Annotated in this window: 55 protein-coding genes, 1 tRNA gene and 2 pseudogenes (2 of these 58 running past the window's edge); 35 read left to right on the forward strand and 23 right to left on the reverse strand. The window is 64.2% G+C overall.

Features of this window, described 5'->3' with window-relative positions; all coding sequences use genetic code 11:
* A protein-coding gene (locus ACODRZ_RS09925) for an NAD(+) synthase (protein ID WP_488968897.1) crosses the window boundary here: on the forward strand, positions 1 to 369 show its final stretch. Its footprint begins 1,686 nt before the window's first position; the window shows 369 of its 2,055 coding nt (coding positions 1,687-2,055); its start codon lies off the left edge, out of view; its stop codon occupies positions 367 to 369.
* A 744-nt stretch (positions 370 to 1,113) separates the two neighbouring features.
* On the opposite strand, the gene ACODRZ_RS09930 is transcribed toward ACODRZ_RS09925, so the two are convergent.
* From ACODRZ_RS09930 to ACODRZ_RS09960, 7 genes are read right to left on the reverse strand one after another with little or no spacing between them, the layout of a single operon-like run.
* On the reverse strand, positions 1,114 to 1,365 hold the full coding sequence (locus ACODRZ_RS09930; RefSeq protein ID WP_488968898.1) for a hypothetical protein: 252 nt from the start codon (positions 1,363 to 1,365) through the stop codon (positions 1,114 to 1,116).
* Complete coding sequence (locus tag ACODRZ_RS09935; protein ID WP_488968899.1) at positions 1,362 to 1,655, reverse strand: hypothetical protein; 294 nt, start codon at positions 1,653 to 1,655, stop codon at positions 1,362 to 1,364. Before ACODRZ_RS09935 ends, ACODRZ_RS09930 begins: the two co-directional genes overlap by 4 nt.
* A complete protein-coding gene (locus tag ACODRZ_RS09940) occupies positions 1,655 to 1,960 on the reverse strand; it encodes a hypothetical protein (RefSeq protein WP_488968900.1) in 306 nt (101 codons plus the stop codon). The genes ACODRZ_RS09935 and ACODRZ_RS09940 overlap by 1 nt, the downstream gene beginning before the upstream one ends.
* Before the next feature lie 11 nt (positions 1,961 to 1,971).
* On the reverse strand, positions 1,972 to 2,256 hold the full coding sequence (locus tag ACODRZ_RS09945; protein ID WP_488968901.1) for a hypothetical protein: 285 nt from the start codon (positions 2,254 to 2,256) through the stop codon (positions 1,972 to 1,974).
* Between the two features lie 30 nt (positions 2,257 to 2,286).
* Positions 2,287 to 2,691 (reverse strand): PspC domain-containing protein, encoded by a 405-nt coding sequence (locus ACODRZ_RS09950; RefSeq protein ID WP_488968902.1) that lies wholly within the window; start codon positions 2,689 to 2,691, stop codon positions 2,287 to 2,289.
* A 27-nt stretch (positions 2,692 to 2,718) separates the two neighbouring features.
* Entirely contained in the window at positions 2,719 to 3,519 is an 801-nt protein-coding gene (pspA, locus tag ACODRZ_RS09955) for a phage shock protein PspA (RefSeq protein WP_488968903.1), read from the reverse strand.
* Positions 3,516 to 3,731 (reverse strand): hypothetical protein, encoded by a 216-nt coding sequence (locus ACODRZ_RS09960; protein WP_488968904.1) that lies wholly within the window; start codon positions 3,729 to 3,731, stop codon positions 3,516 to 3,518. Before ACODRZ_RS09960 ends, pspA begins: the two co-directional genes overlap by 4 nt.
* A gap of 159 nt (positions 3,732 to 3,890) precedes the next feature.
* Here ACODRZ_RS09960 and pspF point away from each other — a divergent pair, with 159 nt between their 5' ends.
* Positions 3,891 to 4,955 carry a phage shock protein operon transcriptional activator gene (gene pspF / locus ACODRZ_RS09965; RefSeq protein WP_488968905.1) on the forward strand — a complete coding sequence of 355 codons (1,065 nt, stop codon included), beginning with the start codon at positions 3,891 to 3,893 and terminating at the stop codon, positions 4,953 to 4,955.
* 37 nt (positions 4,956 to 4,992) lie between these two features.
* Here the strand turns inward: pspF and ACODRZ_RS09970 are convergent, their stop codons facing one another.
* On the reverse strand, positions 4,993 to 7,146 hold the full coding sequence (locus tag ACODRZ_RS09970; protein WP_488968906.1) for a TonB-dependent siderophore receptor: 2,154 nt from the start codon (positions 7,144 to 7,146) through the stop codon (positions 4,993 to 4,995).
* Between the two features lie 317 nt (positions 7,147 to 7,463).
* On the opposite strand from ACODRZ_RS09970, the gene rimP reads away from it, so the two are divergent.
* From rimP to ACODRZ_RS09995, 5 genes are all read left to right on the forward strand, one after another.
* Positions 7,464 to 8,036, forward strand: a complete 573-nt coding sequence (rimP, locus tag ACODRZ_RS09975; RefSeq protein ID WP_488968907.1) for a ribosome maturation protein RimP — start codon at positions 7,464 to 7,466, stop codon at positions 8,034 to 8,036.
* 3 nt (positions 8,037 to 8,039) lie between these two features.
* Positions 8,040 to 9,662 carry a transcription termination factor NusA gene (gene nusA, locus ACODRZ_RS09980; protein ID WP_488968908.1) on the forward strand — a complete coding sequence of 541 codons (1,623 nt, stop codon included), beginning with the start codon at positions 8,040 to 8,042 and terminating at the stop codon, positions 9,660 to 9,662.
* Entirely contained in the window at positions 9,643 to 10,389 is a 747-nt protein-coding gene (locus ACODRZ_RS09985) for a DUF448 domain-containing protein (RefSeq protein WP_488968909.1), read from the forward strand. Before nusA ends, ACODRZ_RS09985 begins: the two co-directional genes overlap by 20 nt.
* 22 nt (positions 10,390 to 10,411) lie before the next feature.
* Positions 10,412 to 13,207, forward strand: a complete 2,796-nt coding sequence (gene infB / locus ACODRZ_RS09990) for a translation initiation factor IF-2 (protein WP_488968910.1) — start codon at positions 10,412 to 10,414, stop codon at positions 13,205 to 13,207.
* 394 nt (positions 13,208 to 13,601) lie between these two features.
* Entirely contained in the window at positions 13,602 to 14,138 is a 537-nt protein-coding gene (locus tag ACODRZ_RS09995) for a DUF1697 domain-containing protein (protein ID WP_488968911.1), read from the forward strand.
* Positions 14,139 to 14,188: 50 nt separating this feature from the next.
* Here ACODRZ_RS09995 and ACODRZ_RS10000 read toward each other — a convergent pair whose 3' ends face one another.
* A complete protein-coding gene (locus ACODRZ_RS10000; protein ID WP_488968912.1) occupies positions 14,189 to 14,527 on the reverse strand; it encodes an RcnB family protein in 339 nt (112 codons plus the stop codon).
* Positions 14,528 to 14,637: 110 nt separating this feature from the next.
* Between ACODRZ_RS10000 and rbfA the strand changes: the two genes are divergently transcribed.
* Both rbfA and ACODRZ_RS10010 read left to right on the forward strand, forming a co-directional pair.
* On the forward strand, positions 14,638 to 15,030 hold the full coding sequence (rbfA, locus tag ACODRZ_RS10005; protein WP_488968913.1) for a 30S ribosome-binding factor RbfA: 393 nt from the start codon (positions 14,638 to 14,640) through the stop codon (positions 15,028 to 15,030).
* A 95-nt stretch (positions 15,031 to 15,125) separates the two neighbouring features.
* Positions 15,126 to 15,854 carry an alpha/beta fold hydrolase gene (locus tag ACODRZ_RS10010; protein ID WP_488968914.1) on the forward strand — a complete coding sequence of 243 codons (729 nt, stop codon included), beginning with the start codon at positions 15,126 to 15,128 and terminating at the stop codon, positions 15,852 to 15,854.
* 13 nt (positions 15,855 to 15,867) lie between these two features.
* On the opposite strand, the gene ACODRZ_RS10015 is transcribed toward ACODRZ_RS10010, so the two are convergent.
* Positions 15,868 to 17,460, reverse strand: coding sequence for a DUF1963 domain-containing protein (locus tag ACODRZ_RS10015; protein ID WP_488968915.1), 1,593 nt, complete (start codon positions 17,458 to 17,460; stop codon positions 15,868 to 15,870).
* Between the two features lie 140 nt (positions 17,461 to 17,600).
* Between ACODRZ_RS10015 and ACODRZ_RS10020 the strand changes: the two genes are divergently transcribed.
* From ACODRZ_RS10020 to ACODRZ_RS10050, 7 genes are all read left to right on the forward strand, one after another.
* Positions 17,601 to 18,191: a thymidine kinase gene (locus ACODRZ_RS10020; protein WP_488968916.1), complete on the forward strand. Its 591-nt coding sequence runs from the start codon at positions 17,601 to 17,603 to the stop codon at positions 18,189 to 18,191.
* A 113-nt stretch (positions 18,192 to 18,304) separates the two neighbouring features.
* Positions 18,305 to 18,661 (forward strand): DUF6491 family protein, encoded by a 357-nt coding sequence (locus tag ACODRZ_RS10025; RefSeq protein WP_488968917.1) that lies wholly within the window; start codon positions 18,305 to 18,307, stop codon positions 18,659 to 18,661.
* 74 nt (positions 18,662 to 18,735) lie between these two features.
* A complete protein-coding gene (locus ACODRZ_RS10030) occupies positions 18,736 to 19,239 on the forward strand; it encodes a DUF2239 family protein (RefSeq protein WP_488968918.1) in 504 nt (167 codons plus the stop codon).
* A complete protein-coding gene (gene truB / locus ACODRZ_RS10035) occupies positions 19,239 to 20,144 on the forward strand; it encodes a tRNA pseudouridine(55) synthase TruB (protein ID WP_488968919.1) in 906 nt (301 codons plus the stop codon). The genes ACODRZ_RS10030 and truB overlap by 1 nt, the downstream gene beginning before the upstream one ends.
* A gap of 5 nt (positions 20,145 to 20,149) precedes the next feature.
* Positions 20,150 to 20,419: a 30S ribosomal protein S15 gene (gene rpsO, locus ACODRZ_RS10040; protein ID WP_488968920.1), complete on the forward strand. Its 270-nt coding sequence runs from the start codon at positions 20,150 to 20,152 to the stop codon at positions 20,417 to 20,419.
* A 327-nt stretch (positions 20,420 to 20,746) separates the two neighbouring features.
* Complete coding sequence (gene pnp, locus ACODRZ_RS10045) at positions 20,747 to 23,044, forward strand: polyribonucleotide nucleotidyltransferase (protein WP_488968921.1); 2,298 nt, start codon at positions 20,747 to 20,749, stop codon at positions 23,042 to 23,044.
* A 295-nt stretch (positions 23,045 to 23,339) separates the two neighbouring features.
* A complete protein-coding gene (locus tag ACODRZ_RS10050) occupies positions 23,340 to 23,870 on the forward strand; it encodes a TlpA family protein disulfide reductase (protein WP_488968922.1) in 531 nt (176 codons plus the stop codon).
* A 9-nt stretch (positions 23,871 to 23,879) separates the two neighbouring features.
* On the opposite strand, the gene ACODRZ_RS10055 is transcribed toward ACODRZ_RS10050, so the two are convergent.
* On the reverse strand, positions 23,880 to 24,551 hold the full coding sequence (locus ACODRZ_RS10055; RefSeq protein ID WP_488968923.1) for a peptidylprolyl isomerase: 672 nt from the start codon (positions 24,549 to 24,551) through the stop codon (positions 23,880 to 23,882).
* A gap of 16 nt (positions 24,552 to 24,567) precedes the next feature.
* Positions 24,568 to 25,284 carry a GcrA family cell cycle regulator gene (locus ACODRZ_RS10060; RefSeq protein WP_488968924.1) on the reverse strand — a complete coding sequence of 239 codons (717 nt, stop codon included), beginning with the start codon at positions 25,282 to 25,284 and terminating at the stop codon, positions 24,568 to 24,570.
* A 93-nt stretch (positions 25,285 to 25,377) separates the two neighbouring features.
* On the opposite strand from ACODRZ_RS10060, the gene ACODRZ_RS10065 reads away from it, so the two are divergent.
* Together ACODRZ_RS10065 and ACODRZ_RS10070 are read left to right on the forward strand one after the other, a co-directional pair.
* Entirely contained in the window at positions 25,378 to 26,280 is a 903-nt protein-coding gene (locus tag ACODRZ_RS10065) for an ABC transporter permease (RefSeq protein WP_488968925.1), read from the forward strand.
* A gap of 103 nt (positions 26,281 to 26,383) precedes the next feature.
* Positions 26,384 to 28,603, forward strand: coding sequence for a putative bifunctional diguanylate cyclase/phosphodiesterase (locus ACODRZ_RS10070; RefSeq protein ID WP_488968926.1), 2,220 nt, complete (start codon positions 26,384 to 26,386; stop codon positions 28,601 to 28,603).
* A gap of 40 nt (positions 28,604 to 28,643) precedes the next feature.
* Here the strand turns inward: ACODRZ_RS10070 and hspQ are convergent, their stop codons facing one another.
* Positions 28,644 to 29,024 (reverse strand): heat shock protein HspQ, encoded by a 381-nt coding sequence (gene hspQ / locus ACODRZ_RS10075; RefSeq protein ID WP_488968927.1) that lies wholly within the window; start codon positions 29,022 to 29,024, stop codon positions 28,644 to 28,646.
* 154 nt (positions 29,025 to 29,178) lie between these two features.
* On the opposite strand from hspQ, the gene ACODRZ_RS10080 reads away from it, so the two are divergent.
* From ACODRZ_RS10080 to ACODRZ_RS10095, 4 genes are all read left to right on the forward strand, one after another.
* Positions 29,179 to 29,268: transfer RNA gene (locus ACODRZ_RS10080), tRNA-Ser, on the forward strand.
* 166 nt (positions 29,269 to 29,434) lie between these two features.
* Positions 29,435 to 30,769 (forward strand): tyrosine-type recombinase/integrase, encoded by a 1,335-nt coding sequence (locus ACODRZ_RS10085; RefSeq protein ID WP_488986196.1) that lies wholly within the window; start codon positions 29,435 to 29,437, stop codon positions 30,767 to 30,769.
* 333 nt (positions 30,770 to 31,102) lie between these two features.
* On the forward strand, positions 31,103 to 31,861 hold the full coding sequence (locus ACODRZ_RS10090; protein ID WP_488968929.1) for a hypothetical protein: 759 nt from the start codon (positions 31,103 to 31,105) through the stop codon (positions 31,859 to 31,861).
* Entirely contained in the window at positions 31,852 to 33,642 is a 1,791-nt protein-coding gene (locus ACODRZ_RS10095; protein WP_488968930.1) for a hypothetical protein, read from the forward strand. Before ACODRZ_RS10090 ends, ACODRZ_RS10095 begins: the two co-directional genes overlap by 10 nt.
* Positions 33,643 to 34,222: 580 nt before the next feature.
* Here the strand turns inward: ACODRZ_RS10095 and ACODRZ_RS10100 are convergent.
* Both ACODRZ_RS10100 and ACODRZ_RS10105 read right to left on the reverse strand, forming a co-directional pair.
* The gene (locus tag ACODRZ_RS10100; RefSeq protein ID WP_488968931.1) at positions 34,223 to 34,501 is read right to left on the reverse strand and encodes a hypothetical protein; all 279 of its coding nucleotides are present in this window, start codon (positions 34,499 to 34,501) and stop codon (positions 34,223 to 34,225) included.
* Entirely contained in the window at positions 34,498 to 34,764 is a 267-nt protein-coding gene (locus tag ACODRZ_RS10105; protein WP_488968932.1) for a hypothetical protein, read from the reverse strand. The genes ACODRZ_RS10100 and ACODRZ_RS10105 overlap by 4 nt, the downstream gene beginning before the upstream one ends.
* A gap of 511 nt (positions 34,765 to 35,275) precedes the next feature.
* Here ACODRZ_RS10105 and ACODRZ_RS10110 point away from each other — a divergent pair.
* The 3 genes and pseudogenes from ACODRZ_RS10110 (at position 35,276) to ACODRZ_RS10120 (ending at position 36,581) form a co-directional block, all read left to right on the forward strand.
* Positions 35,276 to 36,250, forward strand: a complete 975-nt coding sequence (locus tag ACODRZ_RS10110; protein WP_488968933.1) for a BstA C-terminal domain-containing protein — start codon at positions 35,276 to 35,278, stop codon at positions 36,248 to 36,250.
* A gap of 90 nt (positions 36,251 to 36,340) precedes the next feature.
* Positions 36,341 to 36,424 (forward strand): annotated as a pseudogene (locus tag ACODRZ_RS10115) (hypothetical protein); the annotation flags it as partial.
* Position 36,425: 1 nt separating this feature from the next.
* Positions 36,426 to 36,581, forward strand: coding sequence for a DUF3223 domain-containing protein (locus tag ACODRZ_RS10120; RefSeq protein ID WP_488968934.1), 156 nt, complete (start codon positions 36,426 to 36,428; stop codon positions 36,579 to 36,581).
* Positions 36,582 to 36,738: 157 nt separating this feature from the next.
* Here the strand turns inward: ACODRZ_RS10120 and ACODRZ_RS10125 are convergent, their stop codons facing one another.
* The 7 genes and pseudogenes from ACODRZ_RS10125 to ACODRZ_RS10155 form a co-directional block, all read right to left on the reverse strand.
* A complete protein-coding gene (locus ACODRZ_RS10125) occupies positions 36,739 to 37,386 on the reverse strand; it encodes a hypothetical protein (protein ID WP_488968935.1) in 648 nt (215 codons plus the stop codon).
* On the reverse strand, positions 37,358 to 37,942 hold the full coding sequence (locus ACODRZ_RS10130) for a FadR/GntR family transcriptional regulator (protein WP_488969143.1): 585 nt from the start codon (positions 37,940 to 37,942) through the stop codon (positions 37,358 to 37,360). The genes ACODRZ_RS10125 and ACODRZ_RS10130 overlap by 29 nt, the downstream gene beginning before the upstream one ends.
* 3 nt (positions 37,943 to 37,945) lie before the next feature.
* Positions 37,946 to 38,020, reverse strand: a pseudogene (locus ACODRZ_RS10135) (GntR family transcriptional regulator); the annotation flags it as partial.
* Complete coding sequence (locus tag ACODRZ_RS10140; protein ID WP_488968936.1) at positions 37,990 to 38,862, reverse strand: TonB-dependent receptor plug domain-containing protein; 873 nt, start codon at positions 38,860 to 38,862, stop codon at positions 37,990 to 37,992. The gene ACODRZ_RS10140 and the pseudogene ACODRZ_RS10135, both read right to left, overlap by 31 nt.
* A 67-nt stretch (positions 38,863 to 38,929) precedes the next feature.
* Entirely contained in the window at positions 38,930 to 40,630 is a 1,701-nt protein-coding gene (locus ACODRZ_RS10145) for a class I adenylate-forming enzyme family protein (RefSeq protein WP_488968937.1), read from the reverse strand.
* Positions 40,627 to 41,832 (reverse strand): FAS1-like dehydratase domain-containing protein, encoded by a 1,206-nt coding sequence (locus ACODRZ_RS10150; RefSeq protein WP_488968938.1) that lies wholly within the window; start codon positions 41,830 to 41,832, stop codon positions 40,627 to 40,629. Before ACODRZ_RS10150 ends, ACODRZ_RS10145 begins: the two co-directional genes overlap by 4 nt.
* Positions 41,833 to 41,953: 121 nt before the next feature.
* Complete coding sequence (locus ACODRZ_RS10155) at positions 41,954 to 42,997, reverse strand: AraC family transcriptional regulator ligand-binding domain-containing protein (protein ID WP_488968939.1); 1,044 nt, start codon at positions 42,995 to 42,997, stop codon at positions 41,954 to 41,956.
* A 227-nt stretch (positions 42,998 to 43,224) separates the two neighbouring features.
* Between ACODRZ_RS10155 and ACODRZ_RS10160 the strand changes: the two genes are divergently transcribed.
* The 6 genes from ACODRZ_RS10160 (at position 43,225) to ACODRZ_RS10185 (ending at position 51,661) form a co-directional block, all read left to right on the forward strand.
* Positions 43,225 to 45,549: a TonB-dependent receptor gene (locus ACODRZ_RS10160; RefSeq protein ID WP_488968940.1), complete on the forward strand. Its 2,325-nt coding sequence runs from the start codon at positions 43,225 to 43,227 to the stop codon at positions 45,547 to 45,549.
* 28 nt (positions 45,550 to 45,577) lie between these two features.
* A complete protein-coding gene (locus tag ACODRZ_RS10165) occupies positions 45,578 to 46,363 on the forward strand; it encodes an enoyl-CoA hydratase/isomerase family protein (RefSeq protein WP_488968941.1) in 786 nt (261 codons plus the stop codon).
* Positions 46,364 to 46,500: 137 nt separating this feature from the next.
* A complete protein-coding gene (locus ACODRZ_RS10170; protein ID WP_488969144.1) occupies positions 46,501 to 47,022 on the forward strand; it encodes a nuclear transport factor 2 family protein in 522 nt (173 codons plus the stop codon).
* Complete coding sequence (locus ACODRZ_RS10175) at positions 47,019 to 47,900, forward strand: SDR family NAD(P)-dependent oxidoreductase (protein WP_488968942.1); 882 nt, start codon at positions 47,019 to 47,021, stop codon at positions 47,898 to 47,900. The genes ACODRZ_RS10170 and ACODRZ_RS10175 overlap by 4 nt, the downstream gene beginning before the upstream one ends.
* Positions 47,897 to 48,811: an SDR family NAD(P)-dependent oxidoreductase gene (locus tag ACODRZ_RS10180; RefSeq protein ID WP_488968943.1), complete on the forward strand. Its 915-nt coding sequence runs from the start codon at positions 47,897 to 47,899 to the stop codon at positions 48,809 to 48,811. The genes ACODRZ_RS10175 and ACODRZ_RS10180 overlap by 4 nt, the downstream gene beginning before the upstream one ends.
* Positions 48,812 to 49,084: 273 nt before the next feature.
* On the forward strand, positions 49,085 to 51,661 hold the full coding sequence (locus tag ACODRZ_RS10185; protein ID WP_488968944.1) for a TonB-dependent receptor: 2,577 nt from the start codon (positions 49,085 to 49,087) through the stop codon (positions 51,659 to 51,661).
* A gap of 263 nt (positions 51,662 to 51,924) precedes the next feature.
* Here ACODRZ_RS10185 and ACODRZ_RS10190 read toward each other — a convergent pair whose 3' ends face one another.
* Entirely contained in the window at positions 51,925 to 52,320 is a 396-nt protein-coding gene (locus ACODRZ_RS10190; protein WP_488968945.1) for a glycine zipper 2TM domain-containing protein, read from the reverse strand.
* A 2-nt stretch (positions 52,321 to 52,322) separates the two neighbouring features.
* Between ACODRZ_RS10190 and ACODRZ_RS10195 the strand changes: the two genes are divergently transcribed.
* The 4 genes from ACODRZ_RS10195 to ACODRZ_RS10210 form a co-directional block, all read left to right on the forward strand.
* On the forward strand, positions 52,323 to 52,625 hold the full coding sequence (locus tag ACODRZ_RS10195; RefSeq protein ID WP_488968946.1) for a hypothetical protein: 303 nt from the start codon (positions 52,323 to 52,325) through the stop codon (positions 52,623 to 52,625).
* A gap of 59 nt (positions 52,626 to 52,684) precedes the next feature.
* Positions 52,685 to 53,566, forward strand: a complete 882-nt coding sequence (locus tag ACODRZ_RS10200; protein ID WP_488968947.1) for an SMP-30/gluconolactonase/LRE family protein — start codon at positions 52,685 to 52,687, stop codon at positions 53,564 to 53,566.
* A gap of 388 nt (positions 53,567 to 53,954) precedes the next feature.
* Positions 53,955 to 54,392 carry a hypothetical protein gene (locus tag ACODRZ_RS10205; RefSeq protein ID WP_488968948.1) on the forward strand — a complete coding sequence of 146 codons (438 nt, stop codon included), beginning with the start codon at positions 53,955 to 53,957 and terminating at the stop codon, positions 54,390 to 54,392.
* Between the two features lie 10 nt (positions 54,393 to 54,402).
* Positions 54,403 to 55,096, forward strand: partial view of a hypothetical protein gene (locus tag ACODRZ_RS10210; protein WP_488968949.1) — the 5' portion only. It continues 590 nt past the right edge of the window; the window shows 694 of its 1,284 coding nt (coding positions 1-694); its start codon is at positions 54,403 to 54,405; its stop codon lies beyond the right edge, outside the window.

The following is a 55,096-nucleotide window of genomic DNA, read 5'->3' on the forward strand; positions in this document are numbered from 1 at the left end:
AGCACCGAGGCGAAGATCGGGCCTTACGAACTCAACGACTTCTTCCTGCACCACGTCATGCGCTTCGGGCAGAAGCCGTCGAAGGTGGCGTTCCTGGCGTGGCATGCGTGGCGCGACACGGCGACGGGGGCATGGCCTGCGGGCTTCCCGGAAGGCAAGAAGAACGCCTATGACCTGCCGGTCATCCGTTCGTGGCTGGAGAAGTTCGTAGGCCGGTTCTTCGCGTTCAGCCAGTTCAAGCGCTCGGCGATTCCGAACGGGCCGAAAGTGTCCACCGCCGGAGCCCTCAGCCCCCGCGGCGACTGGCGCGCGCCCTCCGATGCGAGTGCGGCGGTATGGCTGGCGGAACTGGAGAAAAGGGTGCCGTGATGCGAATTCCTCCCCGAGCTTGTCTCGGGGAGGGGGACCGCCCGCGCAGCGGGTGGTGGAGGGGAAGAGGTCCGGCATTCCCCCTCCGTCACCGACTTCGTCGGCGCCACCTCCCCGAGCAAGCTCGGGGAGGAATTAGAAAACAACGCCCGTCATCCCACAAACCCCGTCATCCCAGCGAAAGCTGGGACCGCTGGCCTCGCAAAGCCCAACCCTCGGCACGGTGCCCTGACGATAGTTGGCCGTAACAGGCCAGCGGTCCCAGCCTTCGCTGGGATGACGGCGTGCAGCACATACGACAATACCCGCTGGCGAGTGCGGGCCATTACGCCGGGGGAAATCAACGCATCCGAGAGTGAACATCGGGTCGGCGTCGGGAGCGTCCACACCGGGACGCGGGGGTTTGTTGTCCACCTGCTCAGGCGAGCGGCCGGGTAGCGGTGGTCAGCCCGGCTCGACCTGGGTATTCCATCGGAGCCGTCCCGTATGACCGACGTTAGGGTTCGCGTCGTTGGCGGTCATGGGTCATCCGGGATAGCCTTCGCATTGTCTGTCCATGAGGACAAAGCGGTTCGAAGGACGTTTCCAGAGCCGAGAGGACGGTCCGGGTCTTCGTTGGGCGCGTGGTTTGCACAGCTGCGGCTGAAACCGCATCCCGGCCCACGACGCCGACCCGATACACCTTTCCGGCGTGATCATCGCCGGATTGGATGCTGGGTCATATAACCTATTTGGATAAAATTGTCAATCCCGCAGGGCGTCGATCTCACGGGCGAGGTCCTTGCCTCGCCGTTCGTCGGTGGCGATGCGTTCGAGGACGGCGATGCGCTTGCGCATGGCATCGACCTCGCGCTCCAGTTCGTGTTCGCGCGCGGTGTGGTCGTAATCGCCGGTCTGGCGGTCCCGCTTCTCGCCCAGCGCGCGGTAGCGCTGGGACTTGAGCCAGGTGACGCAACCGATGGCGAAAAGAACGACTACGGCAGTCCAGAAACTCATTGCTTGGTCACCTCCGGCCGCTGCTGGTCGCGCAGCGCTTCGATCTGAAGGGCGATGTCGCGGTCATGGTGGCTTTCCGTAGCGATCCTTTCAAGGACGCGCACGCGGTTTTCCAGTTCGGTGTTGTGCGCGGCGTACTGCGCGGCCTTTTCCGCCGTGGCCCCCACGGTGATCTCCAGCTTGCGCTCGAGGAAGGCGAGGCGGCGCTTGTACATCTCGCCGAGTATGCCGAACACCGAAACAATGGCGATGAGCAGGGCGGCAAGCCCCATGAATTCACCGAAGCTCATCAGGCGGCGTCCCTCTCGCGGGGGGCGCGCAGGCTTTCGATCTGCGCGGCGGTGGCATAGGCGCTGTCGGTGACGATGGCCTCGATCGTGGCGGTGCGGCCTTCCAGCGCTTCCAGCCGGGCGCGCAGCCGGGCGTTCTCCTCTGCCAAGTGCGTGGTTGCAGCGTGATCCGCGCGCTCGGTCTTGCCGCCCCACTCGTCTTCCAGCGCATAGCCGTGGCGCGCGCGAATCCAGTTGTTGAGCACCCAGCCGCCGGCACAGATGCCGACGATGACGAGGACGAAGTCCGGTCCACCCCACTGCATCGCGCGTCTCCTCAGTTGATCTTGGGTTCGGGGCTGCGTGCCGCCTCGACCGAGCGGGTGTCGCGCAGCGCCTCGATCTGGAGCGCGGTGTCGTAGCCGCCGTCGGTGATGATGCGTTCCAGCACCCGCACGCGCTCTTCCAGTTCGCGGCTGTGCGAGGCGTATTGCGCGGCCTTTTCGGCGGTCGCCTCGATCTGCAGTTCGGCCATCTTGCGCTGGTGCTTGGTCCAGATCGCAAGGCCGCCCATGATGAACGGCGCGAGCGGGATCAGCAGCGCCAGAGTTCCCGTGTCCATAGTCTTGTCCCTGTTGCCCGAAAGGTCGCGTCAGCGCAGCGAGTCGATCTCGGCGGCGAGGCGCGAGTTGCTGTTGGAATAGTGCGCTTCCATGTCCGCGATCCGGCGGTCCATGTCGGACAGGTCGGTGCGCAGGCGGCTGGATGAAGGCGTTGCCGTCAGTCCCCGGCCCATACCCTTGCGGGCGCGGCGGCGTTCCATGCGGCGCAGCAGGCGCATTTCCTCGTCCTCCGAATAGAGGCCCATCGGGCGGCTGTCGGCCAGCCAGGCCACGCCGAAGTAGATCGCGATCACGATCGGGAACCCGGCGAACAGCAGCAGCACGGCGCCCAGCCGGATCCACAGCGCATCGACGCCGGTGTAATCCGCAATCCCTGAGCACACGCCCGAGATCTTGGCGTTCGACTTGTCGAGATAGAATTGTCCGCGAGACATTGCCTGTTTTCCCTTCCCTCGAATGTCTTACTGCTTGTCCGACATCTGGCGCTTCATCTCCGCGAGTTCCGCGTCGATCGAGTCGCCATCGGCCAGTGCCGCGATTTCCTCGGCGAGCGTCGGCTGGCGGCGATCGGAGAGGCTCATCGCTTCGGCGCGGCCTTCCGCGTAGTCGACGCGGCGCTCCAGCTGGTCGAACCGGGCCATGGCTTCGTCCACGCGCTCATTCGCCAGCAAGGTGCGCAGCTTGACCCTGTTTTCCGCGCTCTGCAAGCGCGCCGTGATGGACGACTGGCGGCTGCGGGCCTCGCGCAGGCGGGTCTGCAGTTTCTCGATGTCGGCCTCGTAGGCGCGCAGGGCGTCGTCGAGCACGAGGATCTCGGCCGAGAGCTGCTCGCCCATGTCGGCAGCCTTCTTGCGCTCCAGCAGAGCGGCGCGGGCAAGGTCTTCGCGGTCCTTCGAGAGCGCCAGCTGCGCCTTGTCGGCCCAGTCGGCCTGCAGCTTCTCCAGCTTGCCGACGTGGCGGCGCAATTCCTTCTGGTCCGCGATCGTGCGGGCCGAACTGGTGCGCACCTCGACCAGCGTCTCCTCCATTTCCAGGATGATCAGGCGGATCATCTTGGCCGGGTCTTCCGCCTTGTCGAGCAGGTCGTTGAAATTGGCGGCGATGATGTCGCGAGTGCGGGAGAAGATGCCCATGGCGGTGGTTCCTGTAGTAAAGCTGCTGCCTGTGAAGCTGCGGGTTGCCCCGGCATCGAAGCGGTAGGCGCGATTGGTGGGCGAGGTCGGATTCTGGAGCACTTCGATCTCCGCGTCGAGCCTGCTCATGCGAGCGGTGCTCCGCACGAATGCATCGACGAGGCGTGGGCCTCGGGCACCGCGACCTTGTCGGCGAGAGCGACGAGGTTGAGCGCGCCCATCGCCAGCATGCTGACGATGATCGCCCAGTCGAGCTTGGTGCGCGCCAGCGTGGAACGCGGGGTGATGGAGCGTCCCTGGCTTTCGGTATTGTCCATGCCTGAAGCTGTGATCGGGAGCATGTGAAGTGTCCTCTGGTCCTGAACTTGGTCTTGCATCGCTAATAGCAATCCCCGTGCCAAACAGTGGGAATGGCGGATTTGCGTGGGTCTTGCACTTCCGTGCGAAAGTGTGCGGAAAATGAATTGCCAATGAATAGGAAATTTCGCTAAATTTCAGGAATGGAGCGCGACACTCACTTCATCGGACAGTCCTCCGCCTTTCTCGACGCGGTGGAGCGGGCCAGTCGCGCTGCGGCCGTGCGTCGACCGGTGCTGGTCATCGGTGAGCGGGGTACGGGCAAGGAACTGATCGCCCAGCGCCTGCACCACCTCTCGCCGCGCTGGGGCGAGCCGCTGGTGACATTGAACTGCGCGGCGCTGCCCGAAACGCTGATCGAGGCGGAACTGTTCGGGCACGAGGCGGGCGCCTTCACCGGCGCCACGCGGGCGCGGGCAGGGCGCTTCGAGGAGGCGGACAGGGGCACCCTGTTCCTCGACGAACTCGGAAACCTGTCGATGGCGGCGCAGGAGCGCCTGCTGCGCGCGATCGAATATGGCGAGGTCGTGCGCATCGGCTCGTCGCGGCCCGTCACGGTGGACGTGCGCATCGTCGCGGCCACCAATGCCGATTTGCCGCGCATGGCCGCAGAGGGCACCTTCCGTGCAGACCTGCTCGACCGCCTGAGCTTCGAGGTCATCACCCTGCCGCCCCTGCGCGCGCGGGAAGGGGATGTGGCGGAACTGGCCGACTACTACGGCCGCCGCATGGCGAGCGAGCTGGAGTGGGATCGCTTCCCCGGCTTTTCAGACGGCGCGATGGAGGCGCTGGAGGCTCATGAATGGCCCGGCAACGTGCGTGAACTGCGCAACGTGGTGGAGCGCGCGGTCTACCGCTGGGGGGATGAGGGCACGCCTATCGGCGAAGTGGTGTTCGATCCTTTCGTCAGCGCATGGGGTTTGCGGGAAATCGCGCAGGTGGGGCCAGTGCCGCTGCCGCCTTGTGTTGCAGGGCCGGAAGGCACCGTCGAACTCCCGGCCTCCTTGCGAGAGGCGGTGGAAGCGCACGAACGCGGCCTTCTCCTGTCGGCGCTTGAGCGCCTTCGCTGGAACCAGCGCAAGGTGGCGGCGCAACTGGGCCTGACTTACGACCAGTTGCGCCACTGCCTCAAGAAGCACGGGCTGCATCAGCGGCGGGGGGCAGCTGCGCAAGGTGAAGCCGGCGAGGCGGTCAGCATCGCGCGGTAGAATGGCGCGATCAGCAAGCCTGCCCCATCGTCGATTGTCAGAATTTGCGCCGCAGTTCCACGAACCAGCTGCGCGCATTGCCGATGTAGGCGCCTTTGGGGCCGGTGAAGCCGGAGACCGCGTAGAACTTGTCGAAGATGTTCTCGATACGGAATTTCGCGTCGAAGATCCCGAAATCGTGCGAGATCGTCGCGTCGAACACGGTGAAGGGCTTCAACCTGTCGCCGCTGCGGTCGATCTGCGACGAGACGTACTGCCCGCCGAAGGAAAACGCGGTGTCGATCGCGGCGATCTGGTAGCGGGTCCAGAACCCGGCCTTGTTCTGCGGCGCATTGGGGAAGCGTCCGCCGACCGAGCGGTCCACCGACTGCCCCTCGACCGAGCCGGTCACGCGGGTGTCGTTGTAGGCGTAGTTGGCCGAAACCAGCCAGTCCCTTGTGATGTCGGCGGTCAGCGTCGCCTCGATGCCCTTGCTGGTGACTTCGCCGATCGGGGCGAGCTGGTCGACGCCGTTCACCGGTTCGAGATTGTCGTCGACCTGCAGGACGTTGCGGCGCACGATGCGATAGGCCGCAAGCGTGGTCTGGATACGCCCGTCCATCAGGTCGGTCTTGATGCCGGCTTCCCACTGGCTGCCGGTTTCGGGCGCGAAGGGACCACCTGCGAGCGGCGACTGGTCGGAGACGGCCTGCGGCTCGAACGCCTCTGACCAGCTGACGTAGAGCGACACGTCCTTGCGCGGCTTGTAGATGGCACCCGCGCGCCAGGTGGTTGCGGCGCTGCTGGCGGTCTCGCCCTCGATATGGTCCGCGTCGTCGAACCAGTCTCGGCGCAGGCCGCCGACGAGGATGACGTGCTCGCCAACTCCCATCTGTTCCTGCAGGTAGACGCCCCGGCGCAGCGCCCGCGCGTCCGAGTAGGACGGCGTCACGCCTGAAAGGTCGGGGCGGCTGTCGGTGGTGTAATCGGGATCGATCAGCGAGCGGGTGGGCACGTTGCGGGTGGCGTAGTTGGTGCCGCTCGAATCCTCGCGATACCAGTCGCCGCCGAACAGGACGGTGTGGCTGATCGGCCCGGTGTCGAACTTGCCGACGAGGTTGGCGCCGAACGAGAGGCCCTCCACCTTGCGGTGCTGGTCGCGATATTCACGGGTGATGGTGTCATAGACGCCGTCGCCGTCGGTGTCGCGCAGGGCGACGGGTTCGTGATATTTCTGCTCTTCGTCGTACTGGAACCAGCGTGCGGCGGCATTGAACGAGAGCGCATCCGACAGACGGCTGTCGAGGCGGGCCTGGGTGACGAGGCCGTTGTAGCGGATGTAGTCGTCCGGGTCGTTGTGGTTCCAGCTGCGCTTCGCATAGAAGTTGCCGTCGGCGTCGATCGGGATGCCCCTGAGCCTGTTGCCCGGCAGGTTCTGGTCGTAGTCGGTCAGCTGGACGACGAGCTTCGTGTCCGGCGCCAGCTTCACGCCCAGCCCGGCGTCCCCGACGAAGGTCCGGCTGCTGGCATGGTCGCGGTAGCTGTCCATGTCCTCGTAGAACAGTCCTGCGCGGCCGGTCAGGGTGCCGTCCGCGTCGAGGGGGCCGGTCACGTCGGCCGAGGCACCGTAGCGATTGCGCCCGCCGCCGATCACGCGCACGTTGCCGCCGAACGCATCGCCCGGTTTTTTCGTCACATAGTTGATCGTCCCGCCCGGCGAGCCTGAGCCGTAGAGCATGCCCGCCGGACCTTTCAGGAATTCGACGCGCTCGATGGTGAACAATTGCGGCACCGAAAAGGTCTGGAACGGGTCGCCGCGCAGCCCGTCGTAATACGTCACGTCCTGGCTGAAGCCGCGATACGTGACGGTGGCGTAGTTGTCGGCGCTGACCCCCGGGACGTTGCGGTAGAGGTCGCGGATGTCGCGTGCGCCCTGATCCTCGATCATCTCCGAGTTGATGACCTGGACCGACTGCGGCACGTCGAGCGGATCGGCGGCGATCTTGCCGATTTCGGTCTCGGTCACGCGGTAGAGCTTCTGTGCGCGGGCGGTGACGACGATGTTCTCGCCGGCTTCGGCGTCATCCGCCGTAGCGGCCTCGTCGGCGAGGGCGGGTGCCGCGATACCGGGCGATGCGGCAAACATCAGCGGAATGGCGCTAACCGAGCGTGCGAGGACCTGCCCGAAAGACGGCGAAAGACGGCGTATCACTTGTGTTCGACCCCTGCTCGGGAAGCGGGCTGCTTCCGAAGGAGGGCGCGTGCCCATTGGCGTTGCGAGCCCGGATTGCCTCTCTGTCGAATCCGCTAATGCGACTTCGTTGCATTAGCAAGCGCGTTGGCGGGATTACGATGCAAATCCGCAAGGCGAGTGTGTGATTTAGCAGCCCCCTTGCTTTTTTCAGGAATCGCGCCTATCTGGCCGTCATCCCGTAATTGGTGAAACAACGAACGGGCTGGCGCCGGTAGGGGCCGGCACGAAACCGCGTTGCTCATCTTGCGGCAAACGAACACGGAATGGAGCCAGGATTGGTCGATATCGCACGCCTTACCGAAGTCATCGAGCCGGAGGTCAAAGCCCTGGGATTCGATCTCGTGCGCGTGCGCATTTTCGGCAAGAGCGAAGTCGGTGACGACGAGATCGCGCTGCAGATCATGGCCGAGGATCCGAAGACCGGCCAGCTCGTGCTCGACGATTGCGCGACGCTCTCGCACCGCATCTCCGATCGCATGGACGCGCTGGAGGAAGCGGGCGAGACGCTGATCGAAGAGGCCTATCGCCTCGAAGTCAGCTCGCCGGGCATCGACCGTCCGCTCACCCGCCCCAAGGACTACGCCAACTGGGCGGGTCACGAGGCGAAGATCAATCTCATCAATCCCGTCGAAGGCAACCGCAAGGGCCTGCACGGCGACCTCGTGGGCATCGCCGGCGAGACGGGAAGCGAAGTGGTCACGCTGGAGGACAAGAAGTCCGGCCAGGTGTCCTTCCCGCTTTTGGACGTTCAATCGGCAAGGCTCATCCTTACCGACAGGCTCATCGCAGCAAGCCGCCCGCAGGATACCAGCGGTGCGGACGATATTCTTGAGGAACAGGAAGACTAAGCCATGGCCAGTGCGATTTCCGCCAACCGCGCCGAGCTGCTCGCGATCGCGAACTCCGTTGCTTCGGAGAAGATGATCGACAAGTCGATCGTCATCGAGGCGATGGAAGAAGCCATCCAGAAGTCGGCCCGCAACCGTTACGGCGCCGAGAACGACATCCGCGCGAAGCTCGATCCGCGCACCGGCGACCTGCGCCTGTGGCGCGTCGTCGAAGTGGTCGAGCATGTCGACGACTACTTCAAGCAGGTCGATCTGGCGCAGGCCCAGAAGCTGCAGAAGGGCGCCGCGCTGGGCGACTTCATCGTCGACCCGCTGCCCCCGGTGGACCTCGGCCGCATCGACGCGCAGTCGGCCAAGCAGGTGATCTTCCAGAAGGTCCGCGACGCCGAGCGTGACCGTCAGTACGAAGAGTTCAAGGACCGCGCGGGCGAAGTCATCACCGGCGTCATCAAGTCGGTCGAATTCGGCCACGTGATCGTCAACCTCGGCCGCGCCGAGGGCGTGATCCGCCGCGACCAGCAGATCCCCCGCGAAGCCGCCCGCGTCGGCGAGCGCGTGCGTGCTCTGGTCCTGCGCGTGGAGCGCCAGAACCGCGGCCCGCAGATCTTCCTCAGCCGTGCCCACCCGGACTTCATGAAGCGCCTGTTTGCGCAGGAAGTGCCCGAAATCTACGACGGCGTCATCGAGATCAAGGCTGCTGCCCGCGATCCGGGATCGCGCGCCAAGATCGGCGTCATCAGCCACGACAGCTCGATCGATCCGGTCGGCGCCTGCGTCGGCATGAAGGGCAGCCGCGTCCAGGCCGTCGTGCAGGAAATGCAGGGCGAGAAGATCGACATCATCCCCTGGAGCGAGGACACCGCGACGTTCGTGGTCAACGCGCTGCAGCCCGCGACCGTCAGCCGCGTCGTCATCGACGAGGAAGAAAGCCGCATCGAAGTCGTGGTGCCTGACGATCAGCTCAGCCTCGCGATCGGTCGTCGTGGCCAGAACGTGCGTCTGGCCTCGCAGCTGACCGGCTCGCAGATCGACATCATGACCGAGGCGGAATCCTCGGAGAAGCGCCAGAAGGAATTCGTCGAGCGCTCGAAGATGTTCGAGGAAGAGCTGGACGTCGACGAGACGCTCTCGCAGTTGCTGGTCGCCGAAGGCTTCAGCGAGCTGGAAGAAGTCGCCTACATCGATGCCGCCGAACTGGCGAACATCGAAGGCTTCGACGAAGAGCTGGCCGAAGAACTGCAGAACCGTGCGCAGGAAGCGCTCGATCGCCGCGAGGAAGCCAACCGCGAAGCCCGCCGTGCGCTGGGCGTCGAGGATGCGCTGGCCGAACTGCCGCACCTCACCGAAGCCATGCTGGTCGTGCTGGGCAAGGGCGGCATCAAGACGCTCGACGACCTTGCTGACCTCGCGACCGACGAACTCATCGCCAAGAAGCGCACCGAACAGCGTCGCCGCGACGGTTCTGTGAACAAGCGCTCGGCCCGCGATGAGGACAAGGGCGGCGTGCTCGGCGAGTATGGCCTGACCGAAGAGCAGGGCAACGAGATCATCATGGCCGCCCGCGCCCACTGGTTCGAAGACGAGCCGCAAGCTGAGGAGGCCGCCGATGCGGATTCCTCGCAATGATCGCGTAAGCTCCGACATCGACGGCAATTCGCCTGAGAGGACCTGCATCCTCTCTGGCGAGAAGGCTGCCCGTGAAGACTTCATCCGTCTGGCGATCTCGCCGGACGGATTGGTCCTTCCCGACGTCCACGCGCGTGCCCCGGGGCGCGGCGCGTGGATCGGCGTTTCTCGCGCAGACCTTGAAATCGCGGTGTCGAAGAACAAACTTAAGGGAGCGCTGGCGCGCGCCTATAAAGGTGCGCCCATCACCATACCTGAAGATCTGCCCGACCGGATCGAGGCTGCGCTGTCCCGCGCGCTGACCGACCGGCTGGGCCTCGAACTGAAATCGGGCAGGCTGCTCATGGGCTCGGACCGCATCGCGCAGAACGCGCGTGAGGGCCGGGTCGAATGGCTTGCCCATGCCGCCGATGCGCGTGAAGACGGATCGCGCAAGCTCGACCAGGCCTGGCGGGTCGGGAGCGAGGCGGAAGGAACTGGTTTACGAGGCGTCACCTTGCCTCTGGACCGGGACACGTTGTCTGTGGCATTGGGCCGCGACAACGTCGTTCACCTGGCGCTGAACGATCGCGGAGCGGCTGACCGAGTCGATACGCTGCTAAAGCGCCTCCTGCATTTCCAAGGGCAGGTCATCAGCCGGGGAGCCTCGAACGGGGACGACGACGGCAAGACCGGCATGGATGAGAAGAACGGAGCGGCTCCGGCCGCCTCCGTCACGACGAATTGAGCGAAGGGCGAAGACGAGAAATATGAGCGAGACCGACAACAAACCGACCCTGGGCCGCAAGCCGCTTGGCATTAAGCGCTCGGTGGAAGCGGGTGAGGTCAAGCAGACCTTCAGCCACGGCCGCACCAACAAGGTGGTGGTCGAGGTGAAGCGCCGCAAGCTGGTGCCGGGCGGCAAGCCCGAAGGCGAAGCGATTCCGGCTCCTGCCGCCGCTCCGGCGCCTGCTCCGCAGGCTGCCGCTCCGCGCCCTGCAGCGCCGCCGCCGCCCGTCCGCCGCCCTGCGCCCTCGAACGAAACCCCGCAGGAGCGCGTCGCCCGCCTCCAGCGCGAGGCTGAAGAAGCCCGCATGCAGATGCTCGAAGAGGCGACTCGCCGCGAGCAGGAGCAGCGTCAGCGCGCCATCGACGAAGAAAAGCAGCGCGCCGAAGCCAACCGCCGCGCCGAGGAGGAAGCGGCGGCTGCAGCCGTCGCTCAGGCGGAAGCGGCAAAGGCTCCCGAGCCCGTCGCGGCGCCTGAACCCGCACCTGCCCCTGCGGTGCCCGCCGCAGCTCCGGCAGCCGTCGAGGCCCCGGTCGCGACGCCTGCTACCGCAGCGCCCGCTCCCGCAGCGCCCACTCCCGCAGCGGAAGCACCCGCAGCGGCTCCGGTCGCCAAGGCTGCCGCACCTGCTGCAGCTCCGGCACCTGCTGCGACCCCGGTTCCCGCCGCGCGCCGCTTTACCCCGGTGCAGCGCCCCGAACCGCGTCGTCCCGAGCCGACCGCGCCTGCCGCATCGTCCGCTCCCGGCGGCAACGTCGGCGGTGGGACCGGCGGCACTGCTGCCCGTGCTCCGCTCGGCGCCAAGAAGGGTCCGGCGACCCCGGCCCGCCCGGCGGCAAGCTCGCAGAACGACCGCAACGCCAAGGGCGGCGATCGTCGCCAGGCCGGCAAGCTGACCGTCAACCGCGCGCTCAACGACGATGAGGGCGCCCGCGCCCGCTCGCTCGCCGCGCTGAAGCGTGCGCGTGAGAAGGAGCGTCGTTCCAGCTACTCGGGCCGTGCGCAGCCGCGTGAAAAGCAGGTTCGCGACGTCATCGTGCCGGAAGCGATCACCGTTGCCGAACTGGCGAACCGCATGGCCGAGAAGGCCGCGGACCTCGTCAAGTCGATGTTCAAGATGGGCATGATGGTCACCGTCAACCAGACGATCGACCAGGATACGGCGGAGCTGCTGGTCGAGGAATTCGGCCACAACGTCCAGCGCGTGTCGGAAAGCGACATCGACATCGACCACACTGTCGACGTCGATCCCGAGGATACGCTCAAGGCGCGTCCGCCGGTCGTCACGATCATGGGCCACGTCGACCACGGCAAGACCTCGCTGCTCGACGCGCTGCGCGGCACCGACGTCGTGCGCGGCGAGGCGGGCGGCATCACGCAGCACACGGGCGCCTACCAGATCAAGACAAAGGGCGGCGACTTCGTCACCTTCCTCGACACCCCGGGCCACGCCGCCTTCACGCAGATGCGTATGCGCGGTGCCAACGTCACGGACATCGTGGTGCTGGTGGTTGCGGCCGACGACGGCATCATGCCGCAGACGGTCGAGGCCATCAATCACACCAAGGCTGCCGGCGTGCCGATGATCGTTGCGATCAACAAGTGCGACAAGCCCGAAGCCAACCCGCAGAAGGTGCGCGAGCGTCTGCTCGAACACTCGATCGTGGTCGAGGAAATGTCGGGTGACGTGCAGGACGTCGAAGTCTCGGCCAAGACCGGCAAGGGTCTGGACGAACTGATCGAGAAGATCCTGCTTCAGGCCGAACTGATGGAACTGAAGGCCAATCCGGACCGCATGGCCGAAGCCACCGTGATCGAAGCCAAGCTCGACAAGGGCAAGGGTCCGCTCGCGACGGTGCTGGTCAACCGTGGTACGCTCAAGGTCGGCGACATCCTCGTCGTCGGCACCGAGAGCGGCCGCGTGCGCGCCATGCTCGACGACAAGGGCCGTCAGCTCAAGGTCGCTCCGCCTGCGATGCCGGTGGAAGTCCTCGGCATCGGCGGCGTGCCGATGGCCGGTGACATGCTCACCGTGGTCGAGAGCGAGAGCCGCGCCCGCGAGGTTTCGGCCTGGCGTCAGGAGCAGGCGACCGCCAAGCGCACCGCGATGGCGCCTGCCAGCCTCGACACGATGTTCTCGGCCCTGGCCGACAAGCAGAAGGTCATCGAGTATCCGGTGGTCATCAAGGCGGACGTGCAGGGTTCGGTCGAGGCGATCAACGCCGCGCTCCACGCCCTCTCGAACGACGAGATCAAGGTTCGCATCCTGAACTCGGGCGTCGGCGCGATCACCGAGACCGACGTTTCGCTGGCAGCGGCCAGCGGCGCGCCGATCGTCGGCTTCAACGTCCGTCCGAACGCCAAGGCCCGCGAACTGGTCGAGCGTACCAAGACGCCGATGATGTACTACGACGTCATCTACGAACTGACCGCCGAGGTCGCCAAGCAGATGGCGGGCATCTGGGGGCCGGAGCGCATCGAAACCGTCGTCGGCCGCGCCGAGGTCAAGCAGGTCTTCCCGGCCGGCAAGCGCGACAAGGCCGCCGGTCTGCTGGTGCTCGAAGGCTACATCCGCAAGGGTCTGGCCGCGCGTCTCACCCGCAACGACGTCATCGTTTCGGCCACGACGATCGCCTCGCTGCGCCGCTTCAAGGACGACGTCGACGAAGTGCGCGCAGGTCTGGAATGCGGCGTGGTGCTGGCCGACACCAACGACATCAAGCCGGGCGACCACCTCGAAGTCTTCGAGATCAGCCACCGCGAACGCACGGTGGGCTGAGGCCCGGCCTTACATCAACGCTAACGGCAAGCGGCCATCGTCGGGGAAACCCGGCGGTGGCCGTTTCCTGTTTCAGGGATTTAACCGTGCCGGTCATGCAGGCGCGCTTATGCCTATCCAGCCGCAACTGCGGCTGAGAGGCAGGTGATGCATGTGAAAATTGAAACTGTGGTATTTCTGGTAGTCGGCTCCGCGACCTTTCTGGTCGCGCTGCTGCAACTTGTGGTTAAGCTCATCGAACTGAGCCGCAAGTAGCCGGTGAGGAGGCTGGTGTAACGAGCACCAGCCTCCGAAAGGCACCGGTCCGATCACTGGAGCGATCGGTCGGAGGTTGCTATGTGAAAACCTCAACAGTGGTCCGAGCACCATACCTGCACGAGAAGAGCTTTTCAAGATGACCCGCTACTGCGCCTTCTTCGCTTCGATCAACGTAGGCGGCAATCGCCTGACCATGGCGGACTTGCGCTACGCCTTCGAGCGTAAAGAGTTCGAGAACGTCGAGACAGTCGTCGCCAGCGGCAACGTCCTGTTCGATTTCGATGAGCGGCCGACCGAAGGGCTGGAGGAGCTGTTCGCGCACATGATGCTGGACCGCTTTGACATGAACACCTTTGCGGCCGTGCGCAATGCGCAGGAAGTGCGTTCAGCGGTAGAGGACAATCCGTTTACCGGTATCGGGCAGGATCATCAGGTGCACACCCTGTTCCTCGAACGCGACGCAGACAAGACGGCATTCGACAAGCTGGTGGGGGACCATGCCACGCGGGGGCCGGAGAAGATCGCGATGGGGCCGCGCTGTCTCTACATCGATTACGTCGACGGCGTGGGTCAGTCCAGGCTGAGCAATGCCTTCATCGAGCGGCGCCTCGGCTGCCGGGGCACTGCGCGCAACGTCCGCTCGCTGGCGCGCATCGCATCCAAGATGGTATGAATAAGGGGCGGGCCGCGCGAACGACCCGCCCCTTTACGCCGTGGTCAGTCTCAGCGGAACTGGCCGGCCAGCACCGAAGCGACGATGCCGCTGGTGATGCCTACGAGCAGCATGTCGTTGCCCGAGCGGACATAGTGGTAGCCGCGCGGCGGAGCCTTCACGTTACGGTATTTGCGATAATCGACGACCTGATAGTTGCGCGCATAGCGACGGTCGAATTTCTGGCCCTTGCGGAAGGTCTTGTAGGTCGTCTTCTGGGTCACGACCGTCTTGCGCGGGCCGCGATCGTCGCGGTTATCGTGGTGCGCGGGCTGCGCCATTGCGGGGGCGGCGGCGATGCTGGGGACCAGCAGCGCGGCGCTGAGCAGGGCGGCGGTGAACTTTTTCATGGTGCTACTCCTTTGACGGCACGTGTCATCCGCGATAACGCCAAGGCCCGGGTCAGGAGGCGTAACAGTTTGTTGCAAATTGTCGCGCCCGGCCCACATGGACGCAACAGATGGCAAAACACCAGACCACTCCCGAACAGCACTCCGTCCGCCTTCTCAAGGTCGGCGAGCAGGTGCGCCACGTCATTTCCGAGATTCTCACGCGCCAGCAGGTCCACGACGACACGCTGAGCGCGCATACCGTTTCCGTCACCGAAGTGCGCATGACGCCCGATCTGAGGCAGGCCAGCGTCTACGTGAAGCCGCTGCTGGGCGAGGACGAGGAAGCAGTGCTCAAGGCGCTGCGCACCAATACCGCGTTCTTCCAGCGTGAGGTCGCCCAGCGTCTCAAGCTCAAGTTCGCGGCCAAGATCCAATTTCGCTCCGACGAAACGTTCGATGAAGCGAGCCGCATCGATGCCCTGCTCAACGACCCGCGCGTGAAGCGCGACCTCGAAGGCTGACCTTTCGCAGCGCCCGGACGATCACCGCGGCGCTGCCCTTCCTGCCGGCTTTCGACCCGTTACCCTGATCGCGCGAAGCGAACGGGAGAGCGGGTATGCGCGACATGGTTTTCCTCCATGGCGGCGGGCAGGGTGGCTGGGTCTGGCATGAGACGATCGCGGCGATCGCGCGCCAGTCCGATCATGCCGTGCGCTGCCTGGCACTCGATGCGCCGGGGTGCGGAGCGAAGCGCGGCGTCGATACGGCCGCTTACGGCTTCGCCGACACGACGCGCGAACTGATCGAGGACATCGCCCGTTCCGGGCTGCACGATGTCATGCTGATCGGTCATTCGCAGGCGGGCATGACGATCCCCCACATGGCGCAGCTCGCACCTGCAGGCCTCATAGACAAGCTGGTGTATGTCACTTGTTCGGCCCCCTTGCCGGGCCTGACGACGCTTGACCAGATGGGGCAGGGGCCGCGCGGTTCCAGCGTCGAGGAAGTCGGTTATCCGGCGGGCACCGAGGCTGAGCGCTACGCGACGATGTTCTGCAACGACATGGACGAGCACGATGCCGCTGCCTTCCTCGCACGGCTGGGCCGGGACCGATGGCCGGCAAGTGCCTACCGCCATGCCGACTGGCGCTACGAGCACCTGCGGGCGATCCCGTCCAGCTATGTCGTGGCCTTGCGTGACATGGCCTTGCCAGCATCATGGCAGGAGCGTTTTGCCGACCGTCTTCATGCCCGTCGCCTGCATCGCATCGACGCCGGGCATCAGGTCATGAACACGCGGCCGGAAGCCCTGGCGGAAATCCTGCTGGCGGAAGTACGGGCCTGACCGGCGCGCTGGGTCAGTCCGCCTCGAATACCAGTGTCGCCGCGCGCCAGTCTCCGGTCAGGAGCGCCTGCGCCCCGATGCGGAAGCGCCAGGCGCCGGTTTCCTCCCAGGCCCATTCCATCATGTCGTCGTAGCCGAGCTGGAGCAGCAGCATTTCATGCCCGTCCTCCTCGGCGTCGAGCATGCGGTGCTGGTGGACGGGCGCCAGCCGGTATTCGCGGTTGATCCGCGTCAGCACGGCGTCGGGCACGGCGGCGAGGATTTCGGGCGGGCCGGATACCATCGTGCGCAGCGAGATCGTCGCAAGATCAGCAAGAGTGCCGGGCAGGTGGGACTGCACGGCCTCGTCGTAGCGCTCGTGGAGTTCGGCGAGAATGTCGCCGACGACCGCGAGTTCGTCCGCAGTCAGGCGCTTCATCGGTTCTCGGCCCGCAACGAACTGGTCGAGCGCGGCGACCATCTCGGGCAGCGCGGCGCATTGCTCCTGGAGCAGCGCGTATTCGCCCTCAATCTGTTCGGCGATCTCCTGCGCATCCTCCAGGGCATAGGGGATCGCGGCCGAGTCTGTGCGCAGGCGGGCGATTTCCGCGTTCTGGCGGGTCATCTCGTCGCGGCGGCGGGAGAGGAGGCGCGGAGCTTCGTCCAGCGCTTCGTGCAGGCGGTCCGACAAGTGGATCACCGCATGCCACCACAGTGCTTCCACCGGGGCGCCGACGCCGGCCGCATAGAAGGGGTGGTCGCGCAGTGCGGCGCCGAGCCGGACGCCGAGGGCGGCATCGCTCTGCGGGCCGGGCGGGTCAAGCGCCACCGGGGTGACCGGCCAGAACGGGAAGAACCAGCGGGTCAGGCGCGTGTGGCGGGTCGGGAAAGGCAGGCCGCCTTCGTCATAGGCGGGCGGCAGGTCGGAGGGCGGCTCGGTGAAGTCGTGGATGCCCTCCGGCACGGCGATGACCGCGCCGGAACCCAGGAAGAACGCCAGCGAACCACTGCGAGGCAGCGGCATGTCGGGGCGAGCGGCGGCGAGTTCGGACAAGTCGATCTGCGCGGCGAACGGCAGCGGCGTCCCCGCTTCGTCGCGAGGCCATTGCGAAGGACCGAGGCGCGGCAGGCCGCCCAGCCAGCTGGCGTCGCCGAACCAGTCGCGCCGTCGTTCGCGCTGCTTGCGCACGAGGACGACAGGCGCGGCGGCCACGGTCGGCTGCGGGGGCAGGGGCGGCGCTTCGGGCTCGTCCGCAAGCGCCTCCGGCGCCGGCTGCTCGAACAGCGCGGTGTCCGCGTCCGGGCTCTCCTCCACCATCTCGTCGTCGGACTGCGGCTCCGCGGTGAGCTTGCGGCGACGGCGGCCGAAGTCCCGGGGCGCGACTTGCGGCTGATAGGTCAGTCGCTCCGCCGGCTTGCCCCGAACCGCGAGAGCGGCGAGCACGGCAAGGCCGAGGCCCGCCATCAGCAGCGCGAAGACGGCCGCATTGCGTCCCTGCACCACGAGGATGCGTTCGGCGAGCGGGTCCAGCGAGGCGTATTGGCCGCCCAGCGGCGCCAGCGCCAGCCAGACGGCAAGGAGCGCGGGCAGCGCAAAGGCCGCCAGCGCGGCGATCAGTTTCTTCATGCGCCCGGCTTCTTCATGACCTCGGCCTCATCCGGTTCTCCCCTAGGATTTCGCCCCTGATTGTTAAGGGCAATTGAGCCGGGGAGAAGCCCGGGAAAGACCGTGCGCCGCATTCGGGGCGGTGTTATCCCCAGCAACCGATGGCCAAGCTCTATTTCTACTACGCCAGCATGAACGCCGGCAAATCCACGACGCTGCTGCAGGCGGACTTCAACTACCGCGAACGCGGCATGAAGACGATGCTGTGGACTGCCGCGATCGACGATCGCAGCGCCGGGATGGGCACCGACCACGCGATCGAGAGTCGCATCGGCCTGCACGCCTCGGCGCATCGCTTTGGTCCGCAGACGGATCTGCTCGACCGGGTCCAGGCGGCCCATGCGGTAGAGCCGCTGTCCTGCGTGCTGGTCGACGAGGCGCAGTTTCTCACGCGCGCGCAGGCCTGGCAATGCGCGGACATCGCCGACAAGGCGGGAATTCCGGTGCTGTGCTACGGCCTGCGCACCGATTTTCGCGGCGACCTGTTTCCCGGCGCGGCGATCCTGCTGGGGATCGCGGACTCGCTGGTGGAGCTGAAGGCGGTCTGCCACTGCGGACGCAAGGCCTCGATGAATCTGCGCGTGGATGACGGTGGCCGGGCCGTCAGCGAGGGCGCGCAGACCGAGATCGGCGGAAATGATCGCTACGTCGCGCTCTGCCGCCGCCATTTCAGCGAGGCGTTGGGGCGGTAGTCGGGGCTGTCGTGCCACGTTGTAACAAAGTGTCCCCGTCGCTTGCCGGCGCCTTGCAGGGACGCGGCAGAATGCCGATCTCATCGACCGGAAGGGTTCGAAAGGACAGGTCGATGAAGATAAGAGCCTGGCTGCTGCCGCTCACCCTGCTAGCCGTCACTCCGGTCGCCGCACAGGCCACGCCGGACAAGCCCGCAGCCTCGATCCCGTTCGCCAATGCGGGCGGCGTCGATAACTGGAGGGCAGATGGCGATAGCGCCGTCTACTTTCAGGACCAGCATCGCCACTGGTATCGCGCCACGCTGATGGGCGTGGCCACGGATCTGCCGTTCGCCGAGCATATCGGCATTGAGTCCGGTCCCGGCGGCACCCTCGACAAGTTCGGCGCGATCGTGGTGGGCGGGCAGCGTTACGCCTTCGCCTCGTTCGATCGGGTGGATGGGCCGCCGGCGAAGCACGCGAAGAACTGACGGTTATTTTAACCCGGATATATTGACAATTTTATCCGGGTTAATGTAGGGGCGCTTCCCGAAAGGAAGTGCTTATGGCTGTCACCGTATTCTACAAGGAGGACGTGATCGCGCGGGGCCAGCCGGGGGACTTCACTCAGGCGCTCCGCGATCTCGGTCCGCTTGCCCGCAGCAGCGATCTGCTCGCGTTCGACGATGATACCGGCAGGCAGGTCGATCTCGACCTTGCCGAGCCCGCCGCGCCGCGTCCGCGCGGGCGTCCCTCGCTGGGCGTGGAGGCGCGGGAGGTCACCCTGCTGCCGCGGCACTGGGAATGGCTGGCCGCGCAGCCGGGCGGGGCATCCACCACGCTGCGTAAGCTGGTCGAGAGCGCCATGCGTGCGGGCCGTAGCGAACGTGAATGCATGGATGCCGCCTGCCGTTTCCTCACCGTCATGGCGGGTGACCGTCCGGGCTACGAAGAGGCGATCCGCGCACTCTATTCGGGGGACCGGGAGAATTTCGACGCCCTGTGCGTGCTATGGCCGACCCCGATCGCCGACCACGCCCGCAAGCTCGCCTGGCCCAAGGAAGCATGATGCCCCACGGATGGATCATTCTCGACAAGCCGCTGGGCCTTGGCTCGACGCAAGGCGTGGCGGCGGTGAAGCGCAACTTGCGCGAGGCCGGGTACGGCAAGAAGGTCAAGGTCGGCCACGGCGGCACGCTCGACCCGCTGGCGACGGGCATCCTCCCGGTCGCGCTGGGCGAAGCGACCAAGCTGGCGGGCCGGATGCTCGATGCCACCAAGGCCTATGCGTTCACCGTGAAGTTCGGCGAGCAGACCGACACGCTCGACCTCGAAGGCGCGGTGATCGCCACCAGCGACGTGCGGCCGTCGCGCGCCGAAGTGGAGGCGGTGCTGCCCCGCTTCACCGGCGGAATCGAGCAGGTGCCGCCAGCCTACTCGGCGCTCAAGGTCGATGGCGAGCGGGCCTACGATCTGGCGCGCGCCGGGGTGGACGTGCAGCTCAAGACGCGCAGCGTGACCGTGTTCGACCTGAAGGTGACGGATTTCGATCCGGAAGCGGGCGCGACACTGCTGGCCACGGTCTCCAAGGGCACTTACATCCGCAGCCTCGCGCGCGACATCGCGCTGGCGCTGGGAAGCTGCGGCACGGTCACCATGCTGCGCCGGACTAAAGCCGGGCCGTTCGATCTGTCTCACGCGATTTCGCTGGACAAATTGAACGAATTCGGTAAGGGCGCGCCTCTTGAGCAGATACTCTTGCCGCTGGAGGCGGGGCTGGACGACATCCCGGCCCTGAACCTCGACCCGGAGCAGGCAAGGGCGGTCCGGCAGGGCCGCGTTCTCACCGGAATGCCCCATGAAGACGGGCTATACTGCGCGTACGAGGGCACCGTCCCCATCGCTCTGGTACAGCTTACGGACCGCGAGGTCCGCGTCGTTCGGGGGTTCAATCTATCCGATGTCGCGGAGTAAATGAAATGTCGGTTACCGCTGAAAAGAAGCAGGACATCATCACGGACAACGCTCGCGTCGCTGGCGACACGGGCAGCCCGGAAGTCCAGGTTGCGATCCTTACCGAGCGCATCCGCAATCTGACCGAGCACTTCAAGGCTCACCACAAGGATAACCACTCGCGTCGCGGTCTGCTGGCCATGGTCAACAAGCGCCGCTCGCTGCTGGACTATCTGAAGAAGAAGGACGTGGCGCGCTACAACGCCCTCATCCAGAAGCTCGGTCTGCGCAAGTAAGATCAAGCTACGGCCCGCTTCGGCGGGCCGTTTTGCATTTGTCATATACGATGTGGTATGTGCCAGCCGCCCGTCATCCCAGCGAAAGCTGGGACCGCTGGCCGGGCCGCACGAACTGTCGGCAGGGCGCTTCCCTGAAAGGGCGCGTCTAAAGACAGCCACCGATCCCAGCTTTCGCTGGGATGACGGGGGAACCAAATTCCGGGCATCGCTGCAATTCGGCAGGAAGCCCAGGGGCGACGAAAAAGCCCCGCACCGGACCGGGACGGTATCCCCGGCAGTAAGCCCCGCATGGCAATAGGGCCGCGCGGGTCAAGGAAATCGAAAATGTTCGACGTAAAGACCGTAAGCATGGAGTGGGGCGGCAAGACCCTCACCCTCGAAACCGGCCGCATCGCCCGTCAGGCCGACGGCGCCGTCCTCGCAACCTACGGTGAAACCGTGGTGCTCTGCGCGGTGACCGCCGCCAAGTCGGTGAAGGAAGGCCAGGACTTCTTCCCGCTGACCGTCCACTACCAGGAAAAGTATTCGGCAGCAGGCCGCATCCCCGGCGGCTTCTTCAAGCGTGAGCGCGGCGCGACCGAAAAGGAAACGCTGACCAGCCGCCTGATCGACCGTCCGGTCCGTCCCCTCTTCCCCGAGGGCTTCTACAACGAAATCAACGTCATCGCCCAGGTTCAGAGCTATGACGGCGAAACCGAGGCCGACATCGTCGCGATGATCGCCGCTTCGGCCGCGCTGACCATCTCGGGCGTGCCCTTCATGGGCCCGATCGGCGCCGCGCGCGTCGGCTTCGTCGACGGCGAATACACGCTGAACCCGAAGCAGACCGCTGCTCTCACCGACGGCCGCCTCGATCTCGTCGTCGCCGCCACCGGCGATGCCGTGATGATGGTGGAATCGGAAGCCAAGGAGCTGACCGAGGAAGAGATGCTGGGTGCCGTCGTGTTCGCGCATGACGAGATCAAGAAGGTCGTGAACCTCATCATCGACCTGGCCGAAGTGGCTGCCAAGGACCCCTGGGACATCGACCTGTCGGACAACACCGCCGACATCAAGGCGAAGCTCAAGAAGGCCGTCGGCAAGGACGTCACCGCCGCCTACAAGCTGACCGACAAGTCGGCCCGCTCGAACGCGCTCAACCTCGCGCGCGCCAAGGCGAAGGAAGCGTTCTCGGGCGAAACTCCGCAGCTGCAGATGGTCGCGATCAAGACCATGAAGAAGCTGGAAGCGGAAATCGTGCGCGGCGCCATCCTCAAGGACGGCAAGCGCATCGACGGCCGCACGCTGGAGCAGGTCCGCCCGATCGAGGCGATCGTCGGCTTCCTGCCGCGTACCCACGGTTCGGCACTGTTCACCCGCGGTGAAACGCAGTCGATCTGCACCACCACGCTGGGCACCAAGGACGCCGAGCAGATGATCGACGGCCTCGAAGGCCTGTCGTACTCGTCGTTCATGCTGCACTACAACTTCCCGCCCTACTCGGTCGGCGAAGTGGGTCGCTTCGGCGCCCCGGGCCGCCGCGAAGTCGGCCACGGCAAGCTGGCATGGCGCGCGCTGCACCCCGTGCTGCCTTCGAAGGAAGACTTCCCCTACACGATCCGCGTTCTCTCGGACATCACCGAGTCGAACGGTTCGTCCTCGATGGCTACCGTCTGCGGCGGTTCGCTGTCGATGATGGACGCCGGCGTGCCGCTGGCCCGCCCGGTCTCGGGCATCGCCATGGGCCTGATCCTCGAAGGCAAGGACTTCGCCGTCCTGTCCGACATCCTGGGTGACGAAGATCACCTCGGCGACATGGACTTCAAGGTCGCGGGCACCGAAGCCGGCATCACCACGATGCAGATGGACATCAAGATCGCGGGCATCACGCGCGAAATCATGGCCAAGGCTCTGGAGCAGGCCAAGGCCGGCCGCGCGCACATCCTCGGTGAAATGACCAAGGCCCTCGGCTCGTCGCGCACCGAACTGTCGGCGCACGCCCCGCGCATCGAGACGATCCAGATCGACAAGTCGAAGATCCGTGACGTCATCGGCACCGGCGGCAAGGTCATCCGCGAGATCGTCGCCGAGACCGGCGCCAAGGTCGACATCGACGACGAAGGCGTGATCAAGATTTCGTCCTCGGACATCGCGCAGATCGAGGCCGCGAAGAAGTGGATTCTCGGCATCGTCGAGGAAGCCGAAGTCGGCAAGATCTACCAGGGTAAGGTCGTCAACATCGTCGACTTCGGCGCCTTCGTGAACTTCATGGGCGGCAAGGACGGTCTCGTCCACGTCTCCGAAATGAAGAACGAGCGCGTGGAAAAGCCCACCGACGTCGTCAAGGAAGGCCAGGAAGTCTTCGTCAAGGTCCTCGAGATCGACCAGCGCGGCAAGGTTCGCCTGTCGATGCGCGTCGTCGACCAGGAAACCGGCGCCGAGCTGGAAGACACCCGTCCGCCCCGCGAACCGCGTGAAGGCGGCGACCGTGGCCCGCGCGGCGATCGCGGCGGTGACCGTCGTGGCCCGCGCCGTGACGGCGGTGGTCGCGGTAGCGATCGCGGTCCCCGTGGTCCGCGCCGTGACGGCGGTGGCGAGGGTGGCAACCCCAACCACATGCCGGCCTTCCTGAAGGAAGACTGATCGGCAGATCGTCCGCAAGGAAACAGGAAGAGGGTCGCGCGAAAGCGCGGCCCTTTTTCGTATGGGCATCTGGCGGGGCGGCGTTCAAATCCCCGTCATCCCAGCGAAGGCTGGGACCGCTGGCCGCGTGGGGCCAAACTCTCGGCAGCAAGGCTGCTCGAACGAGAGTTGGCCGCAACAGGCCAGGGTGCTGACGCTGCGCAGGGGTGAGAGGCGGTGCCCGCTGATCCTGCCTTGATGCGTTTAGCCCCGACGGTTAGGCTTCCGCTGCCGGGACGGCACGTGGGGGGCAAGCATGAGGAAGAATGGATTGCGGGCGACGATCGCCGCGCTGGCACTGACGGTGGCCGCATTGGCAGCGGGCGCACTGACGGCGCCGGTCGCGCAGGCCAAGGGCAAGCCGATAGTCGGACAGGCCGCGCCCGATTTCGAACTGACGCTTGTGGACGGCGGCAAGGTGACGCTGTCGCAGTTGCGGGGACAAGTCGTGGTGCTCAATTTCTGGGCGACATGGTGCGGTCCGTGCCGCACCGAGTTGCCGACGCTGGACGCCTACTATTCCGAGCAGCGCAAGCACGGCATGAGAGTCTTCGCGATCACGACCGAAGATTCCGTGCCGATCGCCAAGCTCAGAGGGCTTTTCAAGGCCTTGCGCATCGATTCCGCGCGCAAGATCACCGGCGGCTACGGCCCGATGAAAGGTGTGCCCACCAACTTCGTCATCGATCGTGCGGGCAAGCTGCGATACGCGCAGGCAGGCGCGCTCGACCTCGATTCCCTCAATACCGTCCTGGTCCCGTTGCTCAGGGAGAAGGCGCCGGGCTGACCCGGCAAGTTATGGGGCAGGTGCCTTGGTCCGGCGGGCGGTGATGATCTTCACGTCCTGCGCAAGGATCTGGCCTTTCATCACGCCTTCGCCCTTGGTGGGCGAGCGCGGCAGGTTCCAGAGCGTCTTCACCACGTCCATGCCCGCTGCGACATGGCCGAAGGCGGCGAAGCCCGCGCCGGGGTCCTTGCCGTCGTTGCCCGGATCGGCATCGAGCGAGGGCATGTCGGAGAGCAGGATCAGGAAGTCGGCCTGAGCAGAACCGGGCGCGAAGCGGGCCATCGAGATCGTGCCGGTGACATGCTTGATCCCGGTCTTGCTGTTGGGCTCATGCGCGACCGGAGGAAGCAGGTTGGCGCCGTTGCGCACGCCGCCTTGCAGCAGGCCCTGTTCAGGGTCGTGATCGAGATGCATGGCGCGGTAGAACACGGCGCCGTCCATCTTCTTCGTATCGACGTACTTGAGGAAATTGGCGGTCGTCAGCGGCGCGTGGGTCTTGTCGAGTGCGAGGGTGATGACACCCTGCGGCACCGTCAGCGCGACATAGACGTACTCCGTCGGGACCGGAGCAGGAGCCGCTGCGGGTGCCGCAGCCGGTGCGACCGGCGCGGCATCCTGCGCACTGGTCGGGGATAACGCCAGCGGCGCCGCGACAAGAGCGAGCGCTGCCTGGAGCTTCATCCCCGATTTCATGGCCTTAGCGGACCCGTGGGCCGCCGAACGGCAGTGGCGGCGGCGCGCGGCGGGCACCGCGCGGCAGCTGGGCCTGATAGGCGCGGCCGCAGTGCTCGACGCAGTAGGGGAATCCGGGGTTCACCTTGTCGCCGCAGAAATGGAAGTCCGGCTCGCCGGGGTGGCCCATCGGCCAGCGGCAGATACGGTCGCTGAGGTCGAGCAGGCTGGTCTTGTCGGCGATTTCCGGGCTCGGCTTCGCGGGCACGAGGCGACGCGGCGGCGCGGGCGGGATCGGCTGCTGCTGATCACCGGGGCCCTGGCGCAGGAAGCCGCCGGGGCCGACCGAGACGATGCGCGGCTGCGGGGGCGCGGCCGGCGCTGCATCGGCGGCCGAAGCAGTGGGCGCCGGCTCGGCGCGCTGGACCGGCGGCTGCGGTGCGGGTGCGGCAGCGCGCTCGACAGGAGGCTCCACGCGCGGAGCGGGGGCCGGTTCCGCTGCGTTTGTGGCGAACGGAGGCGCGGTATCGACCGGCTTGGGCTTCTTCGGAGCGGGCGCGGGGCGCGCGGGCTTCTCGTTCGCCTTCACCGGGGAAGGGCGCGCCTTGAGGCCAAGGCGGTGCGCCTTGCCGATCACCGCATTGCGGCTGACGCCGCCGAGTTCGTCCGCGATCTGGCTGGCGGTGGAACCGCCCTCCCACATCTTGGTCAGCTTCTCGATCCGCTCGTCAGTCCAGCTCATTCCAGTTCCATCACTTCATGGGAGGCGAGAGAATCGCCCCCGATTTCCAGGCGCCGCTTGCCTCGAAAGGCTTCAGCCGATAGTCGCCGGTGCATGGCCGATCAACCCCATTCGACTGAGCTGCCCGGCACCTCCGGGATCCTGAACCCCGACGGCACCAACGGCAATGCGACTCGCCGTTTTCCGGCAAAGGGAGAACCCCTGATCCATCAGGTGAACTGGGAGGGGCTCAAGACGCTCTATATGAAGGAGGTCAGGCGCTTCTTCAAGGTCCAGACCCAGACGATCTGGGCGCCCGCGATCACCACCATGCTGTTCCTGGTGATATTCACCGTGGCGCTGGGCCGAGGCGACCGTCAGGTGCTGGGCGTCAACTTCGCGACCTTCGTGGCGCCGGGGCTGATCGTCATGGGCATGATGCAGAACGCCTTCGCCAATTCCAGCTTCTCGTTCCTCGCGGGCAAGGTGCAGGGCACGATCGTCGATTACCTCATGCCGCCGCTGACCGAGGCCGAACTGATGGTGGCCATGATCGGCGCCGCCGTCACCCGCGCAGTGCTGGTGGGCCTTGCCCTGACGCTGGCGATGCTGCTGTGGCCGGGCGTCGACCTGTCGATGGCGCACCCCTGGGCGGTGGTGTGGTTCGGCCTTGCCGGTTCGGCCTTCCTGGCGCTGCTGGGTCTGCTCTCCTCGGTATGGGCGGAGAAGTTCGACCACAACGCGGCCGTCACCAACTTCGTCATCGCGCCGCTCTCGCTGCTGTCGGGTACGTTCTACGTGATCGACAACCTTGCGCCCGCGTTCCAGGCGATCAGTCGCGTTAATCCATTCTTCTACGTGATCTCAGGCTTCCGCTTCGGCTTCCTTGGCCAGAGCGACATCGGCGATACGAACATGGCCGTGCTGCACAGCGCACTGGGCGTCGGTCTGCTCGATGCGGTGCTGGCAGCGGTGGTATTTCTCGTACTGCGGTCAGGCTGGAAGCTTAAAGGCTGAAAATGCCGGTCATCCTCAAAGAATGGCAGGCGGCGACAGGATTTCATTAAGGAAAAGTTATCCGCTCCCGGTGCAGGCATGCGTGGTGACGTCACGATTGGCCTTGAGCGAAAATCGCCAGCGGATGGTCGGTCGGTTTACCGCACCGATCGTGGCGGCCGCGTTATGCCTGCTCGCCCTGATGCTCGGGCTGCTGGAGTGGTCCGGCCACGAAGTCGACCGTATCGCCCGTGACCGCGATCGCGCGATCGTCTCGCTGGTGATGGCGCAGAGCATGGAGCGGGTCGCCCACGCGCAGGAAGCCACAACCGTGTGGGACGAGGCTGTCCGCCAATTGCGCAAGCGACCGCTCGACGACTACTGGCTCGACCGCAATCTCGGTATCTGGTTCGAGGGCTACGCCGGCATCGACGAGGCCTATGTCCTCGATCCGGCCGGTACGCCGATGTACGCGATGCGTGGCGGCAAGCGGGTGCGGCCAGAGAACTACATCGCGATCGAAGAGGTGGCGGGGCCGCTCCTGTCGCAATTGCGGCAGACCCCGGCGTTCGCGGCCCGGAAGCGCACCGGCGCGGACGTGGCCATGCTCTCGGCAGGGCAGGCGGACATTGCCGTCGTTCGCGGTCGGCCCGCGATAGTCAGCCTCAAGCCCATCGTCTCGGACACCGGCAACCTGCCGCAAGCACCCGGCAGCGAGGCGCTGCACGTGGCGGTGGTCTATCTGGACGACCAGTTCGTTGCCTCCATAGCGCAGCAGTACGGATTGGCAGGAGCGCGCTTCGCCTTCTCGGCACCGGTCGACGACGGGGTCCGCTCGGTAGCCTTGCAGGACCGGAGCGACCGGGTCATCGGCTATCTTGCCTGGCAGCCCTTCGCGCCCGGCAGCCAGGTCATCGCGGCGTTGGCCCCCGCGCTGGCGATCGCCCTGCTGCTTATCACCATAGTCCTCTTCGTGCTGGCGAGCCGTCTGGCGCGCCGCACGCACGACCTCGAGGAAAGCCGGCTCCACGCCCAGCACCGCGCCATGCATGACGACCTGACGGGGCTTGGCAACAGGGCGATGTTCGAGCAGCGGCTCGACGAGGCGCTCGCCCGTTCGCGCCGCCATCGCACGCTGCTGGCGCTGCTTTACATCGATCTCGACCGCTTCAAGCAGGTCAACGACACGCTCGGCCATCCGGCGGGTGATGCGCTGATCCGGCAGGTCGCGCGGCGACTGGTGGCCGAAGTGCGCGGCTACGACATCGTCGCCCGGCTCGGCGGGGACGAGTTCGCCATCCTCATTGGTGAGCCGGAAGGTCGCGCGTCGATAGAAAGCATCTGCAGCCGCATCGTCGCCGAGCTGGAACGCCCGTTCGATCTCTCCGGCTCGCAGGCGTTCATCGGTGCCAGCATCGGCGTCGCGGTTGCCCCGGTCGACGGCCTCGACCGTACCGAACTCACCCGCAAGGCCGACATCGCGCTCTACAAGGCCAAGACCGAGGGGCGTAGCCGTTTCGTGTTCTTCACCCAGGACATGGACCATGACGTCCGCTCGCGAGAGGAGACCTATCGCGAACTGCGGCTGGCCCTGGCGGATTGCGACCGTCAGTTGGAAGTGCACTACCAACCCATCTGGTCGCTGGAGGATCGCCGCATGGTCGGGGTGGAGGCGCTGCTGCGCTGGCGCCATCCCGGGCTGGGCCTCGTTGCACCGGGTAACTTCATCCGCTTGGCGGAGGAGACCGGCCTGATCGCCGTTCTCGGCGAATGGGTGCTGCGCCGGGCGGTGCAGGATGCGCGCGCCTGGCCGGGCCTGCGTGTAGCCGTCAACGTCTCGCCGATCCAGTTGCGCAGCCGCAAGTTCGTCGAAACCGTGCGCGAGGTTCTGGGCGACGGGGGCATGACTGCGGAGCGACTGGAACTGGAACTGACCGAGACCGCGCTCATGGCCGCCTCTGGCGAGGTCGCCCGATCGCTGGCGGACTTGCGCCGGCTGGGCGTTCATTGTGCGCTTGACGATTTCGGGACGGGCTACTCTTCGCTGAGCCATATCCGCGATATCGCGGTCGACCGGATCAAGATCGACCGCTCGTTCGTCAATGCGGTCGATACGGTGCCCGGTGCGGCGCTGGTGGAGGCGATCGTCAGTCTCGCGCGGGCCAATGGGCTGCGCCTGACCGCCGAGGGCGTAGAGACGCCCGAACAGCTCGCGTTCCTGGAGCGGACGGGTTGCCATGAAGTGCAGGGCTATCTGTTTTCGCGGCCGGTCCCCGCCTCGGCAATCGCCAAGCTGTTGACGAACCGCGCCGGCGAAGAAGAGCGCCCGTCAGCCCCGTTCTAGGCGACGCCTTCAGGCAGCTTCACTTTCAGGCAGGCAGGGGTCAGTGCGCCAGGCCCCGGCGCAACTGGTAGCGGCCGTTGTCGTAGTCGTCGAACATCTGCGACAGCGAGGGATGGTCCACCGGTCCCCCATCTGCATCCCCGGTCAGGTTCTGCTGGCTGACGTAGGCGACGTAGCTGGAATCCTCGCTCTCGGCGAGGAGATGATAGAAGGGCTGGTCGCGCTTGGGCCGAACTTCCATGGGAATAGATTCGTACCATTCCTCGCTGTTGGCGAAGACCGGGTCGATATCGAAGACGACGCCGCGGAAGTCGTGGAGCCGGTGGCGAACGACATCGCCAATGGCGAATCGCGCCCGCGTCCGCAGCGGTGCGTCGATGACGCGCCCGGCCTGGGGCGAGAAGAAAGACGCTCTGTTCATGGCCGAGATATAGGTTTCATGGGCATTTCAAACAAGCGAGGGGGAGCGGCTGTTCCCGAAAATTTGAAAAGAGGGCTTGGCAAGCTCGAAAAGGTCGGCTAACGGCGCGCTTCCCGACCCGGTGGAGCTTGTTTCCACCGCACACGTCTCGAGCGGAGAGGTGGCAGAGTGGTCGAATGCGCTGCACTCGAAATGCAGTGTACGGGTAACCGTACCGTGGGTTCGAATCCCACCCTCTCCGCCAGAGGCCCCTCCACGAGGGGCCACAGACGTCCACTCGGATAGACATTTTTCCTCTGAAATCTGATGTTTAGCAGGCTCAGACGACCACAGTCGTCCACAGGCCTCCAATACGCATGTGGTTCTGATTCGTGGTCTCGGCGCTGAAAAACGTGGTCTCGGAGATGACGATGTTGAGCGACGCAAAAATCCGCGCGATCAAGCCGCGCGACAAGGTCTTCAAGCTTACCGACAGCCACCGGCTCTACCTGCTGGTGAAGCCCGGCGGATCGAAGCTGTGGAAGTGGAACTACGCCTACGACGGCAAGCAGAAGACCATGGCCTTCGGGAGCTACCCGGTGGTCACTCTGGCCGAGGCTAGGGTCAAGCGCGACGAGGGCAGGGCGATGCTGCTGGAGGGCAAGGACCCGGCCATTCAGAAAAAACTGCGGATCGAGGCGAACCTCGAGAAGGCCCGCAACACCTTCGAGCTGGTGGCGCGCGAGTGGCATGAAACCGTCAAGGCACAGTGGGCGCGGGTCCATGCCGAAGACGTCCTGCGCAGCCTGGAGCGCGACGCCTTTCCCTTCATCGGCGATCTGCCGGTCTCGGAACTGACGCCTCCGAAGATTCTCGAGGTCCTGCAGGCGATCGAAGAGCGGGGCGCGATCGAATCGGCCAGGCGGCTACGGCAGCGCATCTCGTCAGTGTTCGTCTTTGCGATCGCCAAGGGCATCGCCGAGAAGGATCCGGCCGAGAAACTCGCTGCGGTCCTCAAGCCCCTGCGCAAGGGGCGCCAGCCGGCCATCACCGATCTGAAAGCCCTCAAGAAGATGATCGGCGAGGCCGAGCAGGACTATGCCCGGCCAATCACCCGGCTGGCGCTGCGGCTGCTCGCCCTCACGGCGGTCAGGCCGAGCGAGCTTCGTGGAGCGGTATGGGAGGAGTTCCACGATCTCAACGGCGAGGAGCCCCTGTGGCGAATTCCCGCCTCGCGCATGAAAGGCGATCTCGACCGCAAGGAGGAGATCGGCGGAGATCACCTGGTGCCACTCGCTCCGCAGAGCATTGATGTGCTGCGGGCCCTGTGGCCACTGACAGGGGGAGGGGAATTGGTCTTCCCCGGCAACCGGCACGGGCACCGGCCAATGAGTGAGAACGCCATCGGCTATCTCCTCAACCGGGCCGGTTATCATGGCCGGCATGTGCCCCACGGGTTCAGGGCCGCATTCTCGACGATCATGAACGAATGGGCCGAGCGGCACGGCAAGAAGCACGATCGCAACGTCATCGACCTGATGCTCGCGCATGTGCCCACGGGTAAGGTCGAGGGCGCCTACAACCGGGCAGCCTATCTGGAGCGACGCCGCGAACTGGCGGTGGCCTGGGCGGACCTCGTGACCAAGGGGCTGCCTTCGCTCGAGTTGCTCGTCGACCTGCCAGCCAAGGAACTCATGGGGCAGTCGCGCCGCAAGAGACTACCGCAGGTGGCGGCGGATTTCCGGTTCCCGGATCTGGGTAGCTAGTTGAGCATTCGGCAGTACGCTTCTCGATGATGAAGCGGTTTTACGGAAGGGCGCGGACCCGGTCGGTCGGCGATGCGCCCTTCTGTGCGCTTCTGAGCATTGAGGATTTGCTTCGATGCAGCCCATGTCGAGGCCGTCCAATCTTCCCTCGAATGCAAAAATGCCTCTCGCGTCCGACGGTCCAGTCTAAAAGGAGGTCCGGTCGAGACTCCCGAATGACCGGCCGTCCGCTATTAAAGAACGATCGCAGGGCGATGCGGCCGCCTCGCCCTGTCGTTCCAGCTCCCTCCTCAAAGCGCTTGCAGCGCGAGGCGGCCCAGTTATGGTTTATTCATGGCGGGCAGTCGATTCAGGGAGTTCATCAGCCAGGCCACCCCGCTGGCGGGCCAGTTGGGCCTTACGCATGTCACCGATTGCGCCCATCTCGGTAGCCTTGTCGGGGGCAGGAGGCTCGAGCCGCGACCGTGTCAGGTCTTCGGTAAGGACCTCGTCTATCTCTTCTACGGCAGGCCCGCCTATCGACGCGACTGGACTGGCGGCGCTACCGCCAATCTCGACTATGCAAGGGTCTGCCTGGTGCTTAGCGACGCCGTTGTCGGACAAGCGAAGCGCATGTTCCCTTTCGACAGCGGCGGTTTCCGGCGCTACGCCTCGGCCTTCCACGACAGTGTCGCGCTTTCGGACTTCGAGCTGGGCGGCGAGGATCATCCGCTCCAACTGATTGGTGCGTTTTACGATACGCTCGAGGATTACTGGTCGATGCGCCCGGTCCAGCCTCGGGACTTCCCGGTGACCCAGCACGCGGTGCGATCTTACCACCGGCTGATCACCGGAGGGCTTGCCGAGACGTTCGACGATCGCTGCGCGACGGTCGAGCTGCAGTTCGACACCCCGATCGAGCTCGACGGCAAGGTGCTCGCGCTGATAGGCCCCAACAAGATTTTCGATGATCCCGTGGTCACCAATCTTGTATGCAAATGGGGTGCCGAACCGCGCGGCTATCGCCTCACGCAGCTGTTCAATCCCAGCGAGACCTCGTCGCGCCTCATCAACGAGGTCGAACGCTTTCTCGAGGATCGCGAATGGCTGTGAATCCGGTCAAGCGCGCCCGCGCCGTGGCTCTGTTCAGTCCCACCGGGGCCGGACCTGGACTACTGCAGCCGGTCTATGCAGGACCGGATGGCGACAACCAGTGCTACCTTCAGGTCGTCGACCCGGGGGGCCTGATCACGCAGTTCATCCCTGTCGCCTGGCCGGACCAGGGGTGCATGCGCCCGGATCGTGAGATCACGGTCGCCGTCGGCGATGAAAGCCTGTGGGCATTCGCATTCCTGGACACGGAAACGCCCTCCATGTTGCCGTGGTTGCGGTCCCGTGCCGAGATGGGCAGGGTCGTGCTCGACGAGCGGCTGGAAGCCCATCCTTTACTAAGCTTCGACATCGTCGATCTGCTCGACCTCGATGATCTCAAGCCAGCCGTGTTCACGAAGGCGTTCGAGCGTTATCGCGCTCTCGACGCACAGGCGGCGGAATGTTGGCGCGACCGGTCGATCCTGGAGCCCGCGATTGAACGCGAAATCGAGCAGCTGGAAGGCGATGCCGGAACTGGGCGCCGGCATGCTGGCGGCCCGATCGCGAAGCAAGCCACGAGGGTGCGGGCGCGCGTGCAGGGCGACAGGCTCGAGGTTACTGTGGATGATCCGCTGGCAGCGTCGGTGCCGCAGATGGACAGGTTCTATAGCGACTTGCGCAAGCGATTGCCTGGCCTGTTTCCGCCGGTCACGGCCGTCCATGTGCAGGAACGCCGGACGCCCGAGGCCGAAGTGATGCCCGCACCGCGCCTCACGGTCGTTGTCGTGGGGCGCCTGCGGGCGAGCGCGCTCCAGCCCGGGTACTGGGCAGAGCAGGGAATCGAGATCATCGACGCGGAGCTGATGCTGCGGCGTGACGATGCTGGCGCAGTCCACCGCCTGTCCAGGATCGTGGTCCTGGGCGCTCAGTCGGACTGGGAGGACCTTGTCGCCCTGGGGCGCCGCCTGGACAGGGCATCGGGCCAGCGATCGGCTCCGCCACCAGTCACTTTGGTGTGCCTCGCCAGCAATTACACGCCGGTGCTGCGCGACGTGGCATTCCAGCGCGAGGCCACTTGTCACTCGGTAACCTTCTTCGTCCCGTTCGCAACGAGTGCCCGTACGCGGCGCGATCCTCTGAAAGGGGTAGAGGGGTTGCTGCAGATCCTGCGCGACGAGCCCCGATCGAAGCGCCGCAGCGATCCTGCCATCGCCGAGCACAGTGTCTTCCTTCGTGAATTCGCGTGGGCCGGGCAGCATCCCGAGGAACTGGCCTGCCGGCTGGCCGCGCGAGCTCTACGCGCGGGTGTCGCGCCGGACAGCCGCGCGCGACTGTATTCCAATTCGGACCAGGTCTCGCACGCCGCATGGGCATCGCTGCTCGCGCCCTATCTTGAGATCGCCCCGTATGACGGTACCCCGGGCCCACTGACCCGGCGTTCCAGTCTCTCGCTGATAGCGGAGCGATTGCTGGCCGGTGACGTTGCAGAAAGAACAGGGCAGCTTCATTCCGGAATCCGGCGCCTGCTGGTGATGCGTGGCTGGAAGATCATCGAGGATCGCAAGCAGCACCTCGTCATCGGCGACGGGCAACGACAGTTCGCGGTCGCGATCCTCGATGACGCGCGCAAATTGGCGGAGGCTGCCGCCACCCAACCGGTGCCGGGTCTTGGTCGTGCTGCGCTGCTGGTTATCCATACCGAGCCCCGGCGGGAGAACCTGCTTGCCGGGAACTGCGGCCAATACCTCCATGTCGCGATCGACGATGTTGCGATGATGGAACCGCACTCTTCCTGGATGTAGCGTATCCTTCGCAGGCAGCTGCTAGAAACCAGCAGGCAGCCCACTCATACCGCTCTGCAGCTATGCATCGTCCTGATCGGCGAAGCGGTTCGTGAAGGACGCATCGCGCAGAGCCTGCCGGATCTCGACCGGGCGGAGCTGGGACGGACGGGGCTCGACTGGACGGGTCTTACGGCGAACGCCTTCGTCCCGGTGGAAGCCTGTCCTGTCGCATTCCATGGCACCGGGCTCGAGCGGCAATGCGCCCGTCTTACCGTTCCCCGAGAGATCCTGGGCTTGCCGCCGCCGGGCGGCGCTATCCTGCTCACCCTCGAGATCGGCGACCAGGGCCCTATGGTCAATGTCGAACCGCTTCTGGTTTAGGGTGGGGTAAGTTCTGTAGGGACAGTTTCCTGAGGTAGAGATGCATGCCCTGCAGTCGCGCTGAGCGGTGTCGAGCAGCGCTGCCTTAATTCACTCCCGCTCGACGCGGCCCATGTCGGGAGTGAGGCAGAGACCGCGCGGTTATCCCAAGACGGCCTGGCATTCAGGCTGGTCGTCGCTACGCTTCGGGAAGTTGCTAATTAAGTTCACTTTTCGCTCACAACGTGAGCAGAGAAAGCTGCATCTGGTCGTCTTGCGTGCGCACCTGCGCAACAGCGGCCTGTTTCTCCCAGTCCTTCGGGCCGTCGAGAACCGTGCGGTCAATCGCGGCGAAGTCCCGTGTGATTTCCACCTTCTCGCGAAGGCGCTGGAGGACAGCCGGGAAGATGTCGCAGAGCCCTCGGCAATCGTCAGTGGTCGCGCCAGTGCGATCGGCTCGCTCGAAAAGGTGCTGCGCCAGTGCGATCAGTGCGTCGTCTGTCATCGGCGCGGTCATGGTGCTGCCCAGACCAGTTCGGCATCGTCGAGGGCCTCGACCAACTCTGGGGCAGCGCCGGCATCACTCAGGCGCCTGAACACAGCAGAAACATCTCCGTCCCTCTGAAATCCGCGATCCGATTTTGCGAAAGCGGCGAACTGGCCGACGAAGCCTCCTTGCCCGGTCTGTTCCAGCACCCACTGCCCGAAAGTCTGCGTTTTCGCACCTGTCTTGAAGCCGCCAAGGTCGAGCGGACCGTCCAATCTGGTGAGTTGGGGCATCTCAGAATCACTCGATGGTCGAATGCCTCCAGCTATAAGTTCCATATTCGTTCCGCAATCGGTCATGGAAATTGCATAAGCGCACGGGTTTGAGGCAGGCTACAACCATAGAAGACATGGTTGCGATGTCGGCCCGGGTCGCGCCTGCCACGATGCCGGGTGCGGCTAAAGCAGAGGCTGACATCACGTCTCGCGTGCCCCTGTGAGGGTTTCGCATTTCTGCCGTGATGAAGCCCGCTGATAAAACGGTGCTCGGAGTTCTTGCAGTATCCTTTTCAACCCGAGACAGAATCTCATTTCGAGACACATGTCGAACATGGCCTGTGCAAAGATGATTCACGCACTTGTGGCGGTTTACTGGCGCCGGGTAAAACCAAGCACCTGCTGGCGTGCAGTCCTGGCGGGGCTTGTTGAATCATGGGCGAGGGCCCGCATCTCGAGCGACAACCGCCCTTTGTGAATCCGGCGGCCTCGGGTCAAAATCCTCGAGCCCATATACGGTGGACCAGGCATGAAAAATAGCTCTAAGGAAATCACCCCAAAAGCTAATAAGATCAATATTTTGGCGGCTAAATCCACCCACAAGGAAATCGGGGGTGCGCAAGGGGCCCTCGCACTCGGGATCGAGAAGAGCGGGGATTTCGGTGAGATAGGAATGGGGGTGCTGTCAGATGGCACTCCTTACCTGAACCAGCGCGGGCTGGCGGTCCTGTGCGGTGTAGAAAATGCACATGTCGGTTACATAAGCGCACAGTGGAACGACGAAGCCCCCAAGCCCCGCATTCAAAAGATCAAGGCGATCCTCGAGAAAGCCGGGTTTTCTGCTTCCGTCGCACACGTGGAGATAGAGCACGCGGGCCGTACGCACTACTGTTGTTATCCGGCGGAGGTCTGCCTCTCGATACTGGAATACTACGCCTTCGATGCGGGCGCGAATGTTCAGGAACAGGCTCGCGACAACTTCCGCGCGCTCGCCGGGTCGAAGCTGCGAGAGATGATTTACTCCCAGGTCGGTTACGATCCGACGGGGCAGAACCGTTTCAAGAAGTGGCACGACAGGATCGCGCTCAATCACCAAAGTGCGCCCAAAGGCTTCTTCCACGTCTTCAACGAAGCTCACACCATCGTTTACGAACTGATCATGGCCGGCGCCGAGATCGGAGAGAAAACCGTGGTCGACATCTCGATCGGCGGCTATTGGAGCAAATATTGGGAGCAGAACGGCTTCGACGCGAAGTACGGCGTGAGAGGGAAATATCCTCATCGCTACCCTGATGACCACCCGCAGGCGAAGTCGAACCCCCAGGAGTCCTGGTGCTACCCTGTGGACGCACTCGGGGCCTATCGCGAGTGGTTGCAGGATCACTATCTCGAAGGGGGCAAGTTCAAGGGCTACCTCGATGGAAAGGTGAAGAAAGGCGATTTGGCGCCATCTGTCGCGCAACTGGCGATTGCGACCATAACCCCTACGGCTATTGCAAACTGACAGGAGGGCAAGATGGCAAAGGCCAGGTCGATAGCGATCGAGACGAAGACTTTCGCAAAGGTAGGTGATGCCACTCGCTTCTTCAGTGACATGCTGGCACGCTACGAAAATGGTGAAGAGGTGGGTGCTGAGGATGCGAAGCATCTAGCTGCTCTTCTCAAGCGGCATGATGAATATGAGGAAAAGGTCGGCCCCTGGGATCGCATGCTTCATTGCCGATCAGTCGCCCCCGCCGTACGAAAGCCAGCGCTGCTTTTGGATCGTACGAAATGACCTCAAGAAGGTCGACATCTCGTTTCACCATTGCCTCAAGGTGAAGCCCTACGATTGATCTTCGGCGACAATGAGCAAGACGATGCCAGGCAGGTCTTCCGGCTAACCCTGCACTTGCTCATTGTCGCTTCCCATCACCGCATGGATCGTGGTTCTCGATTGAGAGGTAGCACAAGTCGATTTCAGCCCGGGCTTTGATTGGCGCAAAGCTGTGATCACCGCGCAACTTTACCCATCATTGCCCGAATGACTGACGTCACTCTGATCATGAAGTCCTTCATGATCACGAACGGGTCAGGCCGACTATGTCCAAACCGATGCCTGATTCGATCGGCCTTGTATTCGCCGCCCGCGTGCCACGGAAGTGTGACATCTCGCCCGGTGCTCAGATAGGGAAAGTAAACTAGTCCTTGTTCCTCAAGCTTTTCCCGTGTTTCGGCGAGACCGGCCGAGGCGACGATCGAAAGCTGGGCGTGCGGCGCGTAATGCCGCAACGAACCGCGAATCTCCTCCAGAACACCATGAGCTGGCGCTACGTCAGCAACAATGATGACGCGCTCATCCTCGGAGAACCGTTCGGCCAGCGCGCTGATCTCTGCAGCGCGCAATCGTTTCTGCAGCGCATGGGTCTGTGATTTCTTGAGCGCGAGCTCGGAAGCTAGGAAACCGCCGACGCTTCCAGGACCGCCGACAGAAAGAACGCGGGTCGGGTTGAACGCCTTCGTATAGAGCAGCAGTTTGGCGAGGCCTTCCGCAGTGCGGGTCGGGATCAAAATGGGGTTGGCCTCGACCATGACCGGGCAGTCGGAAAGGCGAGCAGGCGTACCACTCGCATCAGGCTCCAAACCGCTCGCGAAGTTCACGGGCTGCGAGGTCCGTTCGCTGCATCTCTGTGTCGCGATGGGCATCGATAAGTGCAGAAAGCGTGGCCCTGTGCGTTGACTCGATCGCAGTCCGGGCCCCCTCGAGGTCGGAATTGCGAATTGCCTCCACCGCTTTGCCAAGATCGACCTCGGGGCGTAACTGCCCGGCGCTCCAGCTCCTCTCGACCAAAATTCTGATCGCGTGAACCTCGCGGCGTGTCTGCCACAGCTGGTTGATTAGTGCGCTCAGTACCTGATGTTGCGCCGCCGCCGTCAAGCTGGTGTGCAGCATCGCGAGAGCGCGGTGCCAAAGTTCAAAGTCGCCGTTCGCGTTGGACATCTTTTCCAAGGCGAGATCGGCCGAGTGTAGGCTTGAACACACGAGCTCGCTTTGGCTGGTCTTGCCGATGGCCTCTACTTCCAAGACGCGTAATGTATCGATGATTTCAAACGGCGAGACGGCACTGTGGCCCAGGGTGCCCACACTAGTACTGCCAGTGACGTAAGTTCCTGATCCCAAACGGGTCTCGACGACGCCCAACAGGTCGAGGGCCACGAGAGCCTCTCGGACGATGGGGCGGCTCACTCCAAGTGCCTGCGCCATTACCCGCTCAGCCGGGAGGCGCGAGCCAATTTCGAAGCGGTGGTTGCGAATGTCATCCAGCAAACTTTGCACCACGCCCCGTGCGAGCCTCGCGCGCTCGCGTTGCGGTGGCTGCTCGGCGTTCTGCTCTGACTTGAGTGAAGGCATGGACTCACGATTGCCAAGGCATAGCCATAAGCGACGTAGAAGCCGCCCGAACCCCAGTCCTTGCCTGCCATCGCGCTGGCCTCGACGGACTTGTAGTTTTCGCCCAGCCCATAGCGTGCCTCGGCCTGCAGGCCGTTGAAGCGGTCGCGGGTCACGAAGTTGATGACGCCGCCAAGGGCATCCGAACCATAGACTGCCGAACCGCCATCGGTCATGGCCTCGACGCGGGCGATGACGCCGGGCGCGATGATGTCCGGATCGACGGCGACCTGCTGGATACCGGCGCCGACCACGCGCTGGCCATCGAACAGGACGAGCGTTTGCGCGCCGCCGCTGGTATTTGCACCCGGCAGGTTGCGCAGGTTCGGACGATTGATCGGGTTCGAAGCGTTGGCACCTGCCTGCGGTGATACGCCGGCGGGCAGGGCGTTGAAGAAGTTGCCCACTTGCGGGACGCTTGCGAGGACCTGGCTCGTCGAGGCGGCGCCGGTGGCGGTGATCTGTTCACTGGTCACGCCGATGACGTTGTTGCCCGCAGGTGCGATGCCTCGGATGAGCGTTCCGGTGACGACGATCGGTTCGGACGTCACCTGGTCGGCGCTGGTGTCCTCAGCAGGCGGCGATTTGTCCTGCGCCAGCGCCATGCCCGGGATCAACGCGATCCCTGCGACGCCGAGCGCCAGCCGCCACGTGGAGCGGTTCTTGCAGAAGTTCCTCATAGTCATCCTCCCTCTCTTTGTTGAAGAGCCATCGCCCGCCGGTTCTCCTGACCGATCGGGCGGAATCCAAACGTCAGGTCTGCATTGCGAGCCTTTCGGCAGCGGCGCGGCGCAGGTCACCGGTCTTGATCTTGTTGCTGCCGGTCACGGCGAGCTCTTCGGCTGCGAAGAACAGCACGCGGCGCGGGACTTTGTAGCTGGCCAGGCGGCTGCGGGCATGCGCGCGCAGGGTGTCCTCGTCGAGGTCGGCACCATCGTGCAGCGCTACGCACGCGACCACGATCTCACCGAGTGTATCGTGCGGCACGCCAACCGTCTGGGTGAGCTTCACGCCCTCGTATTCGCGTATCACTTCGTCGATCTCCAGCGGGGAGACGTTGGCGCCGCCGGTCTTGATGATGTCGTTGAGGCGGCCTTCCCAGTGCAGGCGCCCGGCCTCGTCCAGCCATCCACCGTCGCCGGTACGGAAGAAGCCATCCTCGTCGAGCGTGTCGTCGAGCGGCACGCCGAGATAGCCGAGCATGAGGGTTGGCCCCTTGACCGCCAGTTCGCCGCGTTCTCCAAGCGCCATGGTCCTGCCGGTCAGCGGATCGACGATCTTGAGGATGTTTCCCGGCAACGGCAGGCCATGGCTGTCCGCGGCCTCCTCGCGGCTGGTCTGCGCCGGGTAGGCAGCGCTGAGCGTGAATGTCTCGGTATTGCCGTAGCAGTGCCGTGGCTCGATCCAGTCGGTATCGATCGTCGGGTGCCGTGCGATCGGCGATGCCGCATCGATATGGGTCAGCGCAGAAAGATCGACCTCGGGCCAGTTAGGCGCGGCGACCAGTTGCTCCCACTGATGCGGCCAGGCGAACAGGAACTGCACGTTCTCGGATGCCATTATCGCCAGTGCTTCGGCAGGCTGGAAGGTGCGTTGCAGGACGATGGTGCCGCCCCTAGCGAGCGTTCCGCCGACGATCATCGCGAAGTTGCCCGACCAGAAGAAGCCGTTCGCGCTCCAGCTACGCACACCGTCAGGCAACCCCTGCTGGGCGCCCATCCGCCACATCTGCAAAGTCACACCGCGGTGCGAGGACAGGATACCCTTCGGTTTCGCGGTCGATCCGGAGGAGAAGAACAGCACGCCGGGATCGGCGGGCGAGACGGCAGCGCCACGGGCGTCGATGCGCTCTTGCGCAACGTCGCGGCCGGTGTCGAGGAACGATGCCCAGCTTTGAACCGCACCCTGCGCGCCTTCGCCGATCATCGCCAGCGCCTTGAGGAACGGGAACCGCGCCGAGGCATAGCTTTCGGGCAACTGCGATGCGATCTGCGGGTCGAGCGCGCGCAGTATCTCCAGGAAGTCCTTCTTCACGACCGTGCGTTCGAACAGCAGGGTCGAGACCGCCGACACTTCGATCAGGTAAGCCAGTTCGTCGGGCGTCGAGAACGTGCCGATCGGCGCCGCGACACCGCCTGCAACGGCGATCCCGAACGTGGCGGCAAGGAATTCCGGCCGGTTGGTCATGAGCACGCCGACGCGCTCGCCCCTGGCAATGCCCTGCGCAACGAGGGCGCGGGCGATGCTTGCGGCCTGTTCCCACAAGTCGCGATAGGACCACCGCATTGCCCCGGCACCTTCATGATGCACCAGTGCCTCGCGGTCCGGATAGAGCGCGACGACTTCGCGCAGGAAGCCGCCCAGCGTAAGCGGGCCAAGTCCCTCTTCGCTGGAGAGAGGGATGCCTCGTGACACCGACAGGGCCGGATCCGCGATGAAACGGTGTGTGGTCACGCATGCGTCCCGGTCAGTAAGGAAGCTGCACTTCGTTGACCGAACTGACGACGTCCCTGCCGTCCTGGTTGGTCATCCGCACCTCGATCCGTAAGACCGGGAAGCCCCATTCGGAGTTTTCGATCTTCTCGACGACCTCGCCCTCGAGCCAGGTCACGTCCCCTTCGAAGGCGGGGCCACGGAATTCGGACTTGGCATGGCGGACCATGCCGTCGTGACCGGCCCAGCACGCGAGATAATCCGTGTTCCAGGCCGCCATCGTGGCGCCGTAACCATACGCACGATGCATCCCGATCTCGCTGGCTCGGCTGTCGTCGATGTGTCCGCGCGAGGGGCCGAGGTAAAGGCGCGTCACGCAGCCGCGGATCGATCATCGCGCCTTCCTCGTCGAAGCTGAACCCGTCGATCCAGCCCATGTCCTGATCGATCCAGCAGTCGGGCACACCGTCGACACCTTGCCAGTAGAAGCTGCCCCAGATGTTGAAGACGAACGCGCGGTACTCGGTTGTGAAACTGGCGATCGAATGCGGACCGATCACGCGGCGGGGCAATTTGTCGCCGACGGACACTTCGTCGAAATGCGGGGATTTACCTTCGCGGTTGGACAGGAACCAGTCACGGCGGGCATGGTCGATCTCGGCCGTTTCGGCCGGTGACCATTTGCGCGGCGCGCCTGCGGTCGAGGCATAGATGCCCCTCTTCTCGGCCTCGCTGGCAAGGTAGCGAATCACGGTAGGGCACGATTTGGCTATGAGGTCGCCGCGCTGGTTGCGATGGATCGTGTCACCGCGCTGGAACAAGGTCGGGCCGGCGAACTTCGTGTCGGTCAGCTTGTACCCGGTGAAAATCCGTTCGTGGCTGATATGGTCGCCGGGGCGGACATTGACGCCGTACCACCACCACTCCTCGCTGCCGAAGATCATGTGCTGGCCGTCGATCCGTCCAACGCAGGCCTGGCTGTTGCCATGCCCATAGTCGAGCGCCACCAGCATCGATTGCGGTGCGACGATGTCACCGAAGCTGGAGGCTGCGGCGAATCGCTGGTCCCAGTGCAGCGGATTGACGTAATCCATCGCCATGACCCAGCGACGGATGTCGGTCTTATTGCACGGCTCCCACAATTCGCCGTCCCCGACCCGGTGACCAAGGCGCCACTCTACGTCGCTGATGTCCATTTCGACCTTGCGATCGGCTTCGGTCATGTCATCCCCCTCCACGTACAGATGCATCCCCGGCGAGTTTCCCTCGCTCGGCGCCGATCTGTCGTCATGGAGCATTGTCGCTCAGATCAGGAGCGTTTGGCTTGACCTATGTGGACATCATTCAAGTTCTTTCGCGCGACGGTCGCGAGCCGCGCAATCTCGTCGGGGATTGGTCGAACCAGCGGCGACAACTGCGCGAAAACACAGCCTGTTCGGCAAACCCGAGCTTTTCCGATATGCGTCTAAACTCAAGCCTGGTCTGCTGCAGGTAATACAGCGTCAGGTCGCGACGTACGGCATCCTTGACGTCCTGAAAGCTGGTGCCTTCATGCGCGAGGCGACGGCGCAAGGTGCGATGATGCACATTCAGCGCGCGGGCCACCTCGCCGCTGGTGCAGTCCCCTTGAGCCAGCCTCCGCATGACAAGTCCGCGCACTTCCGCCTCGAAGGGTGGGCGTTGCTTGGGAAAGTGCCTGGCGATGTAGGCGACGAGATCGCTGTGGGCCTGTGCGTTCTCGCTCAGGATCGGGCTGGCGAGATCCCGGTCGGAGAACGTGATCCCGTCGGCGGGCTCTCCGAACAGGACGTCGCAACCGAAGTGGCGTCTGTATTCGGCGGGCGGCGAAAGCGCCTCGTGCCGGAAGTGTACGCATCTGGCGCGAGAGTATCCCCCTGTCATCTCCATCGCCTCCAGGTGGCCGATCAGCAGGATCTGCTCGATTGCCTGCATGCGTTCGGAACTGGTTTCGATGATCAGTTCATGGCCTGCGAAGATGGTGCCTTCCGATGGGTTGGGCCGCAGCCAGACCCGCGCGGCGCGGCTATGTGCATCTATATGCTCACTGGCAAAGCGTAGCGCATCGCCGAACGTGCGGGAGTTGCGCATCGTGCGGCCGAGCGGCCCGAAGATCGCGCCACCGCGCTGCCGCTGCGCCAGGCGCATGCCAAAGTCCGGGCGGTCGAGATGCCTGGCCGCCAGCGACAGCAGACAGATGGCCTGTGGGTAGCTCAGGTCTACGGCATCGTCGCGAAACTCATGTGGGGAGATGCCGGCAAGTTGCAGCAGCAAAGCGGGATCCCCTCCCAGGTTCTCCACCAGTTCGGGATAGTGTCGCAGCAGGGGAATGTTGAGTTTCACAAACTCCGCGTCGGCGATCAATGACATATGCTACCCCCTTCGCTGCGAGAGAGGTGCGCGTTTTCTCGGGGATATTCGCAGTGCGCACTGCTCAACAAGGCGCGGTGGTGCCGGGCTTGGCCAATTTGGTCAAGTCGCGTCGCCAATTCTGCGGCATTGGTATGCCAGGCGAGGGCTCCGCTGCCTGGAAGCGGGTACGTCCTCGATCAAGCCTATCAAAAGGGGCCTATGAAGGCTCGGGGGAGAGATTTGTAATGGTGGCGTGTGTCTCGAGGACCGGTGTTTCGCTGCTGGCTGTCGCAATTGCTGTCTCGGCGGTTCCGGCCAAGGCTCAGGAGACTGGCGCCGGCAATGTCGCCAACGAGATCATCGTCACGGCGCAGCGGCGTGAGGAAGCCTCGCGCGATGTACCGATCAGCGTGACCACCCTGGGCGCGGAACAGCTTTCGACGGCGAACGTGCGCCAGCTATCGGATACCGCCAAGCTCACGCCCGGGCTGCGTTTCGATGCACAGGGGCCTGCGGTGCAGCCGACTATCCGAGGCGTTGGAACCGCGATCACCACATCAGGCGGCGGACCGAACGTCGGCATCTACGTCGATGGCTTCTTCCAGGCCAACACCTACATGTCCGATTTCGATCTGCTCAACGTGAGCAGTATCCAGGTGCTCAAGGGCCCACAGGGCACACTCTTCGGTCGCAATACCACCGGCGGCGCGATCATCGTCACCACTGCCGAGCCCAGCACTGAAACGAGCGCGCAGGCCAAGGTCAGCTACGGGCGCTTCAACGCGCTCAAGGCACAGGCCTACGCGACCTACGGCATAACCGATCGCATCGCCCTCGACGTCGAGGGGCTTTACCGGCGCGGCGACGGCTATTTTACCGACGTCAGCAACGGCGACGAAAAGATCGGCGAGTTCGAGAACTGGTCGGTGCGCGTCGGTCTGAAGGCAGAGCTGACTGACGACGTCTCCGTCTTGCTGCGCTGGGTCCATGCAGAGACCGACGATCCGACCACCCAGCTGGTGAACGCCTACGTCGATAAGGGCGGCGAAGCCGGTTTCTTCGACAAGGTCTCGCCCGCGGGGCTTGCGATCTACGGTGCCTCAAGCTCGCGGGGGCTCCCGCTGGTAGGCTATGGTACGCCGTCTTCGGCCTACGCGACCCGGCCCGGCGAAGTGCTGCTCAACAAGCCGCTCAGCTTCCGCACGAATTCCGATGCGCTGCAGGGAACGATCAAGGCCGATCTCGGCGTTGCCGAACTGACCAGCTACACGCAGTATCGCAAGGATCTTTCTCCCTACTATGGCGATCTCGACGCGACCGCGATCCCGGCCTTCAACATCTTCGTCGGCGTCAATGACGAAACCTGGAGCCAGGAATTCCTGCTGAACTCCAAGCCGGGCAGCCGGTTGCAGTGGACTGCGGGCCTCAACTACTTCCAGATTCGCGATACATGGACGATCGGCGCCGCTTTCGGCGGTGCGCCGTTTTCGCCTTTCGGCGGCTCGAGCACGAAGACGAAGTCCTACGCCGCGTTCCTCGATGCGACCTACGAGGTCAATGACCGGTTCTTCGTCACCCTTGGCGGGCGCTACAGCCATGACGTGGTGGGCGATGCCTACTTTACCGCCAACTTCACCACTGCACTTACCGGCTATACCGGCCCCAATGGCGAGAACGTTCCGTTCACGGGCCAGGCCGGGGACCGCATCGCGGTGAACACCCTCAAGAACGACAGCTTCACCCCGCGCGTGGTGCTGCGGTACAAGCCGAGCGAGGAATCGAGCGTCTACGGCTCGTTCACGCGCGGGTACAAGGCGGGCATCCTCAACGTGGGCGGCTATTCCCAGCAGCCGGTGAAGCCCGAGAAGATCAATGCCTTCGAGGTCGGCTACAAGTTCGACAACCGGACGCTGCAGGTCGATCTTGCGGGCTTCTACTACGACTACAAGAACCTGCAGGTGTCGAGCTATCAGGACGGTGCGGCCCAGATCCGCAACGCGGCGTCTTCGGAGATCTACGGCCTCGAGGCGCAAGTACGCTATGCGGTTAGCCCGGATTTCAACATCAACGGCGGCGTCGCGTGGACGCATGCGCGCTACAAGTCGTTCCCCAACGCGCCGTTCTTCGGGTACTGCGACCCGGCCGTCACCGATTTCGCCAACCCGATGAATTGCGCCTATTCGGGCACGCAGAGCGCAGGCGGCATCGTGCAGGCCTCGACCGACGCCTCGGGATACGAGATGCAGCGCGCGCCCGAGTTCACTGGCAACATCGGCGCGAGCTACGGCCTCGATCTGGGCGGCGGCAGGCTGCTGCTGTCGGGCAACCTCTACTATACCTCCAGCTTCTACTTCGACCCCGAGCAGCAGTTCCGGCAGAAGGGTTATGAAGTACTGAGCCTGCGCGCGCAGTGGACCGACCCCAGCGAGATGTTCACGGTCGCGGCGTTCGGGGACAACGTGACCAACCGGCGCTATCGCACGCAGGTCCTGTTCAACACACTTGGCACCGGCTCGGTCTGGAACTCGCCGGTCACTTACGGTGTCGAGGTGGGCGTGAAGTTCCGCTGAAGCCGTTGGTGTCCTGGAGGGAAAGCTGATGGAAGCCTACGACCTAGGCGCAACGTCGCTGCGGATCGAAAAGGATGGTCCAGTCGCCTGGTGCATCATCGATCGTCCACACGCGCGGAACGCGATGACGCCGGCAATGTATCTGGGTGTCAAGCGGGCCGTGCGTCTGGTCAATACCGAGCCAGGACTGCGCGCGTTGATCATCACCGGTACAGGCGATGTATTCTCCCCAGGTGGTGACCTTGGCGGCCGATACGATCCGGGCGACCAGCGCGTTCCTGAAGGACTGACATACGAAAGTCTGCCCTTCATCGCTATCAGGGAGAGCACTGCACCGGTCATCGCGGCGGTCAACGGGATTTGTCAGGCAGGAGGCCTGCTGATGGCGATGATGGCCGATATCGCAGTTGTCAGCGACCGCGCGACGTTCCGTGTTCCGGAGCTTCTTCGCGGGATCGTTGATTCCACGTACGCCACGACCTTGCCAGCCCATGTCGGGCTTGCGACAGCGCGCGATCTGCTGCTTTCGGCCCGTAGCATCGATGCCTACGAGGCTCAGCGTATCGGATTGGTTTCGCGGGTCGTAGCGCACGAGAATCTGCATGAGGCTGCCAGACTGGCAGCCACCGAAGTGCTGATGACGGCGCCGCAGGCTCGCACGCATGTGAAGCGCATGCTGAACGAGCAGTACGGGGCAATCGATTACCAGACCATGTTCTGGTCCCTGCAGCATTCCGACGAACCACGTGAAGGCATGCGTGCATTCATGGAAAAGCGCGTGCCAGCTTGGATTCCGAAGGACGGTGGCGAGTAACCGTGTGACGCGGGGAAAGAAAGGCAAACTGCCGCGGCGGCGCGGGGTGCTGGCCAAGGCCTACGCGGTCCGGATTGCCGGGACCCAGCGATTGCAAAGCCGACAAAGGAAAAGCGAGGAGAGAGGGTTTGGACGAGATGTTGCAGCACCTGCTCGACCGCGAGGCGATCCACGCCTGCCTTGCTCGCCTGGCGCGAGGGGAGGACCGGCGCAGCGCGGACCTCATCCGCGCAAGCTGGTGGCCCGAGGCAAGATTCGACTACGGCGTCCACAGCGGCGATTTCGACGCCTACCTCGCATGGGTGGTGCCGGGCGCCGATGCGATCAAGGACACGCAGCACCACCTCGGCCAGACGTATATCGAGTTTGCTGGTGATACCGCGAAGGCGGAAACCCACGTCTTCTCCTACCACCGTGTCGATATGGGCGAGGGGGACCGTGATACCTGCATCGGCGGGCGATACCTCGACCGGTTCGAGAAGCGCGGCACCGAATGGCGCATCGCCGATCGCGTCATGCTCTACGACTGGGAGCAGGACTGGGGCGCGGCGGCGGATTGGGCGAAGGGTGTGATGGGCTACCCCTTCACCGCTGAGCATTTCCCGGGCCGCGCAAAGGGCGACTATTCCGAGCGCTGGTTCAAGGCGGACGCGGCATGAGTGCGGCGCTCGCTGGCAAGGTCGCGCTCGTCACCGGGGCGAGCCGGGGCATCGGCAAGGGCGTGGCCTGTGCGCTCGCGGAGCAGGGCGCGCGGATCTACGTGACCGCGCGGACCGTCAGCCCCGGCGGGCACGCGCTGCCCGGCTCGCTGGAGGAGACCGTGGCCGAACTCGCTGCGCGTGGCGGGCAGGGCGTGGCGGCGGCGATGGACCTTGCCGACGATGAAGCGATTGCCGATGTCTTCGCGCGGATAGCCCGCGACGAAGGGCGGCTCGACATCCTCGTCAACAACGCCATGGCCATTCCCGACAGCATGACGCAGCGCATCGGCTTCTGGGAAAAGCCGCTCGGCGACGAATGGAAGATCTGGGATACCGGCATGCGCGCGGCGTTCATCGCCGCCTGGCATGCCGCGCGGATCATGGTGCCGCAGGGATCGGGCCTGATCGCCGCGCTCTCGGGCTACGTGGGGGTGACGTATACCTATGACGTCGTTTTCGGCACCACCAAGACCGCGACCGATCGGATGATGCGCGACATGGGCCACGAACTGCGCGGAACGGGGGTATCCGCCGTCTCGCTCTGGCAGGGGTTCACCCATACCGAGCGTGCGATGGAGAACCTGAAGTCGGTGCCCGGCATGGCCAGCCAGCTGAACAGCGCGGTCGGCTCCTCGCCCGAGTTTCCAGGGCGGGTGATCGCGGCGCTGGCGGCGGACTCCGATCTTGCCGCGAAGTCGGGCGGGACCTTCATCAATGCCGAACTTGCCGCCGAATATGGCCTGACCGACCGGGACGGGCGCACGATCCCCACCTTGCGCGAAAGCCGGGGCGCACCGCTCTGGGGGGCGGGGTCGACAACATGGAGCGTGACATGAGCGAGCGGCGTTTCGATGGCCGCGTCGCCGTCATCACCGGCGGGGCGCGGGGACTTGGTTTTGCCTATGCGCAATTGCTGGGCTCGCTCGGCGCGCGGATCGTCGTCAATGACAACGGTAGCGCTATGTCGGGCGAGGGTGGTGGTGGCGGCCCCGCTGATGATGCCGCGCAAGCCCTTCGCGCCATGGGCTGCGAGGCGGTTGCCTCCACCGACAGCGTTGCCACTCCGGAAGGGGGCAAGGCGATCGTCGAGACCGCGCTCGATGCGTTCGGGCAGATCGACGTGCTGATCCACTCGGCGGGCAACGTGCGGTATGGCGCGCTCGATGCGATCAGCCACGAGGATTTCCGCGCGGTGATCGACGTTCACCTGCTCGGCGCCTTCAATGTCGTGCGCCCCGCGTTCGAGCGGATGGCGGCGGCAGGTTACGGGCGCGTGGTGCTGAGCGGCTCGATCGGCGGTCTCTATTCCATCGCGCACGGCGTGAACTATGCCATGGCGAAGTCGGCGATGATCGGCCTCAACAACATGATCGCCATCGAAGGCGCCGACCGCGACGTGAAGTCCAACGTCATCCTGCCCGGTGCGGTCACCCGCATGGCGGACGGGCTGGACGTGACGCAGTATCCGCCGATGGGGCCCGAGCTTGTCGCGCCCGTGGTCGGACTGTTGGCGCACGAGAGTTGTCCGGTCTCGGGTGAACTCTACGTCTCGATGGCGGGACGCATCGCGCGCGCATTCATCACGGAAACGCAAGGCATCTACCGCCCGGAATGGACCATCGACCAGGTCGCCGCCGACATCGACGCCATCCGCGACGAGGCCACACGCTGGACGTTCCACCCGCTCGAGAACGGCTTTGCGGAGCACATGGCGCAAAGCTTCGCGATGGCACGCGGAAGCGGATAGCCGACAGCCCACCTCAGCTTGACACGAAAAGGCGTCGTCCGTTTGTGGCGGCGCCTTTTTGCATCGTCATGGTACGTGCAGCTGTGGATTAAAAGAGTATACGGAAGAGCGTATAGATCGCCGTGGCGCTTCGCAATTTTCCAGACTCCGCGCCAAAAAAGTGCTCTCTATGTGCTGTGGGCAGACCGTCGCATTACTGCGGAAGTTGCAGCGGCGGTCGGGACGCACTGCGTCTTCCCAACGAACGAATAGAATTGCGAGAGGGAGAGATACATGAACAGGTCGGCAGTCTATCTGCTCGTTTCCACGGCGCTGGCATCGGTCCCGGCCGGTACTGCACTGGCGCAGGAAGACGCCGTCGGTGAGGAGCGAGCCGCTTCCGCGGCTCCAGGAGATATCATCGTCACCGCGCGGCGTGTCGAGGAGCGGCTGCAGGACGTCCCCATTTCGATCACCGCCTTCGACCAGAAGACACTCGATCGGCAGAACGTCTTCTCCGCGAAGGATCTCGCCACCTACACCCCGTCATTGACTGCGAATACCCGTTACGGTGCGGATTTCGCCTCGTTCGCGATCCGCGGCTTTACGCAGGAGGCGCGAACCACGACATCAGTGGGTGTCTATTTCGCGGATGCGGTCGTCCCCCGCTCTTCTCCGCTCAGTGCTTCGGGCGATGGTGCTGGTCCCGGCCACTTGTTCGACCTTCAAAGCGTGCAGGTGCTGAAGGGCCCTCAAGGGACGCTGTTCGGCCGCAATACAACTGGCGGTGCGGTCGTCCTAGTGCCCAATCGACCGAGCTATGACTTCGAAGGCTATGTCGAGGCTTCGCTTGGCAACTACGACATGAAGCGTCTGCAGGCAGTCCTCAATCTACCGGTGAGCGAGAGCTTCCGCCTGCGTTTCGGTGTCGATACCCAGGAGCGTGATGGTTATCTGCGCAATATTTCAGGGGTAGGACCAAACCGGTTTGCCGATGTCGGTTACATTGCCGGTCGGGTCAGCGCAGTCGCGGAATTGTCGCCCGACGTTGAGAATTACACAGTGGTTTCCTACACCCGTTCCAGCACGAACGGTTCGGCCTCGCGCGCAACCGATTGCTATGCCAGCAATGCCGCCGGTGTAAGCACTAACGGTCCCTACAATCTCAATTGCCAGCAGATCTCCCGCGAACGCGATGCCGGTGACCTGATCGTCGCCAATTCTTTGCCTTGGGCCTTCCAGCGGCTGGAAACCTGGCAGATCGTGAATTCGCTCAAGTGGCAGGTCAGCGACAATCTCACGATCAAGAACATCAACAGCTACGGGCAGATTATCCAGGATCAGGCGATCGATTTGTTCGGGGTCTGGGTACCACTCGGCACCACCTTGCAAGTGCCGACCACGACCGCGCCCTACAACCGCACGGTCAATGTTCCAACGCGCTTTGTCGGGAACGGTTGGGGAAGCGATACTTCCATGAGCCCACCGGGCCTGCACAGCGGTCAGCAGGAGACCTTCACTCAGGAATTGCAGTTTCAGGGGAGCGGCTTTGCCGATGCCCTCGACTGGCAGGCAGGCCTCTATTACGAAAGCAGCAATCCTCTGGGCCGTGCAGGATCCCAGTCGATGAACGGCGTTCTGTGCGACAACAAGGCCCAGTGGGCCAGCTTCTCGTGTACCGACGCCTCTGCTGTCACGGGGGCGGCGAATGCCACGGGCAGCCGCAACTACAATGTGGGCCAGGTCGCTTTCCGGAACATCGCCGCTTATGCGCAAGGCAGCTACAAGCTCACCTCCAATCTCACGCTCGATGCTGGAATCCGATACACCTGGGACAAGACCACGGGCAGCTCGACCAACATGATCGTGGGATATTCGGCCGCGACAGGGTGGAATACGCCAAGGTTCTCCTGCACGAACCCGGCCCTGACGTATTCGGATTCCCCGGCGTCCTGTCTGGAAGAGTATAGCCAGAACTCCAAGGCGCCCACCTGGATGATCGGGCTCAACTACAAGCCGATCCCCGAGCTGATGGTCTATGCCAAATATGCCCGTGGCTACCGCCAGGGATCGGTCAGTCCTCTCGCCGCTGTCGGGTTCAAGACGTACGAGCCCGAGCGGGTCGACGTCTACGAAGGCGGGATCAAGACGAGCTGGCGCGGCGCCATGCCCGGCTACTTCAACGTGTCCGGTTTCTACAACGATTTCCAGGACATGCAGCTTCAGGTTTCGTTCGTGGATACCAACGGCATCGCACCGAATCTGCCGTCGGGGCCTGCGGTGGTGAATGCGGGCAAGTCGCGCATATGGGGCGCCGAGGCCGAAGCATCGATTTCCCCGGTCGAAGGGCTGACCCTGCAGGCGAGCTATGCCTATCTCAACACCAAGCTGCTGGAGTTCCAGCAGCCTGATCTCTCGACCCAACCGGTGGGTGGCTACAATCTCGTGGCAAGCACGCCGGTGCAGGGAAGCCGGCTCCAGTTCACGCCGAATCACAAATTGTCCGTAACGGCGAATTACACCCTCCCTCTGCCCGAAAGCGTCGGTCAGCTCACTCTCGGCGCGACTTACGTCTATACAGGGTCTGTCTACTACGGCCGCGATACTGCGATCGCGAACCGCGTCGACAGCATCTTCGCGCCGGGCAGCCGCAACTACGACACTGAAAACGCCCCCGGCTACGACCTGGTCAATTTCAACCTCGACTGGGCCGAGCCATTCGCCCTGCCGGTCAATCTTCAGTTGTTTGTCACGAATGCCTTCGACAAGCGGTACTATGAATCCCGCAGCTTGTCCGGATCGCGCGGTTTCACGTCGCGTTACTATGGCGATCCGCGCATGTACGGTGCGAAGCTGAAATACAGCTTCTGACGGCGCTTCACTGGCTGTGTGTGACACGGGAGCAGGTGGGGTCATGCGAATGTCCCCACCTGCTCCCGCATACCTGGGACGAATCCGCGACCTGAGTCAAAGCGCTCGCCTATGATGCGCGCAGGTCGACGGGCGGGTGAGGCCTTTTGGCGCGCCCCATCCGCAAATTGCCACCCCGAGTGACAGCACCTACACCGGTTCCTGCCCGCGGAGTTGTTGCCCTCGAGCGGGCGCAGGCTAGTTCTCCGGAGCGGGCGCCCGCATCATCGGCACTTGATCTCGCCACGATCGATCTTGCGACCCAATAGCGCACCACCGCCTGCCCCGGCGAGAGTGCCAAGAGTTCCGCCGCCGACTGCCTTCGCGAGCAGCGCTCCGCCAATGCCACCAATGACGAGGCCGGTCGTACCGTCGTTTCGGCGGCAATAGGCTCGGCCGTCGCGACCGCGATAGACGCGGTCGTTGCGCCCCAGGCTGCGTTCCTTGTATTTACCTGCGCGATAGGAACGTGATGGCTCCCATTGACGATCGTTGGCCCGCCACAGTCGCTCATGCCTGTCACGATCCCGGTCGTGGCGCTGTGGTTTCGCCTCGGCGGCAACTACCAGCGTCGAAGCGGCGCAAATCGCCAATATGAGGCGTGTTGTCTTGAGTTTCATGGATGCTCGAAGGCGGGGCGCCCCCCATTCGCAATGAGAGAGAGCAGGCCGACTACATCGAGCGCCAGCTCAAGGTCTATGAAGAGCAGGGCGTCGGCGCGGCATTCATCTTCCTATTTGCGCAACATGGCTGGCCGACCGGTGAAGGCGCCGAGGACCGCGATCTGGCTGGTTTCGGGATCGTGCGATTGTTTCCCAATGACGATCCGCGATCACGGCAGGTGCCAGGCTGGCTTCCGAAGGAAGCGCTGGCCCGCACGGCGGAGGTCTTCAAGGAACTGGCGAAGTCAAAGGCGGACGCTTGAGATCAGGACGCGCGCCCGCGACTCGGTAGCGGGCGACGTATGGCAGTATTGGAACGAACATGGCACGCGAAGTTCAGATAATTGGTCAGGGGTTCAGCCTGCTGGAGGCTCCACGATGGCGCGACGGCCACCTTTATGTGTCCGATTTCTACAATAAACGTGTCCTCTCTTTTGCCCCGGACGGAACTTGTCGAACCGTGGCGGAGGTGGAGGGGATGCCGTCCGGTCTCGGCTGGGATCCGCAAGGGCGCCTGTTGGTCGTTTCGATGATGGAGCAAAAACTTCTGCGCCTCGCAGACGGCGCGCTCGAAGTGGTGGCGGATCTTGCAGCCTCATGCGACAGCTGGACCAACGATATGGTGGTTGACGATCAGGGGCGCGCCTATATCGGCAATTTCGGTATCGACGCCGAAATCGGAAGGACCAGTCTCGTTCGCGTCGATCCGGATGGCAGCATCACGAAAACGGGCGGCGATGTCTTCTTTCCGAACGGTTCGTGCATCACTCCCGACGGCAGAACCCTCCTGCTCGCCGAGACATTCCTCGGTCGAATTTCCGAGTTCGACATCGAAGCGGATGGGTCTCTTTCGAACCGCCGCGTATGGGCCGCTTTCGGCGATCCGGGCGACGCGACGAGCACGGCGGACGCCGCCAAGAAACTTCCGATCCTTCCTGATGGTATGTGCCTTGACGCGGAAGGGTGCCTTTGGGTGGCCTGCCCACAAAGCCACTCCGTGTACAGGGTGAGAAAAGGAGGGGAAATCCTTGAGCAGATCGATGTAGGACCACAGTCGGTCTATGCTGCGATGTTGGGTGGCGAAGACGGCAGGACGCTTTACCTGTGCTGCGCTGCCCCCGTCTTCAGTGCCGATCATTCGACCATCCATGAAGCAACTCTTAGATCCTGCCGCGTGGATGTGCCGGGTGTCGGTCGTCCCTGAACACTGGGTCGATCCGGAACGTCTCGGAGTTGCAGAAGGCCTTCGCAGGGTTTCTGCAAACCGGGAGGGACTTGCGCCCATACGATGTCCCAGAGAGGACGCCCCATTCTCCCACACATGTGGTTTCCGAAGTTGATATCAGGGGTTTTTCCGTTTCCGGGCCGGCCGGTACTGCGTTGTACTTAACAGGCAATGTCAGTAGCGGTCGGAACTCCAGAATATTACACTCCGATCTCTGGTCATTATGCAGTATGTCTCTCCATGGATCGATGGAACGTGCCGAATCGTAGGCGCAAAAGTGGCTCGATTATTTAGCTAACCGTTCAAATTTTTACATGGCATCGATTCCAAGTGCGCAGACCTGACAGGCTGATTTGGGAGGATCGCCATGGGACAGTCGGTATCGCAGTGGCTCAAGATGGATCAGGCAGCGCTCGATGCGCTGTTTTCGGCGCATGAGGCGGGGCCGATCCCTGACGGAGAGGCCAGGGGCACCGCGATCATCGCGCCGGGCACCTCGGTGTCGGACGAGATCGCCAAGCTGATCAACATCTTCGCCTGGCAGGGCAAGGTGTTCGACGGCGAGCATGGCTTCCTGCGCAACACCATCCTGCCGTTCGGTCTCAAGGCGATCGTCGCGAAAGTCTACAAGGAGCCGAGCTGGCTCGACGGCGGGGAGTGCATCGTCCTCGATTATTCGGACACGTCGCTGCTGGCATCGCACGTGCGCGACGAGATCCGGATGATCGAGCCGGGGCTCTATCTGGGCAAGGTCTACTGGGACAAGACGCGCCTGATCGACTTCGCGCTCGAGTTCGGCGACTGAACCCGCGGCCGTGGTCCGGCAGGGGCACATCTTCATCGCCGCGCCGATCCGTTTCGGAGTGCGTGCGGAACTGGAGCGCCTGCTGGCGACAATGACCTCTGAGCCCGGGCAGGCCGGGCCGGAAAACATGCTGGTGCCGTTTGGACGGCTCAAGCGGATTCATGTCGCCCGGTTCGTGGTGCTTGACGATCCCTCGCTGGCCGACCGCATCGAGTTGGCCGAGAGCCTGCCCGTCATCGAACCGGTGCGCCTGGCCTTCATCGCCGACTATGACGGCGGGGATGCGGAGTTCCTCGAAGCGCTGGCGGTGGTCGCGGGGCCGGGCTTGCGGCGCATCTTCGGGTTCTGCATCGATTTCGAGCCGCGCACCGACCTTATCGCGTGGATGCGCGGGCATCGTTGCCCGACGGCGGCCAATTACGTCAACTGGCGTGGACGCGGCACCCGGCAGATCGCCGAGGAGGCCGCCCTCCATCGTGCCTTGCGTGCAGCGCGGCTTGCGCATCGGACGGACGATCCGGAAGCACTCTGGCCGATTCTGGCGCAAGTGGGGCAGGCGGTGCCGCTGACGCCGCTGGAGAAGTTGCCGCTCCTGAATAGACTGGGCGAACTGGCGCATTTCCTGCTGCTGCCGGCACTCGGGCTGCTGCTGTTGCCGATGATGGTGCCCTTGTTCGTATTGGGCATCGTGCCGTTCGTGCTGG

The organism is Novosphingobium sp. FG90, from assembly GCF_057808725.1.

Excerpts from the sequence above, each read along its gene's own strand:
- ACODRZ_RS10175 (WP_488968942.1), top strand. The coding sequence starts at position 47,019 with ATGAGTGCGGCGCTCGCTGGCAAGGTCGCGCTCGTCACCGGGGCGAGC.
- ACODRZ_RS10190 (WP_488968945.1), bottom strand. The coding sequence starts at position 52,320 with ATGAAACTCAAGACAACACGCCTCATATTGGCGATTTGCGCCGCTTCG.
- ACODRZ_RS10150 (WP_488968938.1), bottom strand. The coding sequence starts at position 41,832 with ATGACCGAAGCCGATCGCAAGGTCGAAATGGACATCAGCGACGTAGAG.
- ACODRZ_RS10195 (WP_488968946.1), top strand. The coding sequence starts at position 52,323 with ATGCTCGAAGGCGGGGCGCCCCCCATTCGCAATGAGAGAGAGCAGGCC.
- ACODRZ_RS10100 (WP_488968931.1), bottom strand. The coding sequence starts at position 34,501 with ATGACCGCGCCGATGACAGACGACGCACTGATCGCACTGGCGCAGCAC.
- ACODRZ_RS10000 (WP_488968912.1), bottom strand. The coding sequence starts at position 14,527 with ATGAAAAAGTTCACCGCCGCCCTGCTCAGCGCCGCGCTGCTGGTCCCC.
- ACODRZ_RS10155 (WP_488968939.1), bottom strand. The coding sequence starts at position 42,997 with ATGTCATTGATCGCCGACGCGGAGTTTGTGAAACTCAACATTCCCCTG.
- ACODRZ_RS09960 (WP_488968904.1), bottom strand. The coding sequence starts at position 3,731 with ATGCTCCCGATCACAGCTTCAGGCATGGACAATACCGAAAGCCAGGGA.
- rbfA (WP_488968913.1), top strand. The coding sequence starts at position 14,638 with ATGGCAAAACACCAGACCACTCCCGAACAGCACTCCGTCCGCCTTCTC.
- ACODRZ_RS10090 (WP_488968929.1), top strand. The coding sequence starts at position 31,103 with ATGGCGGGCAGTCGATTCAGGGAGTTCATCAGCCAGGCCACCCCGCTG.
- nusA (WP_488968908.1), top strand. The coding sequence starts at position 8,040 with ATGGCCAGTGCGATTTCCGCCAACCGCGCCGAGCTGCTCGCGATCGCG.
- ACODRZ_RS10140 (WP_488968936.1), bottom strand. The coding sequence starts at position 38,862 with ATGACTATGAGGAACTTCTGCAAGAACCGCTCCACGTGGCGGCTGGCG.
- infB (WP_488968910.1), top strand. The coding sequence starts at position 10,412 with ATGAGCGAGACCGACAACAAACCGACCCTGGGCCGCAAGCCGCTTGGC.
- ACODRZ_RS09985 (WP_488968909.1), top strand. The coding sequence starts at position 9,643 with ATGCGGATTCCTCGCAATGATCGCGTAAGCTCCGACATCGACGGCAAT.
- ACODRZ_RS09950 (WP_488968902.1), bottom strand. The coding sequence starts at position 2,691 with ATGTCTCGCGGACAATTCTATCTCGACAAGTCGAACGCCAAGATCTCG.
- ACODRZ_RS09940 (WP_488968900.1), bottom strand. The coding sequence starts at position 1,960 with ATGCAGTGGGGTGGACCGGACTTCGTCCTCGTCATCGTCGGCATCTGT.
- ACODRZ_RS10050 (WP_488968922.1), top strand. The coding sequence starts at position 23,340 with ATGAGGAAGAATGGATTGCGGGCGACGATCGCCGCGCTGGCACTGACG.
- ACODRZ_RS10110 (WP_488968933.1), top strand. The coding sequence starts at position 35,276 with ATGAAAAATAGCTCTAAGGAAATCACCCCAAAAGCTAATAAGATCAAT.
- pnp (WP_488968921.1), top strand. The coding sequence starts at position 20,747 with ATGTTCGACGTAAAGACCGTAAGCATGGAGTGGGGCGGCAAGACCCTC.
- ACODRZ_RS10055 (WP_488968923.1), bottom strand. The coding sequence starts at position 24,551 with ATGAAGCTCCAGGCAGCGCTCGCTCTTGTCGCGGCGCCGCTGGCGTTA.
- ACODRZ_RS10015 (WP_488968915.1), bottom strand. The coding sequence starts at position 17,460 with ATGAAGAAACTGATCGCCGCGCTGGCGGCCTTTGCGCTGCCCGCGCTC.
- ACODRZ_RS10205 (WP_488968948.1), top strand. The coding sequence starts at position 53,955 with ATGGGACAGTCGGTATCGCAGTGGCTCAAGATGGATCAGGCAGCGCTC.
- ACODRZ_RS10010 (WP_488968914.1), top strand. The coding sequence starts at position 15,126 with ATGCGCGACATGGTTTTCCTCCATGGCGGCGGGCAGGGTGGCTGGGTC.
- ACODRZ_RS10170 (WP_488969144.1), top strand. The coding sequence starts at position 46,501 with ATGTTGCAGCACCTGCTCGACCGCGAGGCGATCCACGCCTGCCTTGCT.
- ACODRZ_RS10180 (WP_488968943.1), top strand. The coding sequence starts at position 47,897 with ATGAGCGAGCGGCGTTTCGATGGCCGCGTCGCCGTCATCACCGGCGGG.
- ACODRZ_RS10160 (WP_488968940.1), top strand. The coding sequence starts at position 43,225 with ATGGTGGCGTGTGTCTCGAGGACCGGTGTTTCGCTGCTGGCTGTCGCA.
- truB (WP_488968919.1), top strand. The coding sequence starts at position 19,239 with ATGCCCCACGGATGGATCATTCTCGACAAGCCGCTGGGCCTTGGCTCG.
- ACODRZ_RS10185 (WP_488968944.1), top strand. The coding sequence starts at position 49,085 with ATGAACAGGTCGGCAGTCTATCTGCTCGTTTCCACGGCGCTGGCATCG.
- ACODRZ_RS09935 (WP_488968899.1), bottom strand. The coding sequence starts at position 1,655 with ATGAGCTTCGGTGAATTCATGGGGCTTGCCGCCCTGCTCATCGCCATT.
- ACODRZ_RS09930 (WP_488968898.1), bottom strand. The coding sequence starts at position 1,365 with ATGAGTTTCTGGACTGCCGTAGTCGTTCTTTTCGCCATCGGTTGCGTC.
- ACODRZ_RS10025 (WP_488968917.1), top strand. The coding sequence starts at position 18,305 with ATGAAGATAAGAGCCTGGCTGCTGCCGCTCACCCTGCTAGCCGTCACT.
- ACODRZ_RS10105 (WP_488968932.1), bottom strand. The coding sequence starts at position 34,764 with ATGCCCCAACTCACCAGATTGGACGGTCCGCTCGACCTTGGCGGCTTC.
- ACODRZ_RS10165 (WP_488968941.1), top strand. The coding sequence starts at position 45,578 with ATGGAAGCCTACGACCTAGGCGCAACGTCGCTGCGGATCGAAAAGGAT.
- rpsO (WP_488968920.1), top strand. The coding sequence starts at position 20,150 with ATGTCGGTTACCGCTGAAAAGAAGCAGGACATCATCACGGACAACGCT.
- pspA (WP_488968903.1), bottom strand. The coding sequence starts at position 3,519 with ATGAGCAGGCTCGACGCGGAGATCGAAGTGCTCCAGAATCCGACCTCG.
- ACODRZ_RS10020 (WP_488968916.1), top strand. The coding sequence starts at position 17,601 with ATGGCCAAGCTCTATTTCTACTACGCCAGCATGAACGCCGGCAAATCC.
- ACODRZ_RS10120 (WP_488968934.1), top strand. The coding sequence starts at position 36,426 with ATGAGGAAAAGGTCGGCCCCTGGGATCGCATGCTTCATTGCCGATCAG.
- ACODRZ_RS09995 (WP_488968911.1), top strand. The coding sequence starts at position 13,602 with ATGACCCGCTACTGCGCCTTCTTCGCTTCGATCAACGTAGGCGGCAAT.
- ACODRZ_RS10085 (WP_488986196.1), top strand. The coding sequence starts at position 29,435 with ATGTTGAGCGACGCAAAAATCCGCGCGATCAAGCCGCGCGACAAGGTC.
- ACODRZ_RS10095 (WP_488968930.1), top strand. The coding sequence starts at position 31,852 with ATGGCTGTGAATCCGGTCAAGCGCGCCCGCGCCGTGGCTCTGTTCAGT.
- pspF (WP_488968905.1), top strand. The coding sequence starts at position 3,891 with ATGGAGCGCGACACTCACTTCATCGGACAGTCCTCCGCCTTTCTCGAC.
- ACODRZ_RS10030 (WP_488968918.1), top strand. The coding sequence starts at position 18,736 with ATGGCTGTCACCGTATTCTACAAGGAGGACGTGATCGCGCGGGGCCAG.
- ACODRZ_RS09945 (WP_488968901.1), bottom strand. The coding sequence starts at position 2,256 with ATGGACACGGGAACTCTGGCGCTGCTGATCCCGCTCGCGCCGTTCATC.
- ACODRZ_RS10200 (WP_488968947.1), top strand. The coding sequence starts at position 52,685 with ATGGCACGCGAAGTTCAGATAATTGGTCAGGGGTTCAGCCTGCTGGAG.
- ACODRZ_RS10065 (WP_488968925.1), top strand. The coding sequence starts at position 25,378 with ATGGCCGATCAACCCCATTCGACTGAGCTGCCCGGCACCTCCGGGATC.
- ACODRZ_RS10060 (WP_488968924.1), bottom strand. The coding sequence starts at position 25,284 with ATGAGCTGGACTGACGAGCGGATCGAGAAGCTGACCAAGATGTGGGAG.
- hspQ (WP_488968927.1), bottom strand. The coding sequence starts at position 29,024 with ATGAACAGAGCGTCTTTCTTCTCGCCCCAGGCCGGGCGCGTCATCGAC.